The sequence below is a fragment of the Sphingopyxis macrogoltabida genome, from assembly GCF_001307295.1.
GTDB lineage: Bacteria > Pseudomonadota > Alphaproteobacteria > Sphingomonadales > Sphingomonadaceae > Sphingopyxis > Sphingopyxis macrogoltabida_B.
In genome coordinates this window covers 115,344-171,499 of the sequence record NZ_CP012701.1, presented here as the reverse complement: position 1 = coordinate 171,499, position 56,156 = coordinate 115,344, and the positions used below count along the sequence as shown (strand labels likewise).

The 56,156-nt window shown below is 61.0% G+C and carries 55 protein-coding genes and 1 other annotated feature (2 of these 56 cut by a window edge); of the genes, 39 read left to right on the top strand and 16 right to left on the bottom strand.

Annotated elements, in window-relative coordinates:
• Both AN936_RS23005 and AN936_RS23000 read left to right on the top strand, forming a co-directional pair.
• Positions 1 to 206: the 3' portion of an antitoxin Xre/MbcA/ParS toxin-binding domain-containing protein gene (locus AN936_RS23005; protein WP_054590611.1), read on the top strand. 145 nt of this gene lie to the left of the window's left edge; the window shows 206 of its 351 coding nt (coding positions 146–351); its start codon lies beyond the left edge, outside the window; the stop codon is at positions 204 to 206.
• Between the two features lie 4 nt (positions 207 to 210).
• Positions 211 to 705 (top strand): RES family NAD+ phosphorylase, encoded by a 495-nt coding sequence (locus AN936_RS23000; RefSeq protein ID WP_054590610.1) that lies wholly within the window; start codon positions 211 to 213, stop codon positions 703 to 705.
• 18 nt (positions 706 to 723) lie between these two features.
• Here AN936_RS23000 and AN936_RS22995 read toward each other — a convergent pair whose 3' ends face one another.
• Positions 724 to 987, bottom strand: coding sequence for a hypothetical protein (locus AN936_RS22995; RefSeq protein ID WP_054590609.1), 264 nt, complete (start codon positions 985 to 987; stop codon positions 724 to 726).
• A 67-nt stretch (positions 988 to 1,054) separates the two neighbouring features.
• On the opposite strand from AN936_RS22995, the gene AN936_RS22990 reads away from it, so the two are divergent.
• From AN936_RS22990 to AN936_RS24910, 16 genes are all read left to right on the top strand, one after another.
• Positions 1,055 to 2,341, top strand: a complete 1,287-nt coding sequence (locus AN936_RS22990; RefSeq protein ID WP_149037837.1) for a hypothetical protein — start codon at positions 1,055 to 1,057, stop codon at positions 2,339 to 2,341.
• A gap of 47 nt (positions 2,342 to 2,388) precedes the next feature.
• Positions 2,389 to 3,024, top strand: a complete 636-nt coding sequence (locus AN936_RS22985) for a DUF7007 domain-containing protein (protein WP_054590607.1) — start codon at positions 2,389 to 2,391, stop codon at positions 3,022 to 3,024.
• Between the two features lie 103 nt (positions 3,025 to 3,127).
• A complete protein-coding gene (locus AN936_RS22980) occupies positions 3,128 to 3,862 on the top strand; it encodes an ATP-binding protein (RefSeq protein WP_054590606.1) in 735 nt (244 codons plus the stop codon).
• 68 nt (positions 3,863 to 3,930) lie between these two features.
• A complete protein-coding gene (locus AN936_RS22975) occupies positions 3,931 to 5,286 on the top strand; it encodes an IS1380-like element ISPme1 family transposase (RefSeq protein WP_011997539.1) in 1,356 nt (451 codons plus the stop codon).
• Between the two features lie 243 nt (positions 5,287 to 5,529).
• Positions 5,530 to 7,167, top strand: coding sequence for an AMP-binding protein (locus AN936_RS22970; protein WP_054590649.1), 1,638 nt, complete (start codon positions 5,530 to 5,532; stop codon positions 7,165 to 7,167).
• A 37-nt stretch (positions 7,168 to 7,204) separates the two neighbouring features.
• Positions 7,205 to 9,457, top strand: coding sequence for a M13 family metallopeptidase (locus AN936_RS22965; protein ID WP_054590605.1), 2,253 nt, complete (start codon positions 7,205 to 7,207; stop codon positions 9,455 to 9,457).
• Positions 9,369 to 10,151: a hypothetical protein gene (locus AN936_RS25200; protein ID WP_054590604.1), complete on the top strand. Its 783-nt coding sequence runs from the start codon at positions 9,369 to 9,371 to the stop codon at positions 10,149 to 10,151. Before AN936_RS22965 ends, AN936_RS25200 begins: the two co-directional genes overlap by 89 nt.
• A 59-nt stretch (positions 10,152 to 10,210) precedes the next feature.
• Complete coding sequence (locus AN936_RS22955; RefSeq protein WP_054590603.1) at positions 10,211 to 10,582, top strand: DUF3768 domain-containing protein; 372 nt, start codon at positions 10,211 to 10,213, stop codon at positions 10,580 to 10,582.
• Positions 10,583 to 10,654: 72 nt separating this feature from the next.
• The gene (locus AN936_RS22950) at positions 10,655 to 11,005 is read left to right on the top strand and encodes a hypothetical protein (protein ID WP_054590602.1); all 351 of its coding nucleotides are present in this window, start codon (positions 10,655 to 10,657) and stop codon (positions 11,003 to 11,005) included.
• A 202-nt stretch (positions 11,006 to 11,207) separates the two neighbouring features.
• On the top strand, positions 11,208 to 11,708 hold the full coding sequence (locus tag AN936_RS25195; protein WP_054590601.1) for a DUF736 domain-containing protein: 501 nt from the start codon (positions 11,208 to 11,210) through the stop codon (positions 11,706 to 11,708).
• Between the two features lie 185 nt (positions 11,709 to 11,893).
• On the top strand, positions 11,894 to 12,409 hold the full coding sequence (locus AN936_RS22940; protein WP_054590600.1) for a hypothetical protein: 516 nt from the start codon (positions 11,894 to 11,896) through the stop codon (positions 12,407 to 12,409).
• Positions 12,403 to 12,774, top strand: a complete 372-nt coding sequence (locus AN936_RS22935; protein WP_054590599.1) for a hypothetical protein — start codon at positions 12,403 to 12,405, stop codon at positions 12,772 to 12,774. The genes AN936_RS22940 and AN936_RS22935 overlap by 7 nt, the downstream gene beginning before the upstream one ends.
• A gap of 75 nt (positions 12,775 to 12,849) precedes the next feature.
• Positions 12,850 to 13,152, top strand: coding sequence for a type II toxin-antitoxin system prevent-host-death family antitoxin (locus tag AN936_RS22930; protein WP_054590598.1), 303 nt, complete (start codon positions 12,850 to 12,852; stop codon positions 13,150 to 13,152).
• Positions 13,133 to 13,537, top strand: a complete 405-nt coding sequence (locus tag AN936_RS22925) for a hypothetical protein (RefSeq protein ID WP_054590597.1) — start codon at positions 13,133 to 13,135, stop codon at positions 13,535 to 13,537. Before AN936_RS22930 ends, AN936_RS22925 begins: the two co-directional genes overlap by 20 nt.
• Before the next feature lie 470 nt (positions 13,538 to 14,007).
• The gene (locus tag AN936_RS22920) at positions 14,008 to 14,343 is read left to right on the top strand and encodes a single-stranded DNA-binding protein (protein WP_039330710.1); all 336 of its coding nucleotides are present in this window, start codon (positions 14,008 to 14,010) and stop codon (positions 14,341 to 14,343) included.
• Positions 14,344 to 14,453: 110 nt separating this feature from the next.
• The gene (locus AN936_RS24910; RefSeq protein WP_149037835.1) at positions 14,454 to 14,660 is read left to right on the top strand and encodes a hypothetical protein; all 207 of its coding nucleotides are present in this window, start codon (positions 14,454 to 14,456) and stop codon (positions 14,658 to 14,660) included.
• A gap of 384 nt (positions 14,661 to 15,044) precedes the next feature.
• Here the strand turns inward: AN936_RS24910 and AN936_RS22910 are convergent, their stop codons facing one another.
• The 4 genes from AN936_RS22910 to AN936_RS22895 are packed head-to-tail and all read right to left on the bottom strand — an operon-like array spanning position 15,045 to position 17,952.
• Positions 15,045 to 15,254, bottom strand: a complete 210-nt coding sequence (locus tag AN936_RS22910) for a cold-shock protein (RefSeq protein WP_054590595.1) — start codon at positions 15,252 to 15,254, stop codon at positions 15,045 to 15,047.
• A gap of 7 nt (positions 15,255 to 15,261) precedes the next feature.
• Positions 15,262 to 15,600: a TraR/DksA family transcriptional regulator gene (locus AN936_RS22905; protein WP_054590594.1), complete on the bottom strand. Its 339-nt coding sequence runs from the start codon at positions 15,598 to 15,600 to the stop codon at positions 15,262 to 15,264.
• 1 nt (position 15,601) lies between these two features.
• On the bottom strand, positions 15,602 to 16,468 hold the full coding sequence (locus AN936_RS22900; protein ID WP_335337324.1) for a universal stress protein: 867 nt from the start codon (positions 16,466 to 16,468) through the stop codon (positions 15,602 to 15,604).
• Positions 16,468 to 17,952 (bottom strand): SulP family inorganic anion transporter, encoded by a 1,485-nt coding sequence (locus tag AN936_RS22895; RefSeq protein ID WP_054590592.1) that lies wholly within the window; start codon positions 17,950 to 17,952, stop codon positions 16,468 to 16,470. Before AN936_RS22895 ends, AN936_RS22900 begins: the two co-directional genes overlap by 1 nt.
• A 94-nt stretch (positions 17,953 to 18,046) precedes the next feature.
• Positions 18,047 to 18,101 (bottom strand) — a sequence feature (sul1 is cis-regulatory element that is thought to sense ions involved in sulfur or methionine metabolism; They are found in Alphaproteobacteria).
• Between the two features lie 97 nt (positions 18,102 to 18,198).
• On the opposite strand from AN936_RS22895, the gene AN936_RS22890 reads away from it, so the two are divergent.
• The 4 genes from AN936_RS22890 (at position 18,199) to AN936_RS24905 (ending at position 21,228) form a co-directional block, all read left to right on the top strand.
• On the top strand, positions 18,199 to 18,825 hold the full coding sequence (locus tag AN936_RS22890; RefSeq protein WP_149037834.1) for a spermidine synthase: 627 nt from the start codon (positions 18,199 to 18,201) through the stop codon (positions 18,823 to 18,825).
• Positions 18,826 to 19,179: 354 nt separating this feature from the next.
• Entirely contained in the window at positions 19,180 to 20,832 is a 1,653-nt protein-coding gene (locus AN936_RS22885) for a peptide chain release factor 3 (RefSeq protein ID WP_084758695.1), read from the top strand.
• Between the two features lie 17 nt (positions 20,833 to 20,849).
• Positions 20,850 to 21,002, top strand: a complete 153-nt coding sequence (locus AN936_RS25190; protein ID WP_158500136.1) for a hypothetical protein — start codon at positions 20,850 to 20,852, stop codon at positions 21,000 to 21,002.
• Between the two features lie 28 nt (positions 21,003 to 21,030).
• On the top strand, positions 21,031 to 21,228 hold the full coding sequence (locus AN936_RS24905; protein ID WP_149037833.1) for a hypothetical protein: 198 nt from the start codon (positions 21,031 to 21,033) through the stop codon (positions 21,226 to 21,228).
• A gap of 38 nt (positions 21,229 to 21,266) precedes the next feature.
• Here the strand turns inward: AN936_RS24905 and AN936_RS22880 are convergent, their stop codons facing one another.
• A complete protein-coding gene (locus AN936_RS22880) occupies positions 21,267 to 22,484 on the bottom strand; it encodes an MFS transporter (RefSeq protein WP_054590591.1) in 1,218 nt (405 codons plus the stop codon).
• 90 nt (positions 22,485 to 22,574) lie between these two features.
• Between AN936_RS22880 and AN936_RS22870 the strand changes: the two genes are divergently transcribed.
• Positions 22,575 to 23,039 (top strand): NUDIX domain-containing protein, encoded by a 465-nt coding sequence (locus AN936_RS22870; protein ID WP_084758694.1) that lies wholly within the window; start codon positions 22,575 to 22,577, stop codon positions 23,037 to 23,039.
• 166 nt (positions 23,040 to 23,205) lie between these two features.
• Here AN936_RS22870 and AN936_RS22865 read toward each other — a convergent pair whose 3' ends face one another.
• Positions 23,206 to 23,691: a hypothetical protein gene (locus AN936_RS22865; protein ID WP_149037832.1), complete on the bottom strand. Its 486-nt coding sequence runs from the start codon at positions 23,689 to 23,691 to the stop codon at positions 23,206 to 23,208.
• Between the two features lie 468 nt (positions 23,692 to 24,159).
• On the opposite strand from AN936_RS22865, the gene AN936_RS22860 reads away from it, so the two are divergent.
• From AN936_RS22860 to AN936_RS22850, 3 genes are all read left to right on the top strand, one after another.
• Positions 24,160 to 25,152: a DUF2493 domain-containing protein gene (locus AN936_RS22860; protein WP_054590587.1), complete on the top strand. Its 993-nt coding sequence runs from the start codon at positions 24,160 to 24,162 to the stop codon at positions 25,150 to 25,152.
• Positions 25,153 to 25,489: 337 nt separating this feature from the next.
• Positions 25,490 to 26,056 (top strand): hypothetical protein, encoded by a 567-nt coding sequence (locus AN936_RS22855; RefSeq protein ID WP_054590586.1) that lies wholly within the window; start codon positions 25,490 to 25,492, stop codon positions 26,054 to 26,056.
• 358 nt (positions 26,057 to 26,414) lie between these two features.
• Positions 26,415 to 26,738 carry a hypothetical protein gene (locus AN936_RS22850; RefSeq protein WP_335337323.1) on the top strand — a complete coding sequence of 108 codons (324 nt, stop codon included), beginning with the start codon at positions 26,415 to 26,417 and terminating at the stop codon, positions 26,736 to 26,738.
• 48 nt (positions 26,739 to 26,786) lie between these two features.
• Here AN936_RS22850 and AN936_RS22845 read toward each other — a convergent pair whose 3' ends face one another.
• The gene (locus AN936_RS22845) at positions 26,787 to 27,119 is read right to left on the bottom strand and encodes a hypothetical protein (RefSeq protein ID WP_054590585.1); all 333 of its coding nucleotides are present in this window, start codon (positions 27,117 to 27,119) and stop codon (positions 26,787 to 26,789) included.
• A 457-nt stretch (positions 27,120 to 27,576) separates the two neighbouring features.
• Here AN936_RS22845 and AN936_RS22840 point away from each other — a divergent pair, with 457 nt between their 5' ends.
• The 7 genes from AN936_RS22840 to AN936_RS22810 all read left to right on the top strand — a co-directional run bounded on the left by AN936_RS22840 (position 27,577) and on the right by AN936_RS22810 (position 35,451).
• A complete protein-coding gene (locus tag AN936_RS22840; RefSeq protein WP_068305973.1) occupies positions 27,577 to 27,870 on the top strand; it encodes a ribbon-helix-helix domain-containing protein in 294 nt (97 codons plus the stop codon).
• Entirely contained in the window at positions 27,863 to 28,423 is a 561-nt protein-coding gene (locus AN936_RS22835) for a hypothetical protein (protein WP_054590583.1), read from the top strand. The genes AN936_RS22840 and AN936_RS22835 overlap by 8 nt, the downstream gene beginning before the upstream one ends.
• Before the next feature lie 132 nt (positions 28,424 to 28,555).
• On the top strand, positions 28,556 to 29,770 hold the full coding sequence (locus AN936_RS22830) for an IS256-like element ISSpma2 family transposase (protein ID WP_006954973.1): 1,215 nt from the start codon (positions 28,556 to 28,558) through the stop codon (positions 29,768 to 29,770).
• A gap of 126 nt (positions 29,771 to 29,896) precedes the next feature.
• Entirely contained in the window at positions 29,897 to 31,690 is a 1,794-nt protein-coding gene (locus AN936_RS22825) for a type IV secretion system DNA-binding domain-containing protein (RefSeq protein WP_420496848.1), read from the top strand.
• A 93-nt stretch (positions 31,691 to 31,783) separates the two neighbouring features.
• Positions 31,784 to 34,810, top strand: coding sequence for a MobF family relaxase (mobF, locus tag AN936_RS22820; protein ID WP_054590581.1), 3,027 nt, complete (start codon positions 31,784 to 31,786; stop codon positions 34,808 to 34,810).
• A 10-nt stretch (positions 34,811 to 34,820) separates the two neighbouring features.
• Positions 34,821 to 35,252 (top strand): hypothetical protein, encoded by a 432-nt coding sequence (locus tag AN936_RS22815; RefSeq protein WP_149037831.1) that lies wholly within the window; start codon positions 34,821 to 34,823, stop codon positions 35,250 to 35,252.
• The gene (locus AN936_RS22810; protein WP_054590579.1) at positions 35,242 to 35,451 is read left to right on the top strand and encodes a hypothetical protein; all 210 of its coding nucleotides are present in this window, start codon (positions 35,242 to 35,244) and stop codon (positions 35,449 to 35,451) included. The genes AN936_RS22815 and AN936_RS22810 overlap by 11 nt, the downstream gene beginning before the upstream one ends.
• A 129-nt stretch (positions 35,452 to 35,580) precedes the next feature.
• Here AN936_RS22810 and AN936_RS22805 read toward each other — a convergent pair whose 3' ends face one another.
• The 3 genes from AN936_RS22805 to AN936_RS22800 form a co-directional block, all read right to left on the bottom strand.
• Positions 35,581 to 36,177, bottom strand: coding sequence for a hypothetical protein (locus AN936_RS22805; protein ID WP_054590578.1), 597 nt, complete (start codon positions 36,175 to 36,177; stop codon positions 35,581 to 35,583).
• Between the two features lie 272 nt (positions 36,178 to 36,449).
• Positions 36,450 to 36,767: a hypothetical protein gene (locus AN936_RS24900; protein WP_149037830.1), complete on the bottom strand. Its 318-nt coding sequence runs from the start codon at positions 36,765 to 36,767 to the stop codon at positions 36,450 to 36,452.
• A gap of 787 nt (positions 36,768 to 37,554) precedes the next feature.
• Positions 37,555 to 38,253 carry a hypothetical protein gene (locus AN936_RS22800; protein ID WP_054590577.1) on the bottom strand — a complete coding sequence of 233 codons (699 nt, stop codon included), beginning with the start codon at positions 38,251 to 38,253 and terminating at the stop codon, positions 37,555 to 37,557.
• A gap of 332 nt (positions 38,254 to 38,585) precedes the next feature.
• On the opposite strand from AN936_RS22800, the gene AN936_RS22795 reads away from it, so the two are divergent.
• From AN936_RS22795 to AN936_RS22785, 3 genes are all read left to right on the top strand, one after another.
• Entirely contained in the window at positions 38,586 to 40,922 is a 2,337-nt protein-coding gene (locus tag AN936_RS22795) for an AAA family ATPase (protein ID WP_054590576.1), read from the top strand.
• 91 nt (positions 40,923 to 41,013) lie between these two features.
• A complete protein-coding gene (locus tag AN936_RS22790) occupies positions 41,014 to 42,123 on the top strand; it encodes a metallophosphoesterase family protein (protein WP_054590575.1) in 1,110 nt (369 codons plus the stop codon).
• The gene (locus tag AN936_RS22785; protein WP_054590574.1) at positions 42,120 to 44,747 is read left to right on the top strand and encodes an AAA family ATPase; all 2,628 of its coding nucleotides are present in this window, start codon (positions 42,120 to 42,122) and stop codon (positions 44,745 to 44,747) included. Before AN936_RS22790 ends, AN936_RS22785 begins: the two co-directional genes overlap by 4 nt.
• A gap of 28 nt (positions 44,748 to 44,775) precedes the next feature.
• On the opposite strand, the gene AN936_RS22780 is transcribed toward AN936_RS22785, so the two are convergent.
• The 4 genes from AN936_RS22780 to AN936_RS22765 are packed head-to-tail and all read right to left on the bottom strand — an operon-like array spanning position 44,776 to position 53,721.
• Complete coding sequence (locus tag AN936_RS22780; protein WP_420496847.1) at positions 44,776 to 47,469, bottom strand: DEAD/DEAH box helicase; 2,694 nt, start codon at positions 47,467 to 47,469, stop codon at positions 44,776 to 44,778.
• Entirely contained in the window at positions 47,462 to 49,225 is a 1,764-nt protein-coding gene (locus AN936_RS22775) for a site-specific DNA-methyltransferase (protein ID WP_054590572.1), read from the bottom strand. The genes AN936_RS22780 and AN936_RS22775 overlap by 8 nt, the downstream gene beginning before the upstream one ends.
• A 58-nt stretch (positions 49,226 to 49,283) precedes the next feature.
• Positions 49,284 to 50,867, bottom strand: coding sequence for a hypothetical protein (locus AN936_RS22770; protein WP_054590571.1), 1,584 nt, complete (start codon positions 50,865 to 50,867; stop codon positions 49,284 to 49,286).
• 4 nt (positions 50,868 to 50,871) lie between these two features.
• Complete coding sequence (locus tag AN936_RS22765; protein ID WP_054590570.1) at positions 50,872 to 53,721, bottom strand: SNF2-related protein; 2,850 nt, start codon at positions 53,719 to 53,721, stop codon at positions 50,872 to 50,874.
• Positions 53,722 to 54,085: 364 nt separating this feature from the next.
• Here AN936_RS22765 and AN936_RS22760 point away from each other — a divergent pair, with 364 nt between their 5' ends.
• Together AN936_RS22760 and AN936_RS22755 are read left to right on the top strand one after the other, a co-directional pair.
• Complete coding sequence (locus tag AN936_RS22760) at positions 54,086 to 54,295, top strand: hypothetical protein (protein ID WP_054590569.1); 210 nt, start codon at positions 54,086 to 54,088, stop codon at positions 54,293 to 54,295.
• A 30-nt stretch (positions 54,296 to 54,325) separates the two neighbouring features.
• A complete protein-coding gene (locus tag AN936_RS22755; RefSeq protein ID WP_054136685.1) occupies positions 54,326 to 54,985 on the top strand; it encodes a hypothetical protein in 660 nt (219 codons plus the stop codon).
• Between the two features lie 10 nt (positions 54,986 to 54,995).
• On the opposite strand, the gene AN936_RS22750 is transcribed toward AN936_RS22755, so the two are convergent.
• The gene (locus tag AN936_RS22750; RefSeq protein ID WP_149037829.1) at positions 54,996 to 55,781 is read right to left on the bottom strand and encodes a hypothetical protein; all 786 of its coding nucleotides are present in this window, start codon (positions 55,779 to 55,781) and stop codon (positions 54,996 to 54,998) included.
• 176 nt (positions 55,782 to 55,957) lie between these two features.
• Between AN936_RS22750 and AN936_RS22745 the strand changes: the two genes are divergently transcribed.
• Positions 55,958 to 56,156 carry the 5' portion of a hypothetical protein gene (locus AN936_RS22745; RefSeq protein WP_054590567.1) on the top strand. Its footprint extends 26 nt past the window's final position, so the window shows 199 of its 225 coding nt (coding positions 1–199); the start codon lies at positions 55,958 to 55,960; its stop codon lies off the right edge, out of view.

The following is a 56,156-nucleotide window of genomic DNA, read 5'->3' as shown; positions in this document are numbered from 1 at the left end:
GTACCCAGCGCCGCCTTCGCCAAATGGTCGAGGTGCTCAACAAGGTCGAGCCGCGCTTTGGCTCGGCCTTGCTGGCCTATGCCTGGTACCGCTCGGAACCGCTCCCGGGTTTCTCGGGCCAGACCGCCATGCAGCTGGTACAGAGCAACCGGGCCGATGACGTGTTGACCTATATCGACGCCGTCGACGCTGGCGTCCACGCCTAGTCCAATGCACTTTACCGGGCTGCTCTACCGCGCCCACAATCCGGTCTGGTCCCGCGAACCCCTCTCAGGGGAGGGGGCGGCCCGGTTTGGCGGACGGTTCAATCGCATCGGGCGCATCGCGCTCTATACTTCCCTCGCCCCCGAGACCGCGCTGCGCGAGGCCAATCAGGTTGGCACCCTCCAGCCCACCACGCTCGTCGCTTATCAGGCCGACATCGGACCGCTGCTCGATGGCCGCGATGCGGCTGCATTGCGGCATTTCGGTATCGCACCGGCTGAGCTCGCCGACCCGGCGTGGCGTGATCGGATGCTCTCAGGCAAGCCGGTCCCGACGCAGGATCTGGCGGAGGCCGCGATCGCGCAAGGCTATGCCGGCATCGTCGTCCCGAGCTACGCCCGCGGTGCCCCTGCGGACGCGCTCAATCTGGTCCTGTGGAGCTGGGACGGGCGCATCACGTGTGTTGATGACGACGACCGACTTGGCCTTCGCAATAACTGATGGCCGCTTATTCCTCGATCATCCCTCCAAGACCGGGATCGAGATACCACGATGGGCCTTCGGTAAAGTCGGCATTGCGGGCAGGAACAGGGCCATCAGGCCCTGAAAGACGCCCTGCAAGGTCTCATAGAGCTCGCGCGCTGAGTAATAAGCATCGAACGGCTCCACTCCGATCGAGGCATTGGCGAGCATGCGCTTGGTTGGACGGCAATTCGGATCAAGCGCCGCGTCGCGCAGCGTGACATCGAGGTCGAACTTGCCGATATCAAAGACCTTGTTCATTATTTGTGGGCTCCTGCAGATTATGAACATATCGTGAACAAGCGACAGGGTCAAGGCGTGATCATGCATGTGGCTGGTAGGTAAGGACACCACAGGAAAGACCGGCAGGGTCGCCATCAGTGACGAGCTGAAGGCTGCGCTGGTGCGCTGGTATACAGGCCGGGGCAGCGAGGCCGACCACCGCGCTTGCGTCTCACTGGTCTCCACCGCGCGAGAGAACCACAAGTGGATCGCCTGCGATTGCCTTGGGGCAGAGCGGCCACCGCCGCTGATGAGCGCGGCATATCTCAGTTTTCAGGAGACCTATTACCTCCGGCGTCTTACTTCACGGCCTGGCCACGATTCAGGTTGCCCGTTTCATCTACCGCAGGCGCCACCGCGCATCCGCGAGACCGTGAAGGATTCGCTTTATGCCATCGGCCTGCCAAAAGGCCTGTTCAGCGCACACCAGAAGGCACCGGAGAAGCTTGCGCAGAGGCCAGAGGACATAGAGCCTGACGATCGCTCACGCGGCGTCGCCATCCCGCGCCTCGGCAAGCTGCTCTGGCTTCTGCTCGAACGCGCAGGGTCGAACATCCTGCGCGAGTTACCGCCCAGTGGCAGGCGCGCAGGCTCGATCAGCGAAGAAATGCGCCACCTCAAGCGCGCTGCTCAGGGCCTCGACATCGCGCCGGGCATTCGGCTGTCGGATCATCTCTACACCAACGCGATCGATTACGAGAAACGGCGCGTCCATGCCCGATTGCGGGCTGCGGCCGAGACCTGGCCGCCCGAGTTTGCACCGCAGGCCTTTCTGCTTCTCGAAGCGAGCGAGGTCACATCCAGCGAGGTGGTGACGGGGCTCGGAACTGTCGAAATCCGCAATCGCATCCAGCACACCGGGATCATCCGGGCCGAGGTCGAGCCCCCGTTTCTGGTGCTTGCTGTCGTCGGCGAGCACAGCCGGCGCGAAGGATACCTTGCGCTGCGCGCCTATGCCCAGCCCGTCTTCAGCGGAAACCAGTTCGTGCCCGCCGAGCGCGACCATGATCGCGACGTGCTGCGCGCGCTCCAACAGGCCCAGTATGAACTGCGCCGTCTCGGTGTCAGGATGGCGGTCAAGAAGGTCCTCTTTGACATAACGCTGGCTGCGGGCTCAGCGAGGCCGGATTTCCTGGTGGCGCTGCTCGATGAGCATAGCGGGGTGGAGTGCAAGTTCGCGCTCCAGATCCTGCAGTCGGATGATGCTGACTATCTTGAGCTGCGCAGCATCGAGCGCGAGCGTCTCGGTCAGGCCGGGCTTGTCGTATCCATGGCCGTCAGCAGCGTGACGCCTGAGGCAATTATCAGCCAAGCCCGCCGCCTTCTCGAGTGAAGGGGAGGGGGAGGATGTGAGCGAACCGGAAGAAAGAGAGTTCGCTCATGACAAGCTTCGCTCCGTCGCCGCGCCCATCGACATCGATCTGGGGCGCCGTCCAGCAGGCCGATCAGCTTGGCCCGGGCATTTGGTCGGTGATGACCGCCAGCCACGGCGGCATCATTCTGTCCGATCAGAGACAGGCCGCCATGCCGCCGGCGCTACAGATCGAGGGCGGGTCCTACGAAGAAGACTGCGATTGGGCGCTCCCGATCCTTGCCTTTACCAGCGAGCTAGAACGGCAGGGCTCCTGCTCCGCGGGCTTCCTGCAGCTTGCCCGCGATACCGCCAAATGTTGGCACCCGGACCGCTTCAGCGCCTTCACCGGCGAGGCCGTAGAGGAGAATTCCTCTGCGATCCTGCGGACGCGTAAGGCCTACATCGCCGCGATCGGCGAATTCTGCGTGACCAGCGCCTGGGGCGATTGGGCCGAATGGGTGCCGGAAGGCAAAGTCGGCGTGATTGCCCGGCAAGTCGAGCGCGTCGATCACCTTGGCCGGCCAACTTATGGCGAGGCAGAAGTCTGCGCGCTGATCGCGAAGGACCTCTACGCCGCGCGCGGCGAGGTCACGGCGCTGCGCGATACGGCGCACGAGATCATCCCGATGCCCGATGCCCTGCGACCGAAACGAGTGGGCTGAAGAGCTCGCCGAAGGCCGCCCGGCTATGGCCAGGCATCGATCCGCCGATCTGGAGGGAAGGGGGAGGGGAAGGGCGAACCAGTGCGATGAAGGACCCTTTGCCATGAACCTGACAGTCATCCGACCCAGCGTCAGCCCGAAGACGATCACCAAAGTCACGCGCCTCTTTAACGGAACCATCGGCGATATCCTCGGCGAGCTCCTCCAGAACAGTCGCCGCGCTGGCGCTTCCCGGATCGATATCGCCTGCTGCGCGGATCAGGACGGAGCGCGCCTGACCCTTGTCGATGATGGGTCCGGGGTAGCCGATCCCCAGACCATGATTGCGCTGGGGGATTCGGGCTGGAGCCAGCACATCCATGAGGCCGAAGACCCGGCAGGCATGGGTGTCTTCAGCCTGGCGGGCAAGGATACCCGGATCAGCACGCGTCATGCCGATGCCGACACCGGATGGTCGGTCCATGTCCCAGCGGATGGCTGGACCGGTGCGCAGGACATTGCCGTGGTGCCCCTGGCTCGCCCGGTTGGGACGACCATCACCTTCCTGATGCCCGGGGTGAGCGAGCAGACGACCGAGCGGATTCTGCGCGAGGTCGCGAAGTTCTACCCGCTGCCGGTGTTCTTCAATGGCGCGCACGTGCCGCGCGAGGACTTTCTCGCAAAGGCGATCTACATTGCCGAGTGGAACGGCAGCCAGATCGGCGTGTTCGAGGGGCGCGAATACCACCAGGACCCCACGACGAATTTCCATGGGATGGCGCTCACCCGCAAGCTTGCCAGCGTCTCGGAGAGCCTTGGCGGCAAGACCTACCCCCACATTCTCCAAGTAAGTCGCTGATTTCGCTGTCGTAATCGTGATATTTCGCATATAAATCATGGCGTTGACGGCTGCGAGGGGCGCGTTTCATGGATCACCTGGAGGGTGCGGGCTTGGCGCGGGGAGATCGGGTTGATTTCGACCGCCGTGTGCGTCTGGAGTTCCGTGGTGCGCAGATCAGTTCAGACGGTGGCCTGCTGGTGATGCGCGAGCTTGATGACGTGCTCGGCCTGTCCAATCTGGCGTCGGAGGCGCTGCGAGACAGCCGCACCGGGAAGAACACGCTCCATCGGCTTGACGGATTGTTCCGGCAATCGGTGTTCGGACGACTGGCCGGATACGAGGATGTGAACGATGCCGACCGCTTGGCCCTCGATCCCGTGATGCGTCAGGTCGTTGGCGGCAGGGCCGTCGAGGCGCAAGCTGCTTCGGCATCGCAGATGGGACGGTTCGAGACCGAGACGCTGGCTCTGGCCGCGAACCGGGCGGCGCTGGCCGATCTGAACGGCCAATGGATCGACCGGTTTCATGACCGCAACGGGTTGAAATACATCGTGCTGGACATGGACAGCTCGGTCAGCCCCACCCACGGCGATCAGGAAGGTACTGCCTGGAACGGGCATTTCGACTGCACCTGCTATCACCCCATCTTCTTGTTCAACCAGTTTGGCATGCTGGAGCGCTGCGCCCTGCGTAACGGCAATGTCCACAGCGCCGATGGCTGGCGGGATGTCCTTGATCCCGTCATTGCCCGATATGCTGGCCGCGACCTTGGTGGACGCTTCTTCCGGGCCGACGCTGCCTACGCGATCCCCGCGATCTATATGCGGCTGGAAGAAGCCAGGTTCTTCTACGCCATCCGTCTGCCCGCCAACGCCGTCTTGCGCGAGAAGATCGCGCATCGGCTGACACGGCCCGTGGGACGGCCTTCGCTGACCAAGGTCAAACGGTTCTTCGAGGACTTCGAGTATCAGGCGGCGTCCTGGGACAAGCCGCGCCGCGTCATCGCCAAGATCGAATGGCATCCGGGCGAGCTGTTCCCCAAAGTCGGCTTCATCGTCACCAACCTGCCGATGGAGCCAGACTGGGTGGTGAGGTTCTACAACCAGCGCGGCACCGCAGAGCAGCACATCAAGGAAGGCAAATATGCCTTTCGCTGGACGCGGCTGTCATGCCGGAAGTTCCGGCACAACGAGGTGCGGCTGCAACTGCACGCGCTGGCCTACAACCTGGCAACCTTCCTGCGCTGCATCGAACTGCCCGAGGCCATGGCGGACTGGTCGTTGACCAGCCTGCAACTCAAGCTGATCAAGATCGGCGCCCGCGTCGTCCGCCACGCCCGCGCCATTACCTTCCAGTTGGCCGAGGTCGCCGTCACCGGCCCGATGGTGCGGGCCGTCCTTGCCGCCATCCGCCGTCTTCGAACGCCTCCGTCATGCGCATGACCACGATCCATGCCCAAGCTGAACGAAAGCGGCAGGACAGGTCCGTCTGCCGCGCGGAAAAGCGGCTCTGCCGGGCCAGAATGCTGCGGGTTCGAGGCTTGATCCACCCGACTTCGGCCGTTTGCGCGACGACAGACACCGCTCGGGGCGAAAAACGCTTGCCCAGCGAGCAAAATCAGGCGATCTTGAAGTCAAGCGGCGGGCCACTTGGGGAATGTCGGCTTTTATGTATTGGAGGCGCCGATGGAGGCCTGGAATTACGCCAACCTGTGGGAGAGCGTGGCGGCGGCCGCGCCGGACCGGCCCGCCCTGATCCAGGGGCCGCGGGTGGTCAGCTACAGGGATTTCGACCGCCGCGCCAACGCGCTCGCCCGCCGGATGCTGGAGGCGGGCGTGTCTCACCAGTCGAAGGTCGGCGCCTACCTCTACAACGCCCCCGAATACCTCGAGAGCTACTTCGCCGCCTTCAAGGCGGGCCTGGCGCCCTTCAACATCAACTACCGGTACGGCGGCGAGGAGCTGACCTACCTGCTCGACAACGCCGACGCCGAGGTGGTGGTGTTCCACGCCTCCTTCGCAGCGACCGCGGACAAGGTGCGCGGCGGCCTGCCGAAGGTGAAGCTTTGGCTCGCCGTTCCCGAAGCTGGCCACCCGGTCCCGGACTGGGCCGAGGACTACGAGGCGATCGCCTCGGCCGGCGCCGAGCGGGCGGTCGCCCCCTGGGGCCGCTCGGGCGACGACATCCTGATGATGTACACCGGCGGGACCACCGGCATGCCCAAGGGCGTGATGTGGCGCCAGGAGGACCTCTTCAAGAGCCTGGGCGGCGGGGCGAACCTGCTGCTGGGCCTGGGACCGCTCGAGACGCTCGCCGAGGCCGGCGAGCGCGTGAAGGCCGTGGTCGCCAGCGGCGCGCCGCAGGCGGTGACGATGGCCGTGGCCCCGCTGATGCACGCCACCGCGCAGTATACTTCGCTCTGGGCGCTGAACGCCGGGACCACCGTGGCCGTGCTGCCGTCGCGCAAGTTCGACGCTGTCGAGCTGTTCGACGAAGTGGACCGCCTGGGGGTTTCCAGCCTGATCATCGTTGGCCTGGCCTTCGCCGCCCCGATGCTGGAGACGCTCGACGCCAACCCGGGCCGCTGGAAGCTGACCAGCCTGCTGGGCATCGTCTCCTCGGGCACGATGTGGAGCGCCGAGAACAAGCAGGGCCTGCTCAAGCACATGCCCCAGGTGACGCTGATGGACTCCCTCGGCTCCTCCGAGGCGCCGGGCCTCGCCGGCTCGATGGCCAACGCCGCCGCCCCGGCCCAGACCGCCAAGTTCGCGGTCGGCGCCAACGCGGCGGTGTTCACCGAGGACGGCCGGCGGGTCCAGCCCGGGTCGGGCGAACGCGGCCTGCTGGCGGTCGGCGGCCACACGCCGGTCGGCTACTACAAGGACGAGGAGAAGTCGGCGAAGACCTTCCGGGTCTTCGAGGGCCAGCGCTACTCCGTGCCCGGCGACTGGGCGACGGTCGAGGCCGACGGGACCATCACCCTGCTGGGCCGAGGCTCGCAGGTGATCAACACCGGCGGCGAGAAGGTCTTCCCCGAAGAGGTCGAGGAGGCGCTCAAGCGTTTCCCGGGCGTGCGCGACGCGGCGGTGGTCGGGGTGCCGGACGCCCGCTTCGGCGAGCGGATCTGCGCCGTCGTCGACTTCGTCGGGGACCGGGCGCCCACGCTTCAGGACCTGTCGGGCCACGTGAAGTCCATCCTGGCCGACTACAAGGCGCCGCGCGAGCTGGTGCTGGCCAAGGTGGAGCGGGCGCCGAACGGCAAGCTCGACTACCGCTCGGTGAAGGAGATGGCGCTGAAGGCGCTGGCCGCCCCGGCCACCTAACAAAAAAGTAATGAGCGAAGTTGGGGCCGGGCGAGGCATGGTCCGCCCCAACTATGCATCATCCAAGGTGTTTTTCTTCATGAAGACCTTTTGGCTCGGGGCCGCCGCGGCGGCCGCACTTGCCATCGCCGCCCAACCGGCGGCCGCTTTCGACCGCGCCCACGCGGGCCTGCTGGAGGCCGAGACGGCCGGCGGCGGCGGCGGCGGCCCGCAGCTCTCCGAAGCGCCCCGCATGGGGACCTGGGGCTTCGACCTGTCCGGCATGGACCGGGCCGTGGAGCCGGGTGACAACTTCTTCCACTTCTCCAACGGGACCTATCTCTCGAAGATGGAGATCCCCTCCGACCGCTCGCGGTTCGGCGTGTTCGACGCGCTGAACGAGCTGTCGGTGAACCGCATGCGGACGGTGCTGGACAAGGCGGCCGCCAATCGCGCGGCGACGGGCGAAGAAGCCCAGATTGGCGCCATGTACCGCAGCTTCATGGATGAGGCCGGCGTCAACGCGCTGGGCGCCAGGCCGCTGGCCCAGGACATGGCCGCGATCCGCGCCGCGAAGAGCCGTGACGACATCGCCCGGCTGATGGGCGCCTCGATGAAGAGCTTCGGCGGCTCCTTCTTCTCCGCCTACATCTACGACGACGCCAAGGAGCCGGAGCGCTACGCCGTCTACCTCGGCCAGGCGGGCCTGGGCCTGCCCGACCGCGACTACTACCTCGTCGAGCGATTCGCCCCGCAGCGGGAGAAGTACGTCGAATACATCACGCGGCTGCTGACCCTGTCCGGCTGGGAGAACCCGGCCGACGCCGCCAAGCAGATCCTGGCGCTCGAAACCGAAATCGCGAAGGTGTCGTGGACCCGGGCCGAGCGGCGCGACGACGACAAGACCTACAATCCCTACGAGGTCGACCAGCTGGCCGCGTTCGCGCCCGGCTTCGACTGGCGCGCCTTCATGGAGGGGGCGGACCTGGGCGGAGTTAAGCGGGTCATCGCCGCGGAGAACACCGCCTTCCCGAAGATCGCCGCGATCTACGCCGGAACGCCGCTCGAGACGCTGAAGGCCTGGTCGGCCTTCCACCTGGCCGACAACGCCGCGCCCTACCTGTCGAAGGATTTCGACCAGGCCTTCTACGAGTTCCGCCAGAAGACCCTGTCCGGTCAGCCGGAGCAGCGGCCGCGCTGGAAGCGGGGCGTTTCGCTGGTGGACTCCCAGATCGGCGAGGCTCTGGCCAAGCCCTATGTGGCCGCCTACTTCCCGCCGGAGAGCAAGGCCAAGATGGAGCAGCTCGTCGCCGACCTGAAGTCGGCGATGAAGGCGCGCATCGAGAAGCTCGACTGGATGAGCGCGCCGACCAAGGAGAAGGCGCTCGACAAGCTCGCCAAGTTCAACGTGAAGATCGGCTACCCCGACAAGTGGCGCGACTACACCGGCCTGCGGGTGGTCGAGAACGATTTGTACGGCAACGTCGAGCGGGCCGCCGCCTTCGACTGGGCCTTCCGGGTGAACCGTCTCGGCGGACCGGTCGACGACGAGGAGTGGGGCATGACCCCGCCGACCATCAACGCCTACTACTCGTCCACCAAGAACGAGATCGTCTTCCCGGCCGGCATCCTGCAGCCGCCCTTCTTCGACCCGAACGGCGATCCGGCGATCAACTACGGCGCCATCGGCGGGGTGATCGGCCACGAGATCACCCACGGCTTCGACGACCAGGGCCGCAAGAGCGACGGCGACGGCCGGCTGACCGACTGGTGGACGGCCGAAGACGCGGCCAAGTTCCAGGCCCAGGCCAAGAAGCTCGGCGAGCAGTACGCCGCGGTGGAGATCCTGCCCGGCGCCAAGATCAACGGCGACCTGACCATGGGCGAGAACATCGCCGACCTCGGCGGGCTGCTGCTCGGACTGGACGCCTATCGCATCTCGCTGCAGGGCAAGCCGGCGCCGACGCTGGACGGCCTGACGGGCGACCAGCGGGTGTTCCTCGGCTGGGCGCAGGTGTGGCGCGGCAAATACCGGCTACCATGCACGGCTCGATATCGGGGCCACCCCGGGCCTTGCCCTTGTGCTCCCGGCGCGCAAGGAATTCGTCGAGAACGCCGCCTTTGCGGCGCTGCAGGTAGCGTGCAAGCGCACGATCTATTCCGCGCTGGCGCACAGAGGCCAGCACCGGCTTTCCTTCGAGAACTGGAAAGAAGCGCGCGATTTGGGGGTCGCGCTGCCGGAGGCCGACCCCTGCCTGCCCCGCTGGCATGCGGCCATCGCGGAGAGCGACAACGTCAATGTCGAATATGAGGAGGTCGCAGCAGGTGCGGAAACGATCCTTGTCGCGGATCTTGAGCCCGATATTGCACAGGGACTGGAGCGCGCGCTGCGCGAGCACCCTTTGCGCCCGCACCTCGTCGAGAACCATCCTGCCTACGCAGGCTATGGCTGGTATGACGCGCTGCATCAGCTCGGCAACGTGCGCTTCTATGTTTCAGCCGGGGAGCAGGGCCACGTCATCGCCGAGAACGGCAGTTTCCCGCCGCTCGATGACCATGTGCGTGCCGAGACGATCGAACTGAGGTTCTGCGTCTTCCACCGCGCCAGCGAAACGCAGCGCGAGGAACGGATCCCGGCAGATGTGGCCTTCGTCGTGGATGAGGATGGCTGGTACAGCGGTGTCAATCAGATCCGCATCGCCTATGTGCCGGGTCCGGCGCTGACTCCTGAAACGCTGGTCGATCTGATCGAGAACGTCTGTTTCTGCGCGAGCGACGACAGCGAGGCAGATTCTTGGGACACCCAGCACGAGCACTTCTTGCGCGATGCGCGCGAGCTCGCGGCCCGGGTGCTGCTCGGCGAAGAAGAGGCCATTGCGGCACGTATCCGCGACACGCTCGCCGGCATCCTGTGGGTCATTCCCAAGGATCGGCAGGTTGCTATTACCGTCGCCCCCGGGACCGCGATCGATGTTCAGCTGTCCGCTTGTCAGCCTGCCGGCTGAGGCCCGCGAGGCCTTCCGGTTGCCCGCTGATCGCCCCTTTGATCGGGAGGAGAGCTCCAATGCATGACACAACCGACCTCTCTTGCGCGCGGCAGCGCACCGAGCGGATCGCGCTGCTCAATGATGCCGCACGCCAGGGCCGTGACCGAACGGCCCGCATCGTCATGACCTCCGGGCTGCTTGCAGAATTCAGCGGCGACACCGTGGCAGACAGTATGATGGCCCAGGCCCGGTTGATGGCCGCTCTGCGCCATTGCACCTTCGCCCCGGATTCTCCCGAGCGAGACTTTGCAAGCATGGATGTCGATGGCATCAAGGTGCTGATGAAAATCGATTATTTCGATACCGAACTGGCGTTCGGGTCAGAGGATCCGGCCAATCCAGCGATGACACGGCGCGTCATCACGCTGATGCGGCCAGCGGACTACTGATCAGTTCAGGGGCGGACATGTCACTGCGCTGCGGGGCATCAGCCGAGCAAATGGTGGGGAGGTAACGAGCGTATGAGCAGACACAAAGTACCGCTTCGTGACGGGGCTGCGGCGGCAAGTGCCTATGTTGGCTGGGACCGTCCACTTCAGACCTATTTCGCACAGGTTCTGAGCGCCCCTGACGAAGACGGGGAGGAGATCGAACTCGTATGGGTCGGAACCGCCTTCGGCGAGCTTCCCCGCGCAGTTGACGCAATCCGCGTGCTCGAACCCTATTGCCAAATCGAGGCAAGTCTTGCCGCACAGCTCGAGATCGACAGGATGGCCTGCCTCGCCACGCGCGATGGACCCAATCAGCTCGAAGCCAAGGCCTTCATGGCCCGCCTCAGCCAGATCAAGGACGGGCCCGCGTCCGAAGCTTAAGTCGGTACGGACCGCCCAGGGCTCGAAGCAGGGCCGGTTCAGCTCCAAAGCACCTATCGAGACTCCTCAGCCCTCCGGGCTGGACAGGATTACGCGCGCCTGCGGTGGCTGGCGCACGGGCCGGGCCACGGGCCCGGAGGAGAGGGGGGATGGGAGAAGGTGTTCCGGACAAGGGGTTCGGACAGCATCAGGAGAATTTGACATGAACATCGGCACCCTCAAGGCCAACGCAGAAGGCGTTCACATCGGCCGTATCACCACCCTGACCTTCAGCGCGACGGTCGCTCTGCGCGCCTTCGAATCCACCAACGAGCGGGCACCCAAGTTCGATCTCATGGCGCTCTCGGCGGACCGCCGCAGCTGGGTCAAGATCGGCGCGCTCTGGGAATACTCGTCGAACGAGACCGGCGAGTGCTTCCTGTCGGGCCAGATCGACGACCCCAGCCTCTCGGCGCCGATCCCGGTCGCGATGTTCCAGCAGAACGACGGCAGTTTCAATGTTGCCTGGCGCCGTTCGAAGCCCAAGGCCTCGCTCGACGGCTTCGGCAGCGAGAGCGAAGGCGCCCTGCCGCCGCTCACCGCCACCGGTGACGAACCGGCCAGCGACCGCGGCGTTGACAGCGGGGCTGCCAGCGGCGACGGTCTGGGCGAGAGCACCGCTCCGGCACCCAAGGGCAAGACGCGCGTGAGCGTCGACGCCTGACCGGGACAAGCCCCCCCGTGACCGGTGCCGCGACCCGCGCCGGTCACATCGGGAAGGCCCGTCCGCGCATTTGTCGCGGGCGGGCCTTTTCTTTTGCCCGCTGCTGTCGGGCTCACCAGACCTGCTGTAGGAACTCTGCCTGCGAGAGAGGAGGGGGAGGTGCCGTTCAAGCAAAGGAGGCTTGAATGGCACAGACAGACTGGACTCTCGATCTTGGCGGCGCTCCGTGGAACGAAGACTGTTCGCAGATCGGCCACACCCCCAATTTCGATCTCGTGAATAACGCAGAAGCCATGCTCTACAGAGCTGCGCTGATTGCGGTTGCCGGATCGCCGCCTGTCGGCATCAGCTTGCGGATCAAGGCCAACGCTCATGATTTCGGGACCTACCGGACAGTCGAGGCGAGCATCGACAATGACCAGGACGATGGCAGCCATGCCAGCTATCTCGAGACCCTCGAGACCGGCATCGCCTTCTGGCATCAGGCCGGGTTTGCACCGCCTGAATTCGGCAAACTAACGGCGAGCGATCAGCTTGCGGGTTTCGTCGTGGATGCCGTCGCAAGCGCGCTGCGGATCACACGGCCGAGCAGCACCGGCGCCTTCTTTCCGGCGTCCTCCGGGCCGCTCCACCGGAACCTCACCGCAGCCTTTCCAGAAGCGGCGCAGCGCGCCTTCTCCGAAGGGGGCCTGCCATGCTGACTGACAGCGAGCGCTTCGCCTTTAGCGCGTGGCGGATCCATGCGTTCGCTTCGACGGGCAATGCCTACGACGCCGTACAGACCGACGAGACTATCGCTGCTGGCGATACTCTGCTCATTCTCGACGAAGGGGTTGTCGGTGTCGCGATGACCTGGCCCTTTGCTATCACCGCAGAGCCGGGCAAGCTTCACACGGTCTGTGAACCTGGCGCTGGCGAAACCCTTGGGCAGATTGAAAAGGCGCTCGATGTTCCAGACGGGTCAATCGCTCGAGCCTGCCGCCTCGCAAGGACTCTGGGCTTTGCGATTGATGCGGGCCTCGTCCCATTATTGCCGGTGCTGCCGGCAACAGAGGTGGACGGCTAGTGCGGCAAGCGCCGTCACAGAAATCTTGCTATTTTGGCAATAATTGCTATTTTGAGGCCAAGAGGAGACACCACCATGCCAGCGGCGGCGAATGAGCACCCCAGGGTCCCCCTGACCCGGTTTCACAATAACACCGGCGAGTTCCTCGATCTCGCAACCAAGCAGCCGGTCGTCCTCACGAGCCATGGCCGCGAGCGGCATGTGATCGCAGATAGCGAGTATTTCCGCCATCTCGAAGAGGCGGCGCGCGGCGTCATTGCGGGGCACATGAATATCGAAGCTGTCGCCTCGTCCGACATGACCGAGGCCGACCGCAAGGCTTTCGCCAATGCACGGCCCTCGGACAGCGAACTCGCCAATGACCGCTGGGAAGACTGACCGCCCCGCCGCCGGCCATATCCTCCGATACGTCTACCTCTTCGAGGAAGAGTTCAGACGGGGTCGCGACGAAGGCGTCAAGGAACGCTTCGTCGTCGTCGTGGGTGTGGAGGGGTCACGCTATCTGGTCGCCGCGATCACCACCAAGGGCGAAGGGCGCAAGAACGCCATCGTGATCCCCGATGAGATTGCGCGCACAGCCGGCCTTGTTCCCGGTAGCGCCATCGTCATTTCGGAATTCAACCGCTTCACCTGGCCCGGGTTCGACATCAGGCCCCTGATGAAGCAGCCTGGGTACATTGCCGGACGTCTCCCACCGCGGTTCACGGCAAAGATCATCGATGCCATCGCAGCCTGGGGAGCAGCTCCCGTCGATCGGGACTGATTGGCGCACCGTTCAGGCAGACAGGCCGCCTGGGGGCCTTGTCCGATTTTGCGTCAACGCCGGGCCAGTGGCGGCAACCCTGCGGATCGGCACCCCAGGTAGCCAAGGTCAGGTGTTCCGGACGACTGCCGCAAAGGGACTATTCGCTCCCCGAAATTGGCGAGGACAGGCGATCAATCCTGCGACCAACGCCAGCGTCAGCAAGCCGAGACGCGGCGAGGTTGATGTCCAGGCACGCAATCAGCCCCTGTGCCAACAGCACGTCCGCCGCCCAGTGCCCCTGCCTCTCTGGTCGAGCTTAGGGCCAACCTGCAGAAATGCGAGCCGTGTTGCCCGGCAAGCCGGGCTGCCCGCACCACCTCGATTTCCGAGGTTTCCCGCGCGCGAGGGCGCGCGGTGTCCCAGCTCTCCCGCCGAGGCTCGATAAGGGCACCGGCGGACGAGCCGTCGGCACCAAGGAGGCTTTTGCAATGAACATCGTCAACCTCGTCGGCCGTCTCGCCAAGGACCCTGTTGCCCGCGATCGCAGCGACACCCGCATCACCGAACTGATCCTCGTGACCGAACGTCCCGTCATCCGCGATGGGAAGGTCCAGAAGGACCCTGAAACCGGCTACCCGGTCAAGGATGCCGAATTCCACAAGATCACCGTCTTCAACGGCCTCGGGCTCCCGCTGCGCCAGCACAAGGCGAAGGGTGACCAGCTCGCAGTGACGGGCCGCATCCACTACTCGCGCTGGCAGGACGCCGAAGGCAATGACCGCTACGGCTGCGAGATCATCGCCGAGAACGTCGAGTTCCTGTGACCAGCAGGGGCGGCACCGCAGTGCCGCCCCTCGCCGCGTTATTGATGGTGCGCACCCGAGTGCGGAGCGCAGGCCGGTTAGTTGCCGGTGGGATTTATCCTGGCACCACGATGACCACAGCTGCAGCGCAAGTGCCGGGCTACCATGTCCAGTTTGAGGGGGATCGACCTGGTGAAGCACTGATCGCGCAGCCGGGCCGCCGGCATGATGACCACTCGCCTGCAGCGGCCGCACTCGATCTGCGCATTGAGGCCATGACGAACGAGATCAGCGACAGAATCGAGGTGTTTGGTTCCCATACGTTGCCGAGAACATAAAAAGAACATTTGCGTCAAGGGATGCCGAAGGGGAGGTTGGCGCCTGCCGGCCTATGGCCGGCATCGCGCTCTATTCCGCCGGGCTGCCGGCAGCACACAGGGCTTGCCCATGTGCTGGGTCTGCGATCGGCGTCACCGAGCCCCTGCCGGGTCTCGGCCCGTCCGGGTGACGATCGCCGGCGCGGTGAGTTTTGCTCAGGCCTTGTATTGCTCTTTGTCCCGCTGGGTCTGCTCTTATGTCCGGTTTAGGGAAACAGTTCGAGCGCACCGGATGACCGGGATTGAAAGGAGTCGAGACCTCCAAATTAAGCCGGGAGTGAACTGGCGAGCACCCAGAAATGACACTCGAACGCGCCACCAATGGGCCTTCTCGAATAATGCGTGCTACGCGATCACTTCCAGATCAGTGGCTGACATCCGGCCGTCCTGGCCCGCCTTCAGAGTGAACGCCCAGCGTTGGCCCTTGACGATCTCGTCGAACCCCGCCGCCTGCACCTCGGAGATGTGCAAGAAGACCTTGGGCTGCTTGTCGTCGCGTGAGATGAACCCCCACCCGCCGTCCGGGACAACATATCTGACGGTGCCTGTGGTCATTGCAGGATCAGCCTTCATTGGCGCAGGTGATGCAATTTGTGACCGATGGGCTGTTCTCAAGGCGAGCCGGGGCAATGTCCTCGCCGCATTTGAGGCAATAGCCGTATTCGCCATCCTCAATGCGCTGTAGGGCGGTATCGATCGCGCCGCGTTCGGATTTGCGCCGGCGTGCCTGTGCCAAGGCCATTTCATGAAGCTGCATGGCATCGATCCGGGACAGCCTGCCCACACTGTCCTGATCCAGCGTCACCGGCGCGCGACCTTCTGACGAGATGCGATCCTCCGCCAGCAGCTCCTCGCGCCGGGCGAGGAGCTTTGCACGCAGCAGAGCCAGATCAAGCGCCATGCTACCGCACCAGCAGCACCGGCGCGTGGGCGGTGCGGATCATTTCGGTGGTGGTGCTGCCAACGATCAGGTTGCGGATCGGCGAATGACCATAGGCACCCATCAACAGCAGCGGATTGTCAGCCGATGCGACGACGCGGGGAATGACCTTCTCGGCCTTGCCCGGATCGAACACGGTTGTGACCGGATGATCCGGTGCAAACACAGCCTCGGCATCCTTAAGCGCCGCCACCTTGGCCTCGCCCGATGATTCCGCCATAACGATGGTGACGGGCAGACCTGCAAACAGCGGCGAATTGGCGAGGCGTTCCAGCGCGCGCTTGGCTGCGGGGCTGGCATCATAGGCGAACACGACATGATCGGGCTCGGCAAAGGTGCGCGAGACGATCATCACCGGCTTGATGCTGGCGCGCACCACCCGCTCGATCATCGACCCGATGTGGTCGGTGGCATATTCATGGTCGGTGCCGCGCCGACCGATCACCACGAGCCGCGCATCCTCCTCGCGTTCGAGGATCGTCTCGATCACGCCGCCGTGGCGGTGCAGGGTGGTGACATCGGTCACGCCTGCCTCGCGCACAATCTGTTCACCTGCTGCCAGAAGGACGCGGCCCTTCTCGATCTCGGCGCGGCTGCTCTGTTCCGACAGGCGGACCAGTTCTTCCATCAGATCGCTTTTGACCCCGAGGCCAATCGCGCCCGACAGATCGCGCCGCGCGGCGACAGCATCCTGACGCTGGACGACGTGGAGCAGCTCGACCGGCATCTCCAACCGCTTGGCCGCCCAGGCGGCGTATTGGCACACGCCCGGCGCGTGGGCCGAAGCGTCGATTGCGGCGAGGATGAATTCCATGTGCGTCTCTCCCATCAGTGCGCTCCCAACTGCGCTTCGGCGCCGGGCTTGTCATGCGTGGCATAGCGTTCGATCAGCGCGGCGCTGGTTTCGTTGAGGCCGACGATCTCCACCGCCGTTCCCTCGCGCCGGAACTTGAGGATCGCCTTGTCGAGTGTGCCGACCGCCGAGATATCCCAGAACTGCGCATCGCTGACATCGATCACGACCCGATCGAGCACTTCCTTGAAGTCGAAGGCTTCAACGAAGCTGTCTGACGAAGCGAAGAACACCTGGCCACCGATCCGGTAAGTGCGCGTGGTGTTATCGGCAGAAAGTTCGGACTCGACGGTAAACAGCCGCTTGACCTTGCTGGCGAAGAACAGTCCCGACAGGATCACCCCGGCGCCTACGCCTTGCGCAAGGTCGTGGGTCCAGACAGTGATGATGACGGTGGCGAGCATCACCACCGACGATTGCCACGGATTGAAGCGAACGTCCTTGATCGAGCGCCAAGAGAACGTGCCGATCGACACCATGATCATCACCGCGACCAGCGCGGCCATGGGAATGATGGCCACCAGCCCGCCGAGCACTAGGATCAGGAACAGCAGGAACGCGCCCGACACGAAGGTCGAAAGCCGCGTCTCGCCGCCCGACTTCACGTTGATCACCGATTGCCCGATCATCGCGCAGCCGCCCATGCCGCCAAGGAAGCCGGTGAAGAAGTTGGCGATGCCTTGCCCCTTCATCTCGCGCTGCTTATCGGACGGGGTATCGGTCAGATCGTCCACGATCTGCGCGGTCATCATCGACTCCAGCAGACCGACTGCGGCCATCGTCACCGAATAGGGCAGGATGATCTGCAAGGTTTCGAGCGTGAACGGCACATCGGGGATCAGCCACATCGGCAGCGACGACGGCAGCTCGCCCATATCGCCTACGGTGCGCACATCAAAACCAGCATAATAGACCAAAGCAGTCAGGATCGCGATGGCCACCAGCGGCGATGGCACGGCTTTGGTGAGGTAGGGGAACAGATAGATGATCGCGAGGCCGCCCGCGACCAGCGCATAGGTCAGCACCGGCACGCCGGTCAGCTCGGGCAGCTGCGCCATGAAGATCAGGATGGCGAGTGCGTTGACGAAGCCGGTGATCACCGAGCGCGACACATATTGCATCAGCACGTTGAGCCGCAGGAAGCCCGCAATCAGCTGGATCACGCCCATCAGGATCGTGGCGGCGAACAGGTAATCGACGCCGTGATCGCGCACCAGCGGCAGGATAAGGACCGCAATCGCGGCGGTGGCAGCGGAAATCATCCCCTGCCTGCCGCCCACCAGCGAAATGATCACCGCGATTGAGAACGAGGCATAAAGCCCGACGCGCGGATCGACGCCTGCAATGATGGAGAAGCCGATGGCCTCTGGGATGAGCGCGAGCGCCACAACGATCCCGGCAAGGATGTCGCCGCGCGGGTTTGACAACCACTCACGCTTGATGGTTTCGATATATGTCATGTGTGACCTTGGTTCTGGTCCAACGCACCGCACGTTCCATCACGCAGGCTTTTGAGAGCCACGTTGGAGACAGTGCATCGGAGGAAAGGAATAAGGTTATCCCGGGGATAGGCGCCGGGCCGAGCCACCCTGCATGAGCGGGGTCCGGCGAAGATGGCAGCGCCTTAGGCTAAGTTGCTCATTGCTGCAAGTGCGAAGATACATAAAGAAGATGCCGACCCGGACAGGGCAAGCTACCAACAGTTCATGACCCCGATGTTTGAAGAGCTCGCCTGGGAACAGACCCCGATCGGAGAACTTGTCCTGCGCCGCCGCAAGCTTACCCTGGACGGCGAGGATATCTGGGAGATCAAGCTCAACGACGGCTACCTGATATCGAGCCAGTTTGTGGATGGCGAGATCGCGCTGGCCGACCTCGCATTGGCAATGACTGGCGGCGAGGCATTGGATGTCGCCGTCGGCGGATTGGGCCTCGGCTACACAGCCGAAGCTGTGCTGCGTGATCCGCGCGTCGGGAAGCTGACAGTGGTCGAGCTGATCCCGCAAGTGATACATTGGCACCGCGACTACCTGGTCCCGCTCGGCACAATCTTGGCCGATGATCCGCGCTGCATTCTGCGTCAGGATGATTTCTTTGCGCTCGCCGATGAGCCGGACGGCTTCGATCCCGCAGCGCCAGACCAGCTCCATGATGCGATCCTGATCGATATCGACCATTCGACCACGCACTTCATCGATGAAGAAGCGCGGGGTTCTATAGTGACGTCGCGATTTCTGCGATCACGGCGAAACTTAAACCGGGCGGCGTCTTCGCACTCTGGTCAACCGATGCCGAAGATGCTGACTTCGTCGCCGCGCTTCAACAGAGCCTAACCGACATCCGCGTCGAACGAGTCGAATTCGCAACGCCCTACCGCGAGCAGCCCGCGTTCAATCTGATTTACCTTGGGCGAAAGCCGGTTTAGCCGACCCGATCTCGGAGTGGGGTGACACTGGCAAGATATTGGGCTAATGCATCAATCGGATCTGCTGGTTCCAAACCGCAGGTTCGAGTTTCCGACAGACTATACGGATACTCGCGATATTGGAGGTTCTGGCCTCGACGGCGTGCAGCCGGCGACGCAGGATATCTCCGGGCTGAGGCCCAATCGCGAGATACCTGCATCACTCGGCCGCTAGGCCGGTCGCTCTTCTGCGTGTCTGTTTCAGGCCTTGCAGGAGACGCAGATGCTCATCGATCACCAAGCAAGCGCAGTCACCATTGACGCCGAAGACCGGACCGTAGCGGCTGATGCTCTTCCCCGGCGCACCTTCGCGATCATCTCGCACCCTGATGCCGGCAAGACCACGCTGACGGAAAAGCTGCTGCACGAAGGCGGCGCGATCAGGGAAGCAGGTGAGGTCTTCTCCAAAGGCAACCGGCGGCGGGCACGCTCGGACTGGATGGCCATCGAACAGCAGCGCGGCATTTCGGTGACCAGTTCGGTGATGACCTTCGAGCATCAAGGCATACGGTTTAACCTGCTCGACACCCCGGGGCACGAGGATTTCTCGGAGGACACCTACCGCACGCTGACTGCGGTAGATTGTGCGGTGATGGTGATCGATGCCGCCAAAGGCATTGAGGCGCAGACACTCAAACTGTTCGAGGTGTGCCGCCTGCGCAGCATCCCGATCATCACCTTCATCAACAAGATTGACCGGGAGGGCCGATCGCCGTTCGAGCTGCTCGACGAGCTTGCCGACAAGCTTGCCCTGGATACCTCACCGATGTCTTGGCCGATCGGTATGGGCGGCATGTTCCGCGGGCTTTACTCGTTCGAGGAGCGGCGTGCCTGGCTGGTGGATAAGGTTGGGGGCGCGCTGTGCCCCACTATTATTGACGATGCGCGGCTCGATGACGACCGCCTGCTTGCCGCCATTTCATCGCACACCCGCGATAGCCTGCTCGAAGATGCCGCGCTCGCTGCCGAAGCGTGCCCGGCGTTCGATCGGACTGCCTTTCTGTCGGGCGACATGACGCCGGTCTATTTCGGCAGCGCGCTGCGCAAATACGGGATCGCGTCGCTGCTGTCCGCGCTGGCGCGGCACGCCCCGCCGCCGCAACCGCAGCCAGCCCTGCCCGAGCCGGTTGAACCGGATGCCAGCGATGTTGCCGGCTTCGTGTTCAAGATGCAGGCCAATATGGATCCCAACCACCGCGACCGCGTCGCGTTCATGCGAGTGTGCTCTGGGACGCTCAAGCGCGGCATGAAGCTCGGTAACAGCCGGACCGGCAAGACCATTGGCCTGCACAATCCAATCTTCTTTCTCGCACGGGATCGGGAACTGACCGAGGAAGCTCGCCCCGGCGACATTATCGGCATTCCCAACCACGGCACGCTGCGGGTGGGCGACACGCTGAGCGAGCGCAGTGGCCTCGCCTTCACCGGTCTTCCCGACTTCGCGCCGGAAATCCTGCGCCGCGTCCGGCTCGACGATCCGATGAAGATCAAACAGATGCGCAAAGCCCTGCTCGATCTTGCCGAAGAGGGGATCGCCCGCGTCTTTCGACCGCTCGAAGGATCGAACTGGGTTGTCGGCGTGGTCGGCGCGCTTCAGCTTGAAGTGATCTCGACCCGCTCGGAGGCGGAGTATGGCCTCCCCATCAGCTTCGAGGCGACAGCCTACGAAACCGCGCGATGGATCGACATTGCTGATGAGCCAATGCGCAAGCGCTTCATAGCATCGCAGCGTGCCAATCTCGCCGAAGATGGTGACGATGCGCTGGTCTTCCTTTCACGAAACAGCTGGGAGCTTGAACGGGTTCAGAGGGAATGGCCCGAGGTCAGCTTTTCTGCGGTGCGTGAACGCATTAGGCCGGCGGAGGCACGCCAATGAAGGTGAACACGGAAAAAATGCTCGATCTGATCATCATGGCAAGGCCCAATGCATCGCCAGACGACGTCCGCAAGCTTGCACCGATCCTCGCGCCGCTGCCAGACGCCGAATTGAAGGCGCGCGTCGCAAAGGCACGCCGACGCAAGGAGCGCCGTGAGGGCAAGCAATGATCATCATGAAACCCGACAGGAGAACCCCATGGATTTGAACGAACTCTTCCGCTGTCATCAGCTTGCGCTGATTGCTGCTCGTGCCAATGACAGGCCTGAAACCAGAGCAGCTGCCGCGCGCGAGGCTGATAATTTTGCATCACAGATCAAGGCGCTGCGACCAGAAGGCGCCGAATATCGCAGCGTCCTCAGCTCACGCACATATTCTGAACTATTGGGGGCGTGACACTATCTGACGGTATGCGGCAATCCTTGCGTTTGCTGCTAGTCTGACTGCCCAGTCCGTGACCTGATCATTCGGGCGGCGAGCACCAGTGCGCCCGTGGCGACTACGCACCACAGCGCCATCCACCACAATTGCTGGGGCAAGGTGATCCCCTGATCGATCAGCGCGCCCGTCAGACCAGGTCCGACCGCCGTGGCCAGAACCATGCCCGATACCACCAGCGCGCGGATCGAGCCGAGGTGCGCAGTGCCGTAAACTTCCGGCCAGATCACGCCGAACATATTCGAGGTCAGCCCGTAACTCACACCGAACAGGAACATGAACAGGTAGATCCCCCAGAGCGCCGTGATCGACGCTGCGGCAAGGCTGGCAATGCAGATCGGCACGAGGAAAAACGGCAGCAGGCGCACGGATCCGAGCCGGTCCACCAGATACCCGCAGACAAGCCCGAACCCGACCGTGGTTATCGCTATCACCGGGAATGCCCCAGCAAACGCCAGCTGGTCGTATCCACGCACGTCGATCAGGTGGCCCTGATGGAAAAAGATCGTGGTGCCGATGAAGGGCGGTGCGAGCAGGCCGAGCAAAAGCAAGTAGAACACCGGATCGCGGATTACCTCGCCGCGCGTCCAGTCGCGTATCCCTTGTGCCTTGGCCTGATTGATCTCAGCTTGCTGCGGAACGCGGGGCTTTGCTAGTAAACCGATGATTAGCGGCATCCCGATCACGAGGGTTAGCGCTGCCGCCGCCGTCCACGCACCCTGCCAACCCAAAGCAGCGGCAACCAGCACGAACAGAGCCGGCAAGACTGCCTCGCCCGCCTGGTGCCCCGGCACCACCAGAGACATCGCCCGCCCGCGATTGGCGACAAATGCTCGCGCGGTTTCCGTCTGAGCGATATGCGTCATCATGCCCTGCCCAAGCAGGCGCAGCAGATAGAGCGCGACGACAAAGCCGATGATGTGAGGCGACCAGGCTGCGAGCAGGCATGCAGCGGCCAACCCCGGCATCACCATCGCTGCGACAGTGCGCCCGCGCATCACGTCCATCACCTTGCCGATCCACGGCAGTGTTGCTGCGCTCGCTAGCGTCGCCACCATGTAGAGCAGCCCGAACTCGCCGCCCGACAAGTCGAAACGCGCTTGGGACTCAGCCCCCGACAGGCCGATGAAGAAGGTCTGCCCAAACGACGAGAACATCGACAACAGGAACCCTGCCGCCAGCCAGCGGGCATTGTGGCGCACAAATGGAAGCATTGGCGCGCCTTACGGCAGGTGCGCGGGTGACAACAGTGAAAAGGGCGCGGGGGTTACGGAGACTTAACCCGTGCCGTCTAGCCTCGTTTCATGGCTGCATTTCTTCATGAGGGCGGGCTCAAACTCCGCCAGAAAGTCCGCGCCGTTGTCGTCAACGATCATGGCGAGTTTTTGCTGGTCCGCCCACACGGCTACCGTGAGGGGGAATGGACCCTTGCTGGCGGCGGCGTCGAGGAAGGCGAAACTGTGCATCAGGCGATGCGAAGGGAGATCGCCGAAGAACTCGGTGTGACGCTGGAAGTAGAACTGGAACAGCTGCCAGTTGGCAACCGCTTCATCTACAGCGCCGAACACAAGGCCAAAAAGGCGCTCGACCATGATGGTCAGGAAGCTGCGATGTTCGTTGTTCGCCTTCGAGACGATGCTCCTCTCGCACTCCAGGCTGAAGAAATAGCTGACGCGCGCTGGTTCACCGTCACCGATGCCTTGGCAGCATTTCCCGCCGCGAAACAGCGGGAGGTGTTCGAGGCGTGTCTGAACGCGATTGCAGCCTGATCGGAAACTCGCACTAGCGCACTCGAATAGTTGATCGAGCCAGCGACCGATCAGGCCTCAGTGACCGAATTTTCCGGTTTCGGCGGAAAAGCGATCAAAGCCGCCAGCCCGGTTCAAGCGCTGGCCCCATCTACGGCGAACGCAAAGCAGAGGATGCCAGATGCCCTTATAAGCCCTCCCAATCCAGACGGATCGCTTCCTCGAGAAATCGCTGGGGGTCTCGCACGTACTGAGCTGCCTGTGATTGCATGATTGTTCTCATGACAGCCTCACGGTTCGGCTGAATGATCGCCCCATCCGGCGTCGCAAGGACGCTGTCGAAATGGCGCGCGAGGTCGCAGATCCCGCCGACCAATGGCAAAGATAGGTCCGCTACATTGAGGCGGAACTGGATCTCCTCAATGGCCTGCCCGTCGATGCTGACCTGAATGTCGTCCGCTTTCTCGTCGCCCCAAATCCGCAGGCCGTCAGACCAAGACGGTTTCTCTGGAAGGAGCCTGCCGAGTTTCGAGAACACCACCTCCTCATCAGCCGCCGAAAAACCGAGAACGGTCTCATCGAGTTGCGCGCGGCTCATCCGCACTGCGGCAACCCCTGCGACGCGCGCCGCAGATGCAGGAATGAGATCGATGACGAACTGCCACACTGCCATCGTCAAATCATAGCGCTTAGCTGGGCCACAGCAACAGGTTGAGTTGCCGCGTCGTCCCTGGATGCCCATCGTCTCCCGACGAGCCGCGCCGAACTGCCTCACTAGATCGGGAGTGTTCCCGCTGTAACCCCTTCGCAGGGCCGAAGGGGCGGCCCGATGTGGCGCTGAAGCGCCTGACCGGCCCTGCCTTCGTCTCATCTGCTCGAGGGCGGGAACGTCTCTTCCACACACACAGGAACACCTGCCGAAACCTATCGGCGGCCGCCCCTTAGTCAAGGATCGCGGTCCCCCCAATTTTCAGCGGGGAGGCTGTGTCGCTGCGCGCCAGCCACCTCGCAGAAAATCGGTTCCCCCACGCCCGCCATGGCGGCGGCGAGACGAGCTCGCCGTCCCTGACACGGTCCGTCCGGCCCGATGGGTTTTTGGCTGTTCCCAATGTGGGGACGATTTCGAAAATCGGAGGTTTTTATGACTGTTTTCAACTCGTTTGCAGATCTGGCTCAGGCTCGGATCAATCTCGCCGATGCACGTGAAGGGATCACGGAATCCTACGACGGGGCGTTTCTCGAACATAGCGATCTGGCCAAGCTCAACATCATCGAGGCTCCAATCGCCGCAGAGATGCCGGACCCCGACATGGCGCGCCGCGCCGTGGAGATGGCAATCGGAACGATCTTCGATGTCCTCAAGGACACGCGCATGGAGGAATTTGCGCAGCAGCTTGCCTGGGGCATGGTCAACTCGTTCCACATGACCGCACGCCTGGCTGAAGGTCGCGAGGACGATGCTGCAAAGAAGCTGGGCGAAATGGCACGCCACTTCGATCCTTCGGAAATCTACGCTGTCGAGCTCGAGGAAACACAACAGCTCTGCCAGACACTGCAAGGGTGCCGCGAAGCGCTCGAGGCGATGCGCGACCATGCAGCGGACGTTTACCGGGTCGAAACCGGTCGTCCCTTCACGGCCGCACGGGGATCGCAAGTCAGCAAGAATGGGGTGACCGCAAGCCAAGTTCAGGCACGCGATTTCCTCGCAGCACGCGCCAAGGATCGCAGAGCGCAATTCCAGCCCGATGGACCGCTGGTTATCGTGTCAGGTGGCCAGAAGGATTGGCACGATTTTGCGATGATCTGGGCTATCCTCGACGACATCAAGTCCCGGATCCCGAACATGGTCCTGGGCACGACCGGCATGCGCAAGGGCGTCGACGCCATGGCGGGTGCATGGGCGCAGCAGAACGGGGTCAACACAATCCTGTTCGTTCCTGACCAGCGCCACGGCAACCGGGCTCCGTTCCTGCGGAACGAGAGCATCGTCAAACTGAACCCGGTCGAAGCGATCATTGGGGAAGGATCGGGCATCCAGTCGAACCTTGCACAGCGCCTCCGTCAGGCAGGCGTGCCGCTGCACATTCGCCGCATCAGCGATCAGGCGCAAACGCGCTCGCGCACCTTCGGGTGAGCGCTCTTCGGAAGGCTCCGGCTTATGCCGGGGCCTTCCGTTCTTCTTTTGCGCAAGGGGCGGGCTCTGGGGGCATCGAACCCCCTTCGCCCGCTACCGCGAGCATCGCGATCCCTGAATGTATCAGCCGAACTTTTACCTTGGCCCGGCGCGCCTTGCCCGTTCTCGATGCTTCGCATCTTGCGGGCATCGCTGCCGCGCTAGCGGCTGCATCCGGACAATTGGCTGACCGGCAATCCTCAGGCTGGACCAGACCCCTTGTGGGCATTCAGCCACAAGCTCAGGAAGTGAGAAAGGAGAGGGGGGTGGAGGAGACGAGCAGCGACAGGAGGCAAAGATGCTCGTCACATTCCGCGTCAAGGATATCGAGACAAGGCTCCATTCGAAACCGGCTCAGATACGCCCGCCAGAGCTCGCCGCGCTGATGCGCAGACTGCACACCGCCAACAGTACAATCGATGCAGATCCAGGCGAATTCCTGGCCGCGGCCCTGAACTTCGAGATCAATGCCAACGCGCTTGCCATCGCCGCGTTCGCATCATGCTTCGACCATCGCCCGGAGATGATCGCAATCGTTGAGGAAGCGCAGTTTCTTGGGCGAATGCTGCGGATCGAGCACCAGCAATGCGATGCGCCGATCACGATGCGCGTGAGTGAACACATCGCTCTGGTAGGTGACATCACAATGAGCAGCGACCTTGCGGCTAAGGTGCTCACCTCTCTTGCCCGCCATGCAAATGAATCTGGCCAATTGTCCTTGCAGAAGCTTGGGACAGCGCTCGAGGATCACCGGACTTACGCGGCTTTCGTCAAGGCAGGAATCACTCCGCTCTTCGAAAGCCTCGCGTTCATCGCCGCCACTGATTGTGGAGAGCAACACCCGCTGCTCGAATGGACCTTATGACTATCCGGCCAGCAGTTCACGAGCAGCCACAAACCGGCTGAACTCGTCGCCATGTTCAACGCTCGATCTGCAACCAGCCTCCTGCAGGATCGAGGTGGAAAAGGGTGCCCGGCACGTTGCCGCGGCGCCCTTTTTTCATGCCGCCTGGGTTACGCCAATGCCGAACAGCCACGAGCCAGGACATAGCTTTCGCGAAGTCGCTGGCAACGCATGCATCCCGCCGCAGGCACGTCCACCACCATCGCCATGAGCACCCCGCCAGCATACTGGTCAACCACTAATTTCCCGACCGAGAAGCCGTGCTGCGCCGGCTTCCGCACCATCGAAAAATTAGCGGTCAAGCCTCCGCTTCGCTCCGGTGACCAGCACACTGACGGGGCGCTGTTTCATGGCATGGCGGACGAGCCGCCAAGCGCCAGGAGGCAAGGTCATGTGCTACACAACGGAAAGCTACGAAGACGACGTTTCGGTGCTTCGTCAGATCAACCCCAACATCATCGCCCTTGATGAAAAAACGCTGGAAGCTGAGCGGCGCTCATACCACACATTCTTCGACGTCCACGTCGTTGAGACCCCGGACGGGTACATCCTCATCGAGGAGGGAGACTATGGCGAGCTGCCGATGCACCTGATCGACCAGATCGTCTACACCGCCACCGGCAAGATGGCCGATGAATTCTGACGAGACAGGGCGGTGGTCATCGCCGCCCAACTCGACAAAAACCAGACCTCACCCGCCAAGCTTCTCGAGGGCAGAAATCGCCAACTTTGGCTTCACCTTGACGGCCAGTTCCAGAAGGGCAATCGCCGTATCCTGACCGACCTTCTTGATCAGCCGATTTAGCTCTCGTTCTGCCTCCTCACGCTCAAGCTCTGCAAGCTTCTGCCTGCGCTCTTCCAACTCCTTTTCCGCTGCTGCCAGGGCAGACCGTTCGCGTTCAAGTTTCGACACCATTGCGCATTCCTCCAAGCCTTGAAAGACCATGCGAAGATGCACCAATCGCAGGGTCTGTTCGAGGCATTTTTTTGCTTGCTGCTCTCGCGCCACTTCTTTGCCGAGCATGGCCTGCTTAAGCCATCGCCATCGCCATCGCCATGGCCAAACCCAAAGCCACTGTCGTCCCACAGCGCCGGCTATAGGCGGACATAACGCCTGCGCTGAGTTCGCGAGTCAGGCTCGCTCGCGCAATCCCGCTGGAGAACCACCTGCGCGAGTAGTCCCCCTACAACAATGGACCTGGCACAGGGCACAAGTTCCTGATTTTTTGCGCACACCGTACACCGCTGCGCGGTAGGCGAATGCAGCGAAGTTCTGCATATTTCACAATTGGTTAGCTGAAATTTTTCTCAGAATTCGGGCGCTGCAGTCGGCTGCAGGATGTTCAAGGCTTCAATAAAGCGTCGAAAAACCAATGCCATAGCGCTGCACCGGGCTGCATCGCCGAGACTCTTGGCAAGCGCAATGCAGCGCTATATACTCTAACCTGCGATAGACGAACCACGCCTGAAAAGGTGTGGTAGTGGAAAAGAAACAGTTCCAGAGCGTCGGTGTAACGCTCAGCCCAAGGATGATCGACGTCGTCGATCAACTTGCGACAAGTCGCGGTGTCTCGCGGTCAGAAGCCATCCGCATTGCCCTTGAAGTGGGCATTCCCCTCCTGAAGGCGGGATTATCGCTCAATGCCGAGCGGGCTGTCACAATCCTCGAGCATACCCAGCTCGCGCTCTCGCTCATCGTTCAGGAGCAATATCCGGCTGATGCCGAACACCTGATCGCTCAGGCGCTCTCCAACGTGCGAGAGCATCATGGCTGAAGACATCCGGTTCAGCAAAAAAGCTGCCACTCTCACCCACGCTTCCGCGCGCGGAAAAGTGAAGCGGAACGCTGGCAATTTTACGCGCGGATCGCAGCTGTTCCACCACGAAATCCTGATGACCTGGGCGGGCATCAGAATGCCCCTCTATGTCTGGGTCGGAACCGCCGTTCTTCTGCTGTGCGTCCTCGTCAGTTTGACCTTCAAGAACCACGAGGTTCAGCTCGTGCTGATGAAGCTCTACGCCGAGGCTTGGGGATGGGTTCAACTCAATCCTAACAAGCCTGTGAACCTGACGCTTCCGTCGGGTCAGATGGTGCAAGGCACCATGTCCATGGTGCCCTATCATCCTGCCGTGGAACGGGCTTGGGCCAAGGCTGTGCAGGTCAGCATTTCTGCGGGTCTTGGTGCAGCCTTTATCTGCGTCCCATTGACCGTCTGGTTCGTCGACTTTTCGAAACGGCGCGGCACCGACATTCTGACCGAGCGCCATGAGCGCGGGGCCGTCCTTGTGACACACAGCGAACTGTTAGCGTCCGCGCTCGTGGTGTAATTTCCGGTGTAGGCGATGGTGTATTCCGGGGTGGGGCATGCCCCACCCCGGAATGCGGCGTCGCTGGTGGCCACCGGGTTCATCGTTATGGTGGAGTTTGCACACTTCAACCGTGACGAAGAGGAGTTCCCGATGACCGAGGACAGATTACTGATCGAAGAGCTGGCTGCAAAGGGCGGCCAACCGGATTTTTTGCGCACCATCGCCGAGAACGTGCTGCAGCTGATCATGGAGGCCGACGTTGATGGCCTGATCGGCGCGGGTCGCCACGAACGCAGCAGCGAGCGCGCGACCTGGCGCAACGGCTATCGCGACCGTTCGCTGGATACCCGGGTAGGCACGCTGAACCTGAAAATCCCCAAGCTGCGTGCTGGGTCCTATTTTCCGGGCTTCCTTGAGCCCCGCAAGATGGTCGAGAAAGCGCTGGTTGCGGTGATCCAGGAAGCGTGGATCGGCGGGGTCAGCACCCGGCGGGTCGATGAACTCGTCCAGGCCATGGGCATGACCGGCATCTCCAAGTCCACCGTCTCCAAGCTTTGCAAGGACATTGACGAGCGCGTCCATGCCTTTCTGAAACGCCCGCTCACCGGCGAATGGCCGTATCTCTGGCTCGATGCCACCTATCTCAAGGTACGCGAAGGCGGGCGGATCATCAGCGTTGCCGCAATAATCGCCATGGCCGTCAACACCGAGGGCCGGCGCGAGATCGTCGGCCTGCATATCGGCCCCTCGGAAGCGGAGGTCTTCTGGTCCGACTTCCTGAAGGACCTTGTTCGGCGCGGTCTTACCGGCGTGAAGCTGGTCATCTCCGATGCTCACGAGGGCCTCAAGGGCGCGATCACCCGCGTCATGGGCGCCACCTGGCAGCGCTGCCGGGTGCACTTCATGCGCAATGCCCTGTCCTATGTGCCCAAGGGCCAGAACACTGTCGTCGCCGCCGCGATCCGCCAGGTCTTCCTGCAGCCCGATCAGAAAAGCGCAACGCAGGTCTGGCGACAGGTCGCCGACCAGTTGCGCACCCGTTGGCCCAAGCTCGGCGCCTGCATGGACGAGGCCGAAACCGACGTGCTCGCCTACACCGGCTTCCCCACCCAGCACCGCACGAAGTTACACTCAACCAATCCGCTCGAGCGGCTCAACAAGGAGGTCAAGCGCCGCGCCGACGTCGTCGGAATCTTCCCGAACGAAGACAGCATCATCCGCCTCGTCGGGGCTGTGCTGATGGAGCAGAACGACGAGTGGCAGCTCCAGCACCGATACATGCAGATCGAAGGCATGGCCGAACTCAACCAACCCATGATCGAGGAGGAAAATCAGCCCCTACACATCACCGCCAAAGCCGCCTGACGATGGCCCACGGCCACAGCCGAAATTACACCACCTTGACGGACGCGACCCAGCGAACTGGCCCAAGCCATCACCACTCATAACTGGAAAGCGCATGTCAGTGAGTGCCGCAAGCGCACGCCAGCAGTGGACCCCGACAAGATCCTCGCAGAGCCCTTGAAGGACCGTGTTCGGGCGGGTCTGCATGCGCCTTACCGCCTCGCAGGCGTGCCAGTTCCCTGGCGCCTTGAGCAAAGTCATGCGATGTTCATCGGTACGACCGGTGCGGGCAAAACGACCGAGCTGAAGAAGATCGTCACGCAGGCGCGCGAGCGCGGGCATCGCTGCGTCATTTTCGATCTGACCGGCACCTTCGTCGAGAGCTTCTATGATGCCGAGACGGACATCATCCTCAATCCGATGGACCGGCGCTGCGTGCCATGGTCGATCTTCAATGACTGCGACAACTACGCCGAATTCATGAGCGCTGCGACGGCGCTGGTTCCGAGCGGTCACAGCGCGGAAGATGACTTTTGGCAGAAATCGGCGCGCACCCTGTTCGTCGAGATGTGCGTCAAGATGATCAAAATGGGCGTGCGCTCAAATGGCGCGCTTTCCTACTTCCTGATGCAGTCGGATCTGAAGACGATCCATGCTCAACTTGAAGGCACGATTGCAGGGCCGATGATGTCGCCCGCCGCTGCCAAAATGGCAGAGTCGATCCGTACGACCTTCATCGCCAATGCGAATGTTTTCCGCTTCCTGCCCGAACCTCCTTCGGGCGAAACCGGCTTCTCAATCAAGAACTGGATGACCACCGAGGTCAAGGAAGGATCGATCCTTTTCATTACCTCCACTCACCCGGACCTGGTCCTCAATCGCCCGCTTTTGACCCTCTGGATGGACCTCGCCGTCAATGCGCTGTTCCACATGGGAAGGAGCCGCGATCTGCGCACCTGGTTTCTCATCGATGAGGTCCATGCGCTGCATCGCCTCCCGGCGATCGATCATGGCCTGCAGACCGCGCGCGCGTTTGGCGGTGCCTTCGTGCTTGGCATGCATTCCTTCGACAAGCTTGAAGAAACCTATGGCGAGAACGGGGCTACCAATCTGGCCTCGCTGGCGGGCACCAAACTGATCCTCAAGACAGCCGATCCCGAGACGTCACGGCGATGCTCCGAGTTCATCGGCAACCGTCAGGTCCGGATCATGGATGAAGCCTATTCCTACGGCTATAATGACAACCGCGACGCATCGACGATCACGCCGCGGACCAACGTTGAAGAACTCGTCATGCCGGTCGACATCAGCGACCTGCCCAGCATGCACGGGTTCGTGAAATTCCCGGACGGTTTCCCCGCTGCCCGGATCAGGCTGACGTGGAAAGATTACGAACCCCGCGCAAAGGGCTTCGAGCGTGTCACCGACATGCGCGCCGCCGAATACACACCACCGTCCGGGGATGGCGCGGAATTGGGGGGTGGGGATAGGGAAGGCGCACAACCTGACATCGCGCCTAAGGAGCCGAAAGATCGCGAAGAGGTAGCGCTGAGTGAGGCTGAGCGGGCGGCGCAGCAGCTGAGGGAGGCGATCGAAGGGCCATTGAACCCTGAGCGCGAGCTGACCGAAGAGCAGGTGGCGCGCAAGATTGAGGATGAAGAGGAGCGGGCAGAGTTCGAGCGAAGGCCAGCGCAAGGGGAGCTCTATGGCTATAACCGCCCGGGCAAGAAGGACCAGCGCGAGCGGCAGAACCTGGCCATGCGCGACAGCGAAGAGCGCGGCGCGCAAGCGAAGATCGAAGGGCCGAAGGGGCGAGCGCAGAATAGAAGGGCAGACGCCCAGGAGAGCGAGCTTTCCAAAGAGAACATGCGCGGCATCAGCAATGAAAAGCCAAGCCGCCAGGACCCTTCGATCGACGATGATCAGGAGCTTGGGCGATGAGCGCGGCAGGACAGACCTGCCATGTGGGCCCCCTATTCTGCGCGCAATGTGCCGGGCCGATGCTCCGGCGCGAACAGGCGGGGGACGCCTGAGATGCTGTCGGTCGCATCAGTCGCATCAGCAGGCGGCGCGGCAAACTACTTCGCCAAGGACGACTACTATGTCGGCGATGGCCCTGCGGAGCTCAGCGAATGGGGCGGGAAGGGCGCCGAAGCACTCGGTCTTGCTGGTCCCGTTGCCAAGGACGACTTCGAAAAAGTCCTCGATGGCAAACTGCCCGATGACACGGTCGTAAATGGCAACGCAAACCGCCGCTCGGGAATAGACCTCACATTCTCCATGCCGAAGTCAGCCAGCCTGCTGGCGCAGTTGGGCGGCGACAAGCGGATCCTTGATGCACAGCTGGCGGCCGTCAAGGCGACCATGGCCTATCTCGAGAAGCACTATGCGCAGGCCCGCGATCGATCACGCAATGCCAACGGCGAGGGCGTGGTCACAGGCAAGCTCCTCTATGCCCTGTTCCAGCACGACACGAGCCGGGCACTGGACCCGCAGAACCATACCCATGCTGTCATTGCCGCGATGACCCAGGACAAGGATGGCAACTGGAAGGCGCTGTGGAACGGAGAGATCTGGAAGAACAACACAGTCCTTGGCTCCATCTACAACGCCGCGCTGCGGACGAACCTCGAGAAGCTCGGCTACGAAACCCAGATCACGGGCAAGCATGGCCAGTTCGAAATCAAGGGCGTGGCGCGCGATGTGATCGAAGCCTTCAGCCAGCGTCGCCTGACCATTCTGGCGACGGCCGAGAAACTCGGGAGGAGCGCAAACGACACAGAAGCCTTGCGTGAAATAACCAAGCGCACCCGCGATCCTAAGCTGAATCCGGACGACAAGCAGGCGCTTCGGCAAGAATGGGCCAAGCGCGCTGCCGGGCTGGGGTTCGATGCCAAGGCGCTGGTCGAACAGGCGCGGGAGCGCGGCTCCGAGGGGCGCGAGAGCCCATTGGGAACGCCTCAGCGGGTGCAGGAGACGCTGAGCGCGCTCCGCGACAGCGTGAAGCTCTACACCCGGCCAGCGGACACACTGACAACCAATGGCCTGCAACGGATCACCCTGACGGCCACGCAGCTGCGCACTGAGATGGCAGCCGCTTCTGCGATCAGGATCATCGGCGAACGAGAAACCTCATGGACCCGGGGCGACCTGGTCAAGACCGCGCTCGACCTCGGCGTAAAGGGCGTGACCGCTGACGGGGTGGAAGCACGGATCGGCGTCTTGGTGGCCGACGGGAGGGTGCTGGAGGGCAAGAGCGACAGGCTCGATGGCAGGCCCGAGAAATACACCACACCTGAACATGTCGAGATTGAGCGGGCTACGCTCGCCAATGTCGCCGCGGGAAAGGATGCAGGCCAGGCCATCATCGAAGCCGCCGAAGCCCCCGGGCGCTTGCGGCAAGTCGCGGGCACTCATGACCTCAGCGCCGAGCAGATTGCCGCCGGAACACTGGCGCTCGCCAGCAAGGACCGCACGGTCGTGATCCAGGGTGTCGCAGGTGCCGGAAAGACGACGATCATCTCGGCAATTGCGAGCGTGGCGCATCAGGAGGGAAGGGAAGTGATCGGCCTCGCCTTTGCCAACAAGATGGTCAGCGATCTTCGGACCGGGACGGAGATCCGCGGGCCAGACGGAGAGGTCGTCAGGCAGGAAATCGCAGCAAGAACCGTCTCATCATTTGTGAATGAGCATCTGCGGCCCGCGCTTGCGGGCTCGGGTCCGAAATTCGAGGCATCGCGCGAAGCCTTGCGCGGCAAAGTCCTGGTGTTGGACGAGGCGTCGCTGGTTGCGAACAAACCGATGAATGACCTGCTCACGATCGCCAACCGGCTTGGTGTTGAAAAGCTGGTCATGATTGGAGACCGCGCCCAGTTACAGCCGATCGAGGCGGGCAAGAGCTTTTCGCTGATCCAGTCCGACAACCCCGCAATGGCTCGCATAGACACCAGTCTGCGGCAGCGCACCGAGCACATGAAAGAAGCGGCGGGCCTGGTGCGCGCCGGCATGTTCAAGGAAAGCTTTGCCTCGCTCGGCGAGCGTGTGGTCGAAGCAGGCGCAGAACACCTCAAGGTCACCGCGCAGAAGTGGCTGGAGCTGTCGCCGGACGATCGCGAGCGCACCGCAATTTACTCATCAGGACGTGCGGCGCGCGGCGAACTCAACCGGATGGTCCAGCAGGGCCTGAAGGCAGAAGGGGCGATCCAGGGGGAAGGGCTGAGGCTGACCACGCTCCTACCGGCCCATGCGACGCGCGAGGAGCTGCGCTACGCCGCAACCTACAGCAAGGGCCAGCTGCTCGAAGTGACGCGCCAGAACGCCCCTGGTGGGCTTGTTCGGGGCCGGTACGATGTCGAAGGCCTCGACGCGAAGGGCCGGGTCATGCTGCGCGATGAAAGCGACAAGCTGATCAAATTCGACCCGGCGGCAATCGACCCTTCGGACAAACGCGATGCCTTGAGGCTTTCCGAAAAGCACAAGGAGACAATCTACGAGGGCGACAAGATCCGTTGGACCGAAAAGGATGATGCCAGGGGGCTGATGAAGTCCGAGGAGGCGAGGATCCTCGGGATCAGGGACGGGGTCGTCACGCTCGAGAACAAGGCAGGCGAGACCGTAGAACTCAAGCAGAATGACCGCATGCTCGAGCGCATGGGGCTGGCCTATGCGATCAACATGCATCAGGCGCAGGGCGACACCCGCGACATGGCGATCGGTGAGATGCACTCATCAGCCCGGCACTTGTCGAACCAGCGTCTGGCGCTCGTCATGATGACCCGGGTGCGTGACGACATCACCATCGTCACCAACGACCGCGATCGGCTCCTGGCGCAGATCGCCCGCAACCCGGGCGACAAGACCAGCGCGCTCGAAACCCTTGGTGAAAAGCAGGTCGAGGCGAAGCGTGGTGGGCGCGAGGCTGGCGAGTTTCGCCCCACCATTCCCGATCATTTGAGGGCGCCTGAGGACAGGCAAGCCTCTGCCTCGCGGATCGATCCGGCGAGCCTCCGGGCAACGCCGCAATTGGACGTTCCCGAACGCAACATCGAACGCAGCCGATAGGAGGAAGATCGTGACACAGATGGGCCATGCCGCAGCGGGTACGCCGCCTTCAGACAATTTCGAGATTCACCTCACGCAGCAGCTGACCCTGACCAATCTGGTGAACGAGGCAGGACTCTCGGAGATTGCGCGTGCCGCTGGAGGGGACAGCTTTGTGGTCTGCGACCTCAATACGCACGGGGTTCAGGGATGCGCTGATCTGCGAGCTGCCCTCGATAACCAGAAAATGGCCGCCGAGTTGGTGGCGATAGGTCTGATGATCCTTGTCGCAGTTCTGGTGGGCACGATCGCGGCCGCCTTTGTGAGGCTGGTGGCGCAGCGGGCGGCTCTTCTCAGGGAACAGCGCGCCGATGCCTTTCTCCCGTTGCACAAGGGTCGCGCAAAGCCCCTGAAACGGGCCGTCAAAATCATCATCAGGAAGGAGAACAGACATGGCATTTGACTACGAAGACGCAGGGACCTTCGGGAGTGAGCGCGAGGCGAAGGACTGGGCGCAGCGCAACAAGGTCGATCTGCGCGATCTCCACATACGCAACGTCGGGGGGCAGCGCGTCGAAGTGGGTATCCGCAAGAGCGCCTACGACACCCGCGAAAACTACGACAACCGGCATGGTGAGAGGCGAGACGGCTTCTGGCGATGATGAAGTCTGCCGCGGCGTGCCTGATCTGAACCACTGGCTTGTTGCACGACGCGAACGGAGCTTCGAATTTTGGCCTGAAGGAGTTGTGGCATATCGAAAGCCGCTGATGTGGCGGCTTTCGATATCTTCTTATGCTGCCAAGGCCAATTGCACGTTGCCAGGAAACAGTAGCAGAGCGTACGCATTTGCAATCTGCCGAGCGCTTGATTCAGACAAGCCAGTCACATCCCCCACCAAGGCCCCGCCATCGAAAAAGCTTTTTGGCTCAAGGCCAGAAGCGATCAGTTGATAGGTTCGGAACAGAACCCTTGCCATTTCCCCGTCGGCAGACTGCCTGATCATCTGGTCATAATCAGAATCCAAGCTGATATGGTCCCAATGGACCGAGCAGTATTTTCTTGCCTTTGCCACGTACAGGAACGGTATCTTGCGGCGTTGGCACTCATAGAACCAAGCATCGCGACTGGCTGAGTCTCGCTTGTCGATCATTTTCCAAGCAGGGTTGGGCCATGGGATCCCTTTGAACAGGAACCGTAAAAACTCAGATGACGTTCTGTCGTAACCCAGATGGACTGAGCGGTCCTCAAATGCATCGAAATCCACCTCGTAAACCGTCACGTCGGGCAGATGATTGGAAGTGGACAGGTAAGCCGCATTGGATCGAAATCCAACGAGGGCGGCAATCGCTTCCGAAGCATGTGCGGAGCGCATTTCAAAATCACCCATGAGAGTGGCTTTGAGCAGACGAATATTCTCTGATGTTGGCAGTAGGATAGCCATACGAACTCCAAAGGGTCGTATCGGTCGCCATTTAATCGATCTGACCACTGGATTCGCGGGCAGTCTGAAGGATTGATCAAAAACCTATTTAGCTTGGCGACAGGCATGGGGGTCAGACCGGTCACAAAGCTGACGGCATATCAAACGACTGTCAACGGGTGCTCTGCGTTTTGCCCGGTCATGATTGCTATACACACCGCCTGTGCGCGTCCCGCACACTACGACCGTTGGCGCACATCCAGCACAATATCGAATTCGCCAGGTTCTGCGTCTGCCGCCATGCAGGGAGTCAAAGTCGCACAAGCCTCGAAAATGATGGCTACCTCAGGCCCCTCATTTGCTAGCCATACACCGATGACTGCCTCGCGGACGAGCGCGTTTGAGTTTTCAAAAACGTTCCTGAAATAACTCGTGGCGGCATCTTCCGGGGATGCGCATCCGAAAACGACTGAGGGGTTTTCGCCCATTCGTTCGTCATACATATCCGCGAAATAGTCTTGGTGGGTGCCAGCGATTGCGAGATTTCGTTTTCCCATTCGAGTCCCCGTTCATTCCGCATTATGCATCCAAAGCAGTTCGCGCGGGGCGAGCCAATTACAATGATTTGTCGTGATCAGCTACCCCAACTGGGGCAGCTCGGACCAAGAGACTTCCGATTTCAAGCCTATGTTCAAATCACTGCACGGACCATTTGCTTAGCAGACCTTGGAACCGGGGTTGCTTGTGGCTATCGGATGTGGCCTCCGCGTGTGCGTTAGACCGACAAGGCAGGGTTTGGCGCTGGTATTTGAGGGGAAGACTCGCAGAATGAGTTTACTGACGCTGGCCGCAAGTGCCGCGTTCATCTGCACGCCGGTTGCGGTTTGGGATGGAGACGGTCCGATCTGGTGCGCGGAAGGGCCTAGGATCCGATTGGGGAGCATTGCCGCACGCGAACTCGACGGAACTTGTCGGGCAGGCCACCCTTGTCCACGTTCCTCGGGGGTCGAGGCCCGCGATGCTCTGGTAGCTCTTCTGGGCGGGGCCAAGGGGAATCTTTCTACTGGCCACGTAAAGGTTTCTGCACCGCCAATGCGCTGCCGGGCTTCGCATCAAAGTTACGGTCGGGTCGTTGCGTCTTGCAGGATGAGCGATGGCCGCGATCTGGGCGCTGCAATGCTGCGCACCGGCACTGTTCTGCGTTGGCGTTGATAAGCTTACTGCTTGCCCCACTAAGCTTAAACGAAATGCCGATCCGGGCCGATGCCCCAATCGGAGGGATTTGAGACGAGAGACGCCTCGCCCAATTCCACCATCAGGTCGGCGTTCGTGTTGGTTATGGTGTCAGCCTGCCCCGTGCACGGCTCGGATGAAGTCCTCCCTCGATAGCCGGGAATAGGCGAAATAGCCTTTCTTCAGCGGAAGACCGCCATTGGCCCGCGCTGCCACCCTCTCGTTGGCAAGGTAGAAGATGTGACCTTGGCAATCGAAAAAGACGTGCGCGCTTGATCGCTTCCACTTTTCGATGAACTGGCTGCTGCGCGACGCAAAATGCACGATCTCGAAATCATGGCCGTCCACGGTCGCCATGCGCGCACCGAGGCCCAGCGACAGGCGGAAGCTGGTGCCGGCGAAGCTATTCTCGTCGTGCAGGTGGACAAGCCAGAACATGCGATGTTTCTGGCGGTAGAAGGCCTCGCGCTCAATGCGCTCCTGCTCGCTGATGCTGGAATGTTGCAGCTCCAGCACGGTCGCGTTCGGCGTGCCGGCCCCGCACAGCACATCGGCGCGGTGCCACTCCCCGGCGGCGGCGTCATAAAGGCCAACTTCTCGGTATTCCAGGTCGAACTGCTCTTTCCAGCCCAGATGCCAGGGGCCTTCGGCTTCGGCCCAGCGGTCGCAATCGCCTGCCTTGTGCCGCCAGTGCTTGACGTTCTGCGCTGGCATGACGGAGGTGAGAAGCCCGCCACAATCCTTGCAGACTGTGCGCTCGCCCTTTGCGATAGGTTGCCGCCTTCCGCCATCAATCCAAGCATAGATCACGCAATAGTCTCCCCGCGATCTGGCGCCATAACGTTCTGACCCTCAGAATATCAGCTTCATCTTGTGACACAAATAACTGCTTTGATCGCACTCGGACTTCCGCGGCGTTTCGGATTAAATGTGTGCTTTGGTCGCTATGCGACAATCCGCATTCTGTCATTTCAGTGCGAAAGCGGAGCTTACGATGGACATGCTGTCACCGTTGTGGTCCTAATCCATGGATCATCGCTGATTGGCACACGAGAACCGTTGTCGAAAAGGTTGACCCAACAGATTGATTCGAGGCACCTTCTCAGAATGTGGGCAGATATCTACATCAGGATTTTCGGTGAATGAGTAATGCTGCGAACGAAGGTGCCTGCCTGAGCATCAAGGCCAAGCACATTGGCCCGATTATGGAACTAGAGGGGAAGCTCTCTGCGAAGGGGCAGAACCTCCTCTTCGCCACCAGTGGAACCGGCAAGTCCTTCATTTCGCGAGCTCTGCGGGCGCTCGAAGGCCCAATGAAGCAAGGCGAAAGGGACATTGACCCTGCTGATGTAGTCTCGGAAGAGAGTTCGGACGGTGCCCTGTCTCTATTTGAAGGCACCACCCAGATTACAAAGATCGCGTTCGACAAGACGCGCGGGCTCGTAAATCGCTCCCCAAGCCAATACATCTTCCACGTCTTCTCATCCGACTACGTCGGCGCTGAGCTAGCTAGTCGTTCCTATGTGCTGGACGGCGACATCGACCATCAAATCATCCTCGGCAAACAGAACCTCGAACTGCAAGACAAGGAGGACGAGCTGGCGAAGGTCTACGGCGAAATCGACGAAGCCGTTCGCGCACTCATGAGCGCCTTCCAAAAGGGCAAAAACAAGCTCCAGTCAGACCTATCGATCCGTGCCAACTTACAGGACTTCAAAGGACTGGATTTGGACGATTGCCGAGTATTAGGCGGTCGTCCTGAGAAGCTCCCAACGAGCGCTGCTATCCTGGAGCAGTTCAACGCGCTGAGGGCAGTGCCGACCGATCCTGACAAGCCTACTTCTTTGGCGACGCTGAGCGTTCAGCTTGACGTGGATACGGCGCGAGCGCTGCTGGAGCGAAAAATCGACCAGTCCACGATAGCGGCCGAAGTGAAGGCAAAAATAGAGGCTGACAGGGAGTTCTTTGATAAAGGTGCAAAGCTCGTCGGTGAAGATGAGGTGTGCCCTTTCTGTACCCAGAAATTGAGCGTCCATGCGAAGGCAGTCATCGACGCATACGTTGCCTACTTCGCCGACGCCGAGGCCAGGTCGCGAGACCTGATCAGGCGGATGAAAGGCCAGACAGCGGCGATCCGACCGGAGCTCTCTCGAAGAGAGGCCAGTCTGAACCAGGCAATCATCCGTTACGATGCGCTCAAGGTTGCTTTCCCGTCGCTGAGCGCAACGGCGCTCGATACCGACGCAGGGCACAGGGACGAGATGGTGAAGCTTCTGGACGAGCTCGACGCGCTGCTCGACGAAAAGGCTAACGACCTCACGCGCTCAATCGCGCTTCGCGAGGACTTCGGGATCGAAGGGCCGCAAGCGAAGATTAATGAGGTCAGAGAGGCCAACCGGACGCGCATTGAGAAGCTTAACTCGACGGTCGACAATTCTACTAACGAGAGGCTGACGTTGCAGCGCCGCGGGTGCTTGGCGTTCAACTACGGGTTCCGCGACGACAACAAGGCCGCGCTTGAAGAGCTTGCGAAGAAAGAGGCTCAGCGGGTTGCCCTCTTGGACGAGATCGAAGCTCTGAAGAAAAGCAGCGGTGAAAAAGTGGAGGCGCGCGAGAAGGTGGCCGACACTCTGGAGGAACTAATCAGCTTCGCCTTCCACGGGCGCTACTCTTTCGATAGGGAAAACTTCAGCGTAAAGCGCGACAAGAAGGATATGGCGCGGGGCAGCGACCGGACCCTGAGTGACGGCGAAAAGACTGTACTAGCTTTCTGCTATTTCCTAGCGCAGTCGCATCTAAAGATTGACGAGGTAGGCGATTACCGGAAGCTCTACCTGATCGTCGACGATCCCGTCTCTTCCGTCTCGTTCGACTACGTCTACTGCATTTGCCAGATACTCAAGACTCTACGCATCGATGGCGGGGACATCAAAATCAACACAAACGGCTCCGTACGTCCCAAGCTGCTGATCCTCACGCATCACGACTTCTTCTATAACGTCGTGCTCAATAACAACGTGGTGCCGAACAGCGCTCTGTTCCAGTTGGTGTCGCGCGGAAACAAGCATGAGGTGGTACATCAGAAGGACTTCGTGGCGCCGCACGTATTCCACCTGAAGCACATCCTTGACGTAGCGACCTCGAGGACACCGCCGAACCCCTCGACGCCTAACGCTGTCCGGTCGGTGCTTGAGGGTATCTGGCGCTTCGCATATCCCAAGAAAGGGGACCTTCAGGCATTCCTGAACGAGGTCAACTCTCAGCACGGGGTGCAAGTGCGGAGTGTGCTGATCCAAGACATGAGCCACGGCGGCAAGATGTGGACGGAGAGCCCCCTGAGCGCCGACATCGAGATGGCCTGCAAGGAGGCTGTAGAGATCCTGCGGTACTACGCTCCCGGGCAAGTTGAGGGTATCGACAAGTTCAAAGGGGTTTTGGATTCTGCACCGATAGCAAGCGCCGAGACCCCGACCCCTTGACGCTAAAGGTTTCAATCATTGCGTTTTTCCTGCTCATCAAGATGACCCAGAAGGGTAGGGAAGCTGGCAATTCAATGAGACAGGGGTGTTCATGAAATTTGTGCATTCGGCTGACTGGCAATTGGGTAAGCCTTTCGGGCGGTTCGAGCCTGATGCGCGCGCCGCGCTTCATGAAGCTCGCTTCGACGCTATCGACACGCTTGGCCGGATCGCAATTGAGAATGGTGCTGAGCACGTCTTGGTAGCGGGTGACGTCTTCGATACCGACGGGCCTGATGATCGCACGATAGTTCAGGCGGTCTCTCGAATGAGCCGCCATTCCTGCCGTTGGTGGCTGCTGCCGGGGAACCACGACTATGCGCGCAGTGGAGGGCTGTGGGACCGTGTCCGGAGCCGTCTTGGCCCGACCATAAATGTCCTGACAGAAGCGGAGCCCGTCGAAATGGAAGATGGTATCTGGCTCCTGCCCGCGCCTCTGACATATCGGCACAATCTCGAGGACCCGACAGTCGCCTTTGACGCAATGGAGACACCTGGCGCGCGGCTGCGCATTGGCCTTGCTCATGGCTCTATCCGGGATTTTGGGTCGCGCGGGGAAACCAAGAACCAGATTGCTCCGGACCGGGCGACACGCTCGCGGCTTGATTACCTCGCCCTTGGCGACTGGCACGGCGCGTTGCAGGTCGATGCCAGGACTTGGTACTCTGGCACCCCAGAAACTGACCGCTTTCAGCGCGATGACCCCGGCCATGTGCTTCTTGTTGAGCTTGCCGAAAGTAGCGAGCCGATCGTCAAGCCTATTCGCACTGGTCGGTTTCAGTGGCTGATGCGCTCGTGGACCGTCAACGATCATGCTGCATTCGAAGCGGAACGCGCGCGGCTGCTTGAAACAATCGATCCGCCATCGACGTTGCTACAGCTCTCACTTGCGGGGATTACCAGTTTGGGTGACCGGGTCGCGATGCTTCAGTCTTTGGAGCATGACTTCATTCACCGCTTGCGCTTCCTTGATATCCGAAGCGATGACCTCGTGGGCCGACCAAGCGAGGACGATCTCGCAGGACTTGCGGTCGAGGGCATTCTTGGCGTCGCGGCGGCCCGGTTAAATGAGCAGGCATCTGCGGGCGGAACCGAAGCGGTTTTAGCTAAGCGCGCGCTCGAACGCCTCTTCGTCGAATACAGCCGGGGAGAGCAGCCATGAGTCTCGTAATCCGGCGCATTGCGATCGAAAATTTCAGGAAGTTTCGTGACCCGTTTACCATCGACAATCTGACCGATGGCCTCAACATCATCATCGAGCCGAACGAGACGGGAAAGTCGACCCTGATGGAGGCACTGCGTGCGGCGTTTTTCGTGCGCCACAACACGCAGAACCAGCTCGCCAAGTCCTATGCACCGCGCGGCGATTCTGTTGCGCCCAAGGTCGAGATCGATTTTGCTATTGACGGTGCAGAGTGGTCGCTCCGGAAGAGGTTTCTCAAATCAGCATCGATTGATGTTGAAGGGCCGCAGGGCAGGGCACAAGGCGATGAAGCTGAAGCCCTGCTCAACACGCTACTTGGCTCAGTGCGCGATACCAGCAGGGCAGGGGATGTTTCTACCTATGGTGCGCTCGGCCTTTTGTGGGTGGCGCAAATGGACGCGCTCGAGATCCGTGCGCCGGGCGCCATCGTGCGCGACACGATTACAGCTTCGCTTGAAGCGGAAGTCGGGTCGATCATGGGCGGCGAGGCCTACCGCAAGGTGCGAGAGCGTGTCGATGCGCAATACGAGCTCTACTGGACCCCAACGGGTGTGAAGAAGGGTCGTCAGGTCGAGGCGCTCCGCCGCTTCGAGGTCGCTGTGACGGCCTCTGCTGAGGCTGATGACAAAGTCGCCCAGCTTGAAAGGAGTTTCGGCGAGCTTGATGTCTGCCGCCAGCGCTTGTCTGTCCTGCTGCGAGAGATGGCCGATCAGACTGACAGTCAGATACGCGCGGACCTCGTCTCCTCACTGGAGGTGGCACGCATGGCTGCGCAGCTTCTGGCAACCCGGCAGGCGGAAAACGAGGTGGCAGCTGGGCGGCTCGCCAAGCTCGAAGATATTCAGGGGCGACATGATGCCGCAGTGGTGACTCGCGAAAAGGCAGCGAAGGCTCTTCAGGATGCCCGTACCCTCCGGGCGACATCTCGCGAACGCGTAACGGCTGGTCAGAGCAAGGTTGCCGAAGCGCGTCTGGCGGTGATTGAGGCGCAAGCGGCAAATCAGCGATCGGCAGATGCGTATTGGAAGGGTTCGGAGAACCACAAAGAACAGCAGTTGCAGGATGCAGCGGCTGCGGCCCGCCAACGATATGGCGAACTGATCGGGCTCGAAGCAGAACTTGAGGCAATGAAGCGCGTCGAGCTCGGTGCGATCCCCAGCGACAAACTTGCGACACTCGAGGTCAATGAGCGCGCTGTCGTAGAAGCGCGCGCTCGGCTCGATGCCGGTGCGGCGCATGTCACTTTGAGCGGTAATGCCGAGGGTGTCATGATCGATGGCGAACATATGGCTCCTGGCACCCGGGCGTTGACAAGGACGACGCAAATCAGGTTGGGCGACGCCGAACTTGTCATCACACCGCCGGCGTCGGCCGCCAGCGCCGAAAAGCTACTTGCAGAGGCCGTCAGCAAACAAAATGACGCGCTCTCTGCTCTCGGTGTTACGGATCTCGCGGCTGCGCGCGAACGAACGATTGCCGCACGCGAAGCTTCAGCTGATATCCGGACGCTCATGGCCAGAATTGCGGCAGCGTCGCCTGCAGACGACCGCATTGGCCTTGCTGCCGGAGCAGACGCGCTGAAGCTCTTTGTTTCCTTGCAAAAGGAGCCCGCAGCTAGGGTTGACCATGGCGCCGTTGATCTCGCCAAGCTTAAGCAGCAGCTTGAGGTCGATGCGACTGCGCTGGCGCGGGCTGAAGGCGTGGTTCAGAGCGCAATCGAAGATTTGCGCAAATGCGAGGCCGAGGAAGCTCCTCGCGCGACTGCCGAGGCGCTGGCCCAAAACGACTTGACGGCCGTGCAGAACGCGATTGCCAACATTCAGGCCCATCCGGACTGGGTAGGACTTGCGGATGCGCTTTCGAGTGCGCGGCAGCGTTCCGCCGAAGCGGCAATCCAACTTGATGCCGCGATGCGCAACGCAACGGCGCACGATGTGGCGGACATCAACCGCAAGATTGCGACGATTGATGCGCGCGCGAGGGCCGCTGCGGATCAGAAGACAGATCTCGAGAAGGACATTGCCCGGCTCGAAGCCACAATCGACAGCGAAGGAGGGCGGGGGCTTGCCGAGCAGGCGGCTGCGGCTCGCGATGAACTCGATGCCTCCCGTGCAGCGCTTCAGCGGGTGACCGATGATGCCAACATTATCATGCTTCTGCGCAACACCCTTGAGGAGGCCCGCAACGAGACCTCAGCGCGGTTTGCTGGCCCTGTCGCCCGCCGCGCCAAGGGTTACATTGAGCGGCTTCTGCCGGGTTGCGAGCTCGCCTTCTCAGACAGTATGGCACTAGAGAGCATCATTCGCGCAGGAACCGAAGAGCAGTCGGACAGCCTGTCCCGCGGCACACAAGAGCAACTTGCGATTCTAACTCGGATTGCCTTTGCTGACATGCTCCGCGACCAGGGCAAGCCCATTTCGCTGATCCTCGACGACCCGCTAGTCTATTCCGACGATGCAAGGCTCGATACCATGATCGACATTCTGCGTGAAGCAGCCTCCCAAATGCAGGTGATCCTTTTGACCTGCCGTGACCGGGCTTTTCGACATGTTGCAGGTAATCGGGTGAGGCTTGGTTCCTGATCACAACCGAGCCACCGTCCAAGTGCCATTACATTCCAAAGCGCCCTAGCAAACCGGCCAAAGTGGCGCTTTCCGTGACGGCATTATCGGGCACCAACACATAGCGCCATGGCTTGCCATCGCCCTCCGCAGCGAACTCGTTGGCATGCTTGACCCATTCGGATGCGGCGCGCGCCTTTTCCTTCACCGTGGCATCGTCCATCTGGTTGCTGGCCTTGATTTCGACGATCAGCTTCTCGCCACCAGTCTCGACAACGAAGTCCGGTTCATATGGTTTGCCGGGCCGATATTCGATCCGGAACTGATTGCGGGCAGGCTTCAGCCACCGCAGCACATCTTTCTCGAAATCGCTGTCGATCAACACGGCAAACCGCCGCTCCGGATCTGAGTGGAATTTGTGATGCTTGTAGGGGCTCTTCTGGCCGCCACGGAAAGTGAAGCTGGGCGTCGCTGACAAGGGTGTTGCCACTTCACTCAGCAGCAGCGAACGAGAAGCTGAGTAGGCGATGTTCTGCGGCTCCAACGTTCTGAAAGAACGGATTTTCGTCGCGCGGTAGTCCGCCGGTGTCTGCCGATAGTGGGCCTTCATTTGAGAGAAAATGCGTTCCGCCAGCATCTTGCCATGGGCGAGGGCAACGTTCTCCACGTCTTCGGCGCTGGCAAGGTAACTCTGCAAATGCGCGATCATTTGGTCTGCCAGCTTGTAGAGCAGGTCCGCTTGGCTGTCGTAATCAACCTGCGGATAATCCATTAGGAATTTGACGATGTAGTTCTCGACACGCTCCTCGCGCGGGCCCTCGATCGAACGGGCAAGCTCGCGCTGCGATTGATCGCGCAGGTTCCTGACCAGCAGGCGGTCTGAGATCGGCTGAAACCGGATATCGTCGATCCCGGCGAGGTCAAAATCCTCGAACCAGAAGTTCACTTCTCGGCTCGGCAGCACGACAATCTCCGGGATCTCAATGCTGTTTTCGGCAACGCTCGCGGTCACCACCGCCACGAGCTGCTCGACATCCGGCTCGACCGCGATGCCTTCGAGCGAGCCCTGTCGCTGGACCGTGAGCCGCCGCACGTCGTCGACGATGCGCTTTTGCACCTCGGGGCTGCGCAGTTCCTTATGGCCGCCTATCAGCTCCCTGCTGTATTTGTCGCGCAGCAGTTCGATCGTGACCTTGGCAATTTCCTGCTCTTGCGGGGTCTGGAAGATTAGGGGCTCCTGCCTGACCCCATCTTCGGCCTTTGGATCTGGCAATTGCGCGCCCGTCAGCGCCGCCTCGAACGCGGTCGGCACATTATAGACCACCTGCGGCTCAGTCGTGATGTCGCCGCCTTCGCCAATCCGCAGCTGCTTCATCTGCACGATCGATCCGTCTTCGCGCGCCTTCTTGATCACATCATCGAAGCGGTCATGCGCGATCACCGTCAGCGTATCGACCGCTTCGTTTCCGGTGCGTTCGCCATAGGGAAGGCGCAACCCGCGCCCTAGTGTCTGCTCGGTCAGAATGTCCGACGCCGACGCGCGCAAGGGCACGATAGTGTAGAGGTTGGTGACGTCCCAACCTTCTTTCAGCTTGTTCACGTGGATGACGATGTCGGTGTCGCCAGCTTCCTCAAGCCGCACCAACCGCTCCATCGTCTCGTCGCTTTCCTCGCCGCGCACCTTCGAGTGCACTTCGATCACGCGGCCCTTGTAGGAACCATTGAAGAAGCCATCATCCTCGATCCGGGCGCGCAGCTGGCTGGCATGGGCGGTGTCCTGCGCCACCACCAACATGAAGGGGTGGACCCGCTTGCGGCCTGTCTCGCGGGCATAGAGCTCCAGCTCGGTCTTCACATGCTCGTGATAGTGGATGCCGTCTTCGAGCATGATCCCCTCAAGCGCATCCTCGTCATACGCCTTCGGGTTGAAGTCCGCCCGCGTCGCCACGGCAGGTTCCTTCACGAAGCCATCGGCCATGGCATTGCCGAGACCATATTCGTAGATCACGTTGCGGAAATCGCGGGAGTTCGCGCCGACGGACTTCGGCGTGGCGGTCAGCTCCAGCCCTAGCTTCGGGTCGAGCTCGAAGATCGCCTTCTTCCCCGCCGCCGCTCGATATCGGTGCGCCTCGTCCATCAGCATCACAAGATCGGGTAAATTCGACAGGTAATCGAAATAGCTATCGCCTAGTGTCTCGCGGAAGCTCCTGATCTTGCCAACGTCCTTGTTGATCTTGTCGACGTTGAAGATGTTGATGATAGCCTCGCCGCCGAACAGGTCGCTCCCGCGGATGCCGCGGCCTTCCTGCCAGGTTTCGCCGGTGACGATTATCGGCGGCGACTGGGCAAACTGCGAAATCCCGCGGAACACATATTTGGGCGAGGTCTGACGCGAGAAATCCTCCACCAGCTTGTCGTAGATGGTGGTGTTCGGCGCCAGCACGAAGAAGTTCTTCGATTTGCCGGTGAGGTAGAGATAGGCGATGAATGCGCCCATCAGCCGGGTCTTGCCGACCCCGGTGGCTAGCGCAAAACATACCGATGGGAAGCTGCGCTCGAAGCTCTCGACGCTGGGATAGAGCGCCTGAATCTCCTTCAGCAGGGCATCAAGATCGGGCGCGGTGGCGAAGTCGATCTTTTCCAGCACCTCACCCAGAATGTTGAGCGATTCCTCCTGCGGCGCGCGCAATGACAGGCGCTGAGCGATCTGGCGGCGGGCGCGAGCGGGGTTCAGATCACTCATCATCTGCCTCCTCGGCGAACAACGGCAAGCCCGCACCGGCCGCTTGGGCAGCCGCCTCGCTCGCTTCTTCATCCTCAGCCTGCGGCAGGTTCTGGATGTTCAGCGAGTAGTCGTCGCGGCCCCATTCGCACTTCTGCAGGATCGAAGTCGGGATCTTCACCAGCGTCAGGTTTTCGAAGGCATCGGCGGTGGCATCATAGGCCTTGCAGCAGATCAGCAGCGAGCGATCGGGGCCGACATCATGGGCGATCTTCGCGCAGGCTTCGTGGGTGAGCGCCTGCGTGGTGACATAGATGAAGTCGGTCTCGGTCGAATGACCGTGCCGCCAATATTCTGCCGGGTCCTGCGAGGGCACATAGGTGAAGCCCATGTGCTTGCACATCGCCTCGGCGAGCATCGCCGGGTTGTAATCCTGCGCGATCACCCAGTTGCCGTATTTGTCCCGTTCCAGCAGCGAGGGGGCGAGGGTGAAGTAGCGGAACCCGCCGCCGCCCTTCCAGTCAACCGCCTTGCTAATGCCGCCCGGATCGGTGCCGTCGATCACCTTTTGCAAACGCGGAACGACATGACTGTCGGCATGTTCGCCGATCTCGACCATAATCCAGCGCCGACCCATCTTGTGGGCGACCGCGCCAGTCGTGCCAGAGCCTGCGAAGGAGTCCAGCACGAGGTCGCCTGGGTTGGTTGATAAGTCGAAGCAACGCTTGATGAGTGCTTCGGGCTTCTTTCCTTTCGGGAAATCAACCCCTCCTTCGTTGTGAAGATTGTTCGAAAGAATGTCGTCCCAGATGCTGGTGAGTGGTTCTCCTGCGACATATTCTCCGTCAACAAACTTCAGCTTGTCCGCGTAAAAAAGGATCCTCTGACCTCCGACGAAATACATGTTTGAATGGCTCTCACGCTCGAGCAGAATGATTTCGTTCGGGCTAGCACGCGACTGGTCAATCATGCTTCTCGCTGCTGCGCTCACCGCATTGTAGTCCGGTCGCGCGAGCTGAATTACCGCGGTTGCGTTCGCATGTACAAACGCCTCAATCCGCATTTCATAATCATCGCCCAAAGCTTTTTTGAGCTGCTTTTCCGGAATGCCTTCAGAGATTGCGAATGCTTGTGAGAGCGTGGAAAACCGCCAAGCTTGGTGAGGGTCGCTGCGATTAACTATGAACTGACCATATCTTTTGTCGCGTGCACCACGCGCAGTGAAAACTTTGTTGGGCTTCCAACGTGCCTTGTCCTTCGCATAAACCAAGATGAAATTTGAAGTGCTCACTACACCTGGGTTGATGGACTTATGGCCCGTCGCCGATCCCTGTTTGAAGGTCACAATGCTGATACGATTACTTCGTCCGAAAATCTCGTCAGCGATAACGGTCAGGTAGGTGAGTTCGTTGTCGTCAATATGAATATAGATGCTGCCATCAGGTGAGAGCAGCGCATGCAAAAATTCGAGCCGTTGAGACATGAGGCTCAACCAGATCGAATGCTCAACCCCGTCGTCATAATGATCGAAAGCCTGCTTCGTGTTGAATGGCGGGTCGATGTAGACGCACTTCACCTCGCCAGCATGTTTCTGCTCCAGCGCCTTAAGTGCGAGCAGGTTGTCGCCCTTGATCAGCATGTTGTCGAATAGGTCGCCATCCCGCCGCACGCTGGCGTGGTAGCTCTTAACGGGATCCTCGATCAGAATGCGCGGCTCGAGCTTCGGCCGCTCGTCCTTGCCGGGCCATGTCAGTTCAAGCTTGGTTTTCTGGGTCATGCCCCACCACTAACCCAGCAACCCCAACCATGCCAGACGCTTAGCGCACAGTTCCACGTCAAAGGGGCTTTCTGCCGTTGGCCGACGCCCCGGCACTTCGCAGCATCTCGTCCAGTAAATCTTGCTTGGTCCTGCTTTCGCTGGTTGTGGGCGGCGAGGGTGATATCGGGTTCAACCGTCGATCCAGAGCGGCGATCTTGCGGCTGATTTCTATGCGGGCAATCTGGTTACGGTGCATTTTCGGGGAGCCTTGGCGGAACTTCTGGCCCTGAATTTCCAGCTGCCGCAGCCGCTCCAACAAGATGGCTCGTTCGGCCTGCACTTCGCAGCTCGCTTCAGGCGTCGGGGCAGTTTGCGGTGGCCGGAGATTCGGTGTTGCCGATGTGGGAGGCTCGGGCACTTCGGGCCGAATTCTGGCGCGGATGGAAGCGATCTCGGCGTCGAACGCGGCAATGTATTTCTCGAAGCGACGCTCCTTGCCCTGGGCATCAAGAAACCGCCCTGATCTAGGGGGAAGTCCTGCGCCGTGTGCCCTGATGGCCTCAAGCTTAGCCTGAAATTGAGCGCGCTTGGCTTCCGTTTTCTCGAGCCGGGTCCTGGGCTTTGCGACCTGAGCCCCAGATGGCGACGCGCTACGCGGAGGCGTGGATGCCGGAAGGGGCTCGGGCCTGCGCTGAACGTCACGGGCGTTATCATTGGTCGGGGTATCGGTAGCCCTGCTGGGCACGCCCCCCATTGCAGTCCAGTCAACCTCGATCCGGCGCGGCGATGGCTTTGTTGGCATGGGCGAAGGCGTGGCTGGACGAGGAATGAACCCGCCTTTCCGTTCGACCCAGCCCGGCGCTTGCGCAAAATCGGCCAATGCCTTGATTTGCTTGTCGCTGATGTCGAGCGGATGGCTGCCTCGCCGGTGAACTTCGCGGGTGTCGCGGACGATTTCCGCCCAAGCACATAGAACATCAGAGGTCGGCGCGGACCGATGGTGCCAGTTGATCAGATAAAGAGTATCGACTTCGATCCTCGGCCGAAGGCCTTTGGACGCCTTATGCTGCAGCACATCATAGTGACGGCGCAATTCCTCGCGGCGCTCGCCCAGCCAGTCGATTATCCGGTCCTGCCATTCTTCCTCTTCCGCGATGGCTTCGGCCAGCAGCGCCCTGCCGGGGTCATCAAGCGGAAGGAACCGGAGCTGCCGCCGCATGCGGGCGATGGCCTTGTCGCTTTTGCGGGTCTGAACGGCGACTTTGGTTTCTACCTCGAGCAAGGCCTGATCGGCTTGCTCATGAATTGCCGCGATCGACGCCACATTCTCGCGAAGCCAGCGCTTGCGCACGTCCGCCTTTTGCCCGTCGAGCAGGTCGTCCAGGGCAGGCGGAGCCAACTCGTAGCAGGGCTTGGGATACGATGTCGCACAGTCCAGCAGGTTGGCCGCGATGAACGCGGGGATTTCATCCTCGTTCTCGTCGCATCCAACGATCATTGGGAGGGTGGCGCACAGCTCATTGCCGGTCCAGATTTCGGCCTCAGCGACGGCGAGCCAACCGCTGCGGTTCCTGAAGCGCGCGACGTGCCGCCAGTCGCCTTCATAGCTGTCGATGTCGATCTGGAGGGAGACCGGATAGACGCCGAAGCCATGAAGCATCAGATCACTCCACGCTCCAGCGAAGAGTGAAGAGCGGCTTGATTTCCGGCTTCAGGTTGAGCGCCGCCGCGAAGTCGTCGAGCATGTCTTCGACCTTCTGGCGGGCTTCCTTGCGCTTCTGGAACTTGGTCATCTTGAGGTCATCGATATCATCCTCAAGTCGCTTGATCTTGCGCTTGAGTGCGAGCTTATCCTGCATGCTGAGGGTGGCAGCGCGTGACTGCTTGCGAAGCTCTTTCGCCTCCTCTTCCAAGTCCTTGATCTGCGCATCGATCTCGATCTCGATGTCGGCCGCATAGCGGTCCAAGCGATCGCTTTCCGCGTCTATCCACTCTTCGTTCTCGCTCAGCACCCGTGCAGAGAAATCGCCGAACTGCTGTTCTTCGATGGCGTTCAGCTTGGACTCGAGAGGCGCATCCGCCGCGCATCCCGCATCCTCGGCGGGGACGATGAATAGCTGGTCCGCGACATCGCTGGGGACGGTCCGGCCATCATCAGTTGTGCAGGCAATAAGCAGCTCTTCCCGGAGCGCTTCGGGTGTCGGCATGGTCGCCTTGAACACGCGAAGCCAACCTGCCTGACCCGCAAGATCACGAATGGCGCCGACCTGACCCTCATAGGGGTAAAGGCTGGGCCGGAAGACCATTGCTTGGGGCGTACCAGTATGGTCGCGCGCCTTCGCTGCTTCGATCATTTCCGCGCAGAGGCCATCATTGACGCGGAAGAACTGCCAGTTCTGCTCGTCAGCCTGTGGCCATTTCGTGGTGTAGGTGCGCCCCTGATATCGGAAAGTGTCATCGTCTGGCCGGCCAAATGTCGCGCCGTCGAGTTCGGCCTGAGCCGCAATCAAGAGACGCTGGACAAATTCAGGCAGGATGCGGGCCAGCTCCTTGCCGCGATCCTGCAGCTTCGAGATGACGGTGGTGTCCATTTCTCCGAGTAGCCGATTTCGGGCATCTTCGAAGGCTGCATCGATCTTGTCCTGGATCGTCGCTTTCAGAGCGTCGAACTCAAACTCGACCTGCTCCGGTGTGCGCCCGCGCTGCACTATTTCGAGCACCTGCTTCTCGAAATCGACGCCGCTGGAGAGGGTGCCCAGGACCTCATCGCTGGCACCAAAAACGCCTTCGAAGAGGTGAAACTTCTCGCTCAGGAGTTCGTGGATCCGTTGCTCGGTCTGGTTCTTCAGATTGAGCATGTTGACTACGGTTACGTCGATCTTCTGGCCATACCGGTGGCAGCGCCCAATGCGCTGCTCGACGCGCTGGGGGTTCCAGGGCAGGTCGAAGTTCACAAGCAATGAGCAGAACTGGAGGTTGATACCCTCGGCACCGCTTTCCGTTGCGATCAGGATGGCCTTGTCGTCACTCTTGAAGGCCTCAACAATTGCCGCCTTCATGTCGGCCGATTTCGACCCCGAAGCCTTGTCGGTTCCGCGGTGTTTGTCCAACCATTGTGCGTAGGTTTCTCGGCTTTGCTGGTCGCCGTTCTGCCCGTTCATGAGCACGACCCGTCCGGCGTAGCCATGCTGCTCAAGAAGCTCTCTGAGGTATAGCTGAGTGCGCACGCTTTCGGTGAAGATCACCGCCTTCCTTGCACCGCCTTTTCCTTCGATCTCATCCAGAACCTTTGGCAGTTGCTTCAGCAATTCCTCGCCTTTGGCGTTCTTCGCGATTGAATTGGCGAGGACGAGATAGTCTTGAATCTCAGCGATCTCGGCATCGATCATTTCTTGCGTGATCGCGATCGTCGAGTTGTCATCGCCTTCTTCGCCGGCCTCTTCCTCCAGCTCGTTCATTGTTTCGATGTCGTCGCTCATCGTAACCGAGGCAGGTTTGCGTGACCTCAGTCGGCCAATCAATGCCTCGAGATATCGTGCAACAGCAAAGGTGGATGAACCGAGTACCTTGCGGACCTGGAGGACGACGAGTGCATTGGTCCGGTCGCCATAGGAAACCGTGTCGGTCCGTTGCAGAAAGTTCGAAAGGCGGTCGTAGAGCTCCTGCTCAGCATCGCCCGGCTCGAAGTGGAAGGTCTGTGCATTGCGCCGGACAAAGCTGATATGGCCCGCTTCCTGTACCTGCCGGCGTAGGGAACGATGGCAAATTGGCTGGAGGCGGGATCGTAGACCATCAAGCGCAACGCTCGATTTTCCGTTCGAGAGATATTGAGCCCGAAAGGCATTCTCGCCTCCGAAATGGCTTTCGTCGATTATTGAGACGATGCCGTACAGCTCCATGAGCGAGTTTTGCAGCGGTGTGGCCGTCAGCAAGATTTTGAACCTGTCCTGCAGGGCCTTTTTCAGGTCCTTTGCACGCGCCGAGCCGTCCTTCTTGAACACGTTGCGAAGCCTGTGAGCTTCATCAAAAACGACGAGGTCCCAGGCAATTGAGCGTAGCTCGTCGGCCTTCCTAGCAGCGAATTCGTAGGAGCAGATGATGATCCCTTGAACCGCTGCGAAGGGATGAAAGTGGCCCTGTTTCTGAAAGGCTTTGTAGGTCGCCGATTCCATGATCTCGGATCGGAGTGAGAACTTCTCGAACAGCTCCTGCTGCCATTGCTTTCGAAGTGAGGCAGGGACGATGAGAATGATCCGGCGCTTATGTTCGGCCCAGCGTTGCGATAGGACCAAGCCGGCTTCGATGGTCTTGCCAAGGCCAACCTCGTCGGCAAGCAGCACCCCTTTCGAGAGGGGTGATTTCAGGGCGAAGAGAGCTGCCTCAACCTGATGGGGGTTCATTTGGACCCGGGCTGATGTCAGTGACCGCGCAAATGCGCTTTCATCCAGCCCCGACAAGGTCAGTTTGTGGGCGTTATAATGGCCGTGGACTGGAGTGAACAGATTGGCATCCATGCCTTTGGAATATCGGGGAATGCCTGCGTTGGCCACCACGAAACAAAGTAGCGCGGAGATCGATTACAACAACAGAGGGCATAACGTGGAAGGTATCGCAGCGGACAGATCTCTCGTGTAGATCGCACATGCTGATTTTTCCGGTAGGCGTTCGACCTGACGGCAACGCCGACGACCGGCCTCAGTTCAAATCGGCCGAGAGTGTTCCCAAAGAGGTTTCGTTCGAGAAGCGCAAAAATTCGGAATGCAGAACACGGCACCTGGCGATTGAACACGCATCAAAGAACCCTCTGTAGTTATTGATACAGCCTTGACATCTGACCTTCAGTAGTGCGACCGGTCAAGAGGTCGAAACGAGCATTGAATGGCAAACTACGACGACGCCCTGAAAGTAATGGACGCGGTCGCAAAGTACCGTGAGGATGAGAGTTTGCCCGACGACCCGCACGAAATCGACCGCCTCTGCGAGCGGTTGTTCTCGGACGACGGGTTTGACGAAGTCGCCATCGCATGGAAGCGTATTTCGAAATACGAGCGTGAGGTACACGGAGGCGATTGGCCAAAGGCCGATTGATGAGAATTGCCGTCATGCTACTATTACCGCATGGCGAAACGGATCGAGCTCTACCAGGAAGCGTCCAAGCGCATGGCGATCAGCCCTGACGCTTGCATTGAGCGGATTCGACGCTGCAGCATCAGTACCAAGTTCGGATATGAGAGCACTGACCCGGCGTCGCTAGCCGCGATCGTGGGATTGGACGAAGACTGGGGTGCCACCGCTTTTGCGGAGCTGCGGAGCACGGGCTTCATCAATACGGACTGGTCCCGTTTCAAATGGTACCAGCCCAGCGGCAAGGAACTCGATGATAAGATAGCCGAGCTAGCGGCAATCGAAGCCGCGGCAATCATCAGACTGTCGTCCATGGACTGCGCGCCGGCACTACCTGCTATCCGCGCCTTGGTTGAGAACTTCCTCGAAGAAGCGGATGGCGGGGACACGATTGCGACGAGCCTTGCTCATAACAGGATGATGCTGGCGATCGTCAGCGCCACCGGCGAGCTTCGCCTCATGGAAGATTACGTCAAACATGCCAGTGTGGCGGTCGCCTATGCAGTTGCGGCTCGACTTGAGGCTGCCGACCTCGATGGCATGAAACGTTCAGCTAATGTCATTGTGGACCTCATCGGGACGACCGAACCGCGGGACTGCGCAGCCGAAGCTGTCGCCATGCGGCTCCACCCGAGAGAGCCCGTGAACGCGTAAGGCATCCCACTCAGCAAAGCGGCAAAGCTGCCTGACCGACCTCCGTAAGAGGCTCGATGATCGGCGAGAAAGTGCGGGAGCTGCCCGCATAGGTTGGATACCCAGCGATGTTGTCCTCGATCGTCTGGAATCCATCCTGGCGGTCATTGACCGGATAGATGCCCTCGCCCATCTTTTCGATGAGCGTCTGAAGCGAAGGGGCGATGCCATCGAAGAAGATCCGGCTAGCTGCGCGAACGCCCGCAATATCGCCTGTCCTGGCGGCATCAAGAAACCGGTCGCTAGCCTCCACCAGAAATCCTGTGCGGACAGAATAAGAGTCTGCCATCCAAAGGAGGCGGAAAAACGCCTGGGGGATGAACTGCGAGACAAGGTTGGCAAGGGTGCTTTCCTTGCCACCCAGGACGATATGCGTGAGCCCCATTGCACCGAGAAAAAAGTCCTCGTGTTTCACAGGGACGTTTCGAATGCGTTCGTCGATGAATGCCGCGAGTGGGCCCAGAGTTCCGCCCCCGGACTGCGCCAACCGGACTGCCCCGATCTCGACGATTGCGCCCAACGAAAGGCGCCATTCCTCAACTTGGCTCTGCGAGAATGTTGAGATGACATAGGACGTGCCCGAGCGGGTAAGATAGCCGCCGACCTTCAAGGCGACCAGCAACCTGCGCGCCATATTGATATGAAGCCCGTAGTACGCAGCCATGTCCTGGGCAGAGTACGGCGCTCCAGCCTTGAGCTCGCCAAATAGAATGCGCTCTCGAAGATCGAGATATGTCGCGTCAGTCTTCGATAACATGCTCTCAACGGCTCGCTTGAATTCAGCGTAACCGCTCCCCTTCTGGTATGATTCTGGCACCCCACGCAATCGCTGATACAAATCGAATCGGCAATCGACTCCTAACCCCTCGCAGCGTTGAACCTATGATTGTCTTTTTGGCGTAAAAACGCTACGGAAAGGCTAGGAGAACGCCGATGGACGATTTCAACAACAGATCGAACATGGATCCGATTACCTATGCTGTGATGACCGGCGATACCTCGCGAGGCGCATCGGTGAGTGACCTTGGACGAACCTATGGCAGTCTTGAGGACGACACAAAGGATCTGACCTACGGCGGAACCAACACAGGTGCTGGCTCACTCCTTGCCCTCGTGCTGTCGATTACCTTCC

What these genes read in the sequence shown, in the direction of transcription:
- AN936_RS23000 (WP_054590610.1), top strand. Translation starts at nt 211, where the DNA reads ATGCACTTTACCGGGCTGCTCTACCGCGCCCACAATCCGGTCTGGTCC.
- AN936_RS22995 (WP_054590609.1), bottom strand. Translation starts at nt 987, where the DNA reads ATGAACAAGGTCTTTGATATCGGCAAGTTCGACCTCGATGTCACGCTG.
- AN936_RS22990 (WP_149037837.1), top strand. Translation starts at nt 1,055, where the DNA reads ATGTGGCTGGTAGGTAAGGACACCACAGGAAAGACCGGCAGGGTCGCC.
- AN936_RS22985 (WP_054590607.1), top strand. Translation starts at nt 2,389, where the DNA reads ATGACAAGCTTCGCTCCGTCGCCGCGCCCATCGACATCGATCTGGGGC.
- AN936_RS22980 (WP_054590606.1), top strand. Translation starts at nt 3,128, where the DNA reads ATGAACCTGACAGTCATCCGACCCAGCGTCAGCCCGAAGACGATCACC.
- AN936_RS22975 (WP_011997539.1), top strand. Translation starts at nt 3,931, where the DNA reads ATGGATCACCTGGAGGGTGCGGGCTTGGCGCGGGGAGATCGGGTTGAT.
- AN936_RS22970 (WP_054590649.1), top strand. Translation starts at nt 5,530, where the DNA reads ATGGAGGCCTGGAATTACGCCAACCTGTGGGAGAGCGTGGCGGCGGCC.
- AN936_RS22965 (WP_054590605.1), top strand. Translation starts at nt 7,205, where the DNA reads ATGGTCCGCCCCAACTATGCATCATCCAAGGTGTTTTTCTTCATGAAG.
- AN936_RS22955 (WP_054590603.1), top strand. Translation starts at nt 10,211, where the DNA reads ATGCATGACACAACCGACCTCTCTTGCGCGCGGCAGCGCACCGAGCGG.
- AN936_RS22950 (WP_054590602.1), top strand. Translation starts at nt 10,655, where the DNA reads ATGAGCAGACACAAAGTACCGCTTCGTGACGGGGCTGCGGCGGCAAGT.
- AN936_RS25195 (WP_054590601.1), top strand. Translation starts at nt 11,208, where the DNA reads ATGAACATCGGCACCCTCAAGGCCAACGCAGAAGGCGTTCACATCGGC.
- AN936_RS22940 (WP_054590600.1), top strand. Translation starts at nt 11,894, where the DNA reads ATGGCACAGACAGACTGGACTCTCGATCTTGGCGGCGCTCCGTGGAAC.
- AN936_RS22935 (WP_054590599.1), top strand. Translation starts at nt 12,403, where the DNA reads ATGCTGACTGACAGCGAGCGCTTCGCCTTTAGCGCGTGGCGGATCCAT.
- AN936_RS22930 (WP_054590598.1), top strand. Translation starts at nt 12,850, where the DNA reads ATGCCAGCGGCGGCGAATGAGCACCCCAGGGTCCCCCTGACCCGGTTT.
- AN936_RS22925 (WP_054590597.1), top strand. Translation starts at nt 13,133, where the DNA reads ATGACCGCTGGGAAGACTGACCGCCCCGCCGCCGGCCATATCCTCCGA.
- AN936_RS22920 (WP_039330710.1), top strand. Translation starts at nt 14,008, where the DNA reads ATGAACATCGTCAACCTCGTCGGCCGTCTCGCCAAGGACCCTGTTGCC.
- AN936_RS24910 (WP_149037835.1), top strand. Translation starts at nt 14,454, where the DNA reads ATGACCACAGCTGCAGCGCAAGTGCCGGGCTACCATGTCCAGTTTGAG.
- AN936_RS22910 (WP_054590595.1), bottom strand. Translation starts at nt 15,254, where the DNA reads ATGACCACAGGCACCGTCAGATATGTTGTCCCGGACGGCGGGTGGGGG.
- AN936_RS22905 (WP_054590594.1), bottom strand. Translation starts at nt 15,600, where the DNA reads ATGGCGCTTGATCTGGCTCTGCTGCGTGCAAAGCTCCTCGCCCGGCGC.
- AN936_RS22900 (WP_335337324.1), bottom strand. Translation starts at nt 16,468, where the DNA reads ATGGGAGAGACGCACATGGAATTCATCCTCGCCGCAATCGACGCTTCG.
- AN936_RS22895 (WP_054590592.1), bottom strand. Translation starts at nt 17,952, where the DNA reads ATGACATATATCGAAACCATCAAGCGTGAGTGGTTGTCAAACCCGCGC.
- AN936_RS22890 (WP_149037834.1), top strand. Translation starts at nt 18,199, where the DNA reads ATGACCCCGATGTTTGAAGAGCTCGCCTGGGAACAGACCCCGATCGGA.
- AN936_RS22885 (WP_084758695.1), top strand. Translation starts at nt 19,180, where the DNA reads ATGCTCATCGATCACCAAGCAAGCGCAGTCACCATTGACGCCGAAGAC.
- AN936_RS25190 (WP_158500136.1), top strand. Translation starts at nt 20,850, where the DNA reads ATGCTCGATCTGATCATCATGGCAAGGCCCAATGCATCGCCAGACGAC.
- AN936_RS24905 (WP_149037833.1), top strand. Translation starts at nt 21,031, where the DNA reads ATGGATTTGAACGAACTCTTCCGCTGTCATCAGCTTGCGCTGATTGCT.
- AN936_RS22880 (WP_054590591.1), bottom strand. Translation starts at nt 22,484, where the DNA reads ATGCTTCCATTTGTGCGCCACAATGCCCGCTGGCTGGCGGCAGGGTTC.
- AN936_RS22870 (WP_084758694.1), top strand. Translation starts at nt 22,575, where the DNA reads ATGGCTGCATTTCTTCATGAGGGCGGGCTCAAACTCCGCCAGAAAGTC.
- AN936_RS22865 (WP_149037832.1), bottom strand. Translation starts at nt 23,691, where the DNA reads ATGGCAGTGTGGCAGTTCGTCATCGATCTCATTCCTGCATCTGCGGCG.
- AN936_RS22860 (WP_054590587.1), top strand. Translation starts at nt 24,160, where the DNA reads ATGACTGTTTTCAACTCGTTTGCAGATCTGGCTCAGGCTCGGATCAAT.
- AN936_RS22855 (WP_054590586.1), top strand. Translation starts at nt 25,490, where the DNA reads ATGCTCGTCACATTCCGCGTCAAGGATATCGAGACAAGGCTCCATTCG.
- AN936_RS22845 (WP_054590585.1), bottom strand. Translation starts at nt 27,119, where the DNA reads ATGCTCGGCAAAGAAGTGGCGCGAGAGCAGCAAGCAAAAAAATGCCTC.
- AN936_RS22835 (WP_054590583.1), top strand. Translation starts at nt 27,863, where the DNA reads ATGGCTGAAGACATCCGGTTCAGCAAAAAAGCTGCCACTCTCACCCAC.
- AN936_RS22830 (WP_006954973.1), top strand. Translation starts at nt 28,556, where the DNA reads ATGACCGAGGACAGATTACTGATCGAAGAGCTGGCTGCAAAGGGCGGC.
- mobF (WP_054590581.1), top strand. Translation starts at nt 31,784, where the DNA reads ATGCTGTCGGTCGCATCAGTCGCATCAGCAGGCGGCGCGGCAAACTAC.
- AN936_RS22810 (WP_054590579.1), top strand. Translation starts at nt 35,242, where the DNA reads ATGGCATTTGACTACGAAGACGCAGGGACCTTCGGGAGTGAGCGCGAG.
- AN936_RS22805 (WP_054590578.1), bottom strand. Translation starts at nt 36,177, where the DNA reads ATGGGTGATTTTGAAATGCGCTCCGCACATGCTTCGGAAGCGATTGCC.
- AN936_RS24900 (WP_149037830.1), bottom strand. Translation starts at nt 36,767, where the DNA reads ATGGGAAAACGAAATCTCGCAATCGCTGGCACCCACCAAGACTATTTC.
- AN936_RS22795 (WP_054590576.1), top strand. Translation starts at nt 38,586, where the DNA reads ATGAGTAATGCTGCGAACGAAGGTGCCTGCCTGAGCATCAAGGCCAAG.
- AN936_RS22790 (WP_054590575.1), top strand. Translation starts at nt 41,014, where the DNA reads ATGAAATTTGTGCATTCGGCTGACTGGCAATTGGGTAAGCCTTTCGGG.
- AN936_RS22785 (WP_054590574.1), top strand. Translation starts at nt 42,120, where the DNA reads ATGAGTCTCGTAATCCGGCGCATTGCGATCGAAAATTTCAGGAAGTTT.
- AN936_RS22780 (WP_420496847.1), bottom strand. Translation starts at nt 47,469, where the DNA reads ATGAGTGATCTGAACCCCGCTCGCGCCCGCCGCCAGATCGCTCAGCGC.
- AN936_RS22775 (WP_054590572.1), bottom strand. Translation starts at nt 49,225, where the DNA reads ATGACCCAGAAAACCAAGCTTGAACTGACATGGCCCGGCAAGGACGAG.
- AN936_RS22770 (WP_054590571.1), bottom strand. Translation starts at nt 50,867, where the DNA reads ATGCTTCATGGCTTCGGCGTCTATCCGGTCTCCCTCCAGATCGACATC.
- AN936_RS22765 (WP_054590570.1), bottom strand. Translation starts at nt 53,721, where the DNA reads ATGGATGCCAATCTGTTCACTCCAGTCCACGGCCATTATAACGCCCAC.
- AN936_RS22760 (WP_054590569.1), top strand. Translation starts at nt 54,086, where the DNA reads ATGGCAAACTACGACGACGCCCTGAAAGTAATGGACGCGGTCGCAAAG.
- AN936_RS22755 (WP_054136685.1), top strand. Translation starts at nt 54,326, where the DNA reads ATGGCGAAACGGATCGAGCTCTACCAGGAAGCGTCCAAGCGCATGGCG.
- AN936_RS22750 (WP_149037829.1), bottom strand. Translation starts at nt 55,781, where the DNA reads ATGTTATCGAAGACTGACGCGACATATCTCGATCTTCGAGAGCGCATT.